General features: G+C 53.2%; 49 protein-coding genes and 1 pseudogene (2 of these 50 cut by a window edge). 24 read left to right on the forward strand and 26 right to left on the reverse strand.

Annotation, left to right across the window (positions count from 1 at the left end; translation table 11 throughout):
* From ACHHZ6_RS16080 to ACHHZ6_RS16125, 10 genes are all read right to left on the reverse strand, one after another.
* On the reverse strand, nucleotides 1–145 hold the 5' end (the start) of the coding sequence (locus ACHHZ6_RS16080; RefSeq protein ID WP_182271457.1) for a hypothetical protein. 227 nt of this gene lie to the left of the window's left edge; 145 of the gene's 372 nt are visible here — the first part of the coding sequence; it begins with the start codon at nucleotides 143–145; its stop codon lies off the left edge, out of view.
* 99 nt (nucleotides 146–244) lie between these two features.
* Entirely contained in the window at nucleotides 245–805 is a 561-nt protein-coding gene (locus tag ACHHZ6_RS16085; protein ID WP_182920037.1) for an RNA polymerase sigma factor, read from the reverse strand.
* Between the two features lie 5 nt (nucleotides 806–810).
* Nucleotides 811–1,224: a hypothetical protein gene (locus tag ACHHZ6_RS16090; RefSeq protein WP_182271458.1), complete on the reverse strand. Its 414-nt coding sequence runs from the start codon at nucleotides 1,222–1,224 to the stop codon at nucleotides 811–813.
* Between the two features lie 130 nt (nucleotides 1,225–1,354).
* Nucleotides 1,355–2,905: a methyl-accepting chemotaxis protein gene (locus tag ACHHZ6_RS16095; RefSeq protein WP_182271459.1), complete on the reverse strand. Its 1,551-nt coding sequence runs from the start codon at nucleotides 2,903–2,905 to the stop codon at nucleotides 1,355–1,357.
* 97 nt (nucleotides 2,906–3,002) lie between these two features.
* On the reverse strand, nucleotides 3,003–4,019 hold the full coding sequence (locus tag ACHHZ6_RS16100; RefSeq protein ID WP_182271460.1) for a LacI family DNA-binding transcriptional regulator: 1,017 nt from the start codon (nucleotides 4,017–4,019) through the stop codon (nucleotides 3,003–3,005).
* A gap of 28 nt (nucleotides 4,020–4,047) precedes the next feature.
* Nucleotides 4,048–5,454: a sucrose-6-phosphate hydrolase gene (locus ACHHZ6_RS16105; RefSeq protein WP_395122679.1), complete on the reverse strand. Its 1,407-nt coding sequence runs from the start codon at nucleotides 5,452–5,454 to the stop codon at nucleotides 4,048–4,050.
* Entirely contained in the window at nucleotides 5,454–6,824 is a 1,371-nt protein-coding gene (locus ACHHZ6_RS16110) for a sucrose-specific PTS transporter subunit IIBC (protein WP_182271462.1), read from the reverse strand. Before ACHHZ6_RS16110 ends, ACHHZ6_RS16105 begins: the two co-directional genes overlap by 1 nt.
* Before the next feature lie 67 nt (nucleotides 6,825–6,891).
* A complete protein-coding gene (locus ACHHZ6_RS16115) occupies nucleotides 6,892–8,409 on the reverse strand; it encodes a carbohydrate porin (RefSeq protein ID WP_182271463.1) in 1,518 nt (505 codons plus the stop codon).
* Nucleotides 8,410–8,581: 172 nt separating this feature from the next.
* On the reverse strand, nucleotides 8,582–9,487 hold the full coding sequence (locus tag ACHHZ6_RS16120; protein WP_395122682.1) for an aminoimidazole riboside kinase: 906 nt from the start codon (nucleotides 9,485–9,487) through the stop codon (nucleotides 8,582–8,584).
* Nucleotides 9,488–9,556: 69 nt separating this feature from the next.
* Nucleotides 9,557–10,306 (reverse strand): SDR family NAD(P)-dependent oxidoreductase, encoded by a 750-nt coding sequence (locus ACHHZ6_RS16125; protein ID WP_395122684.1) that lies wholly within the window; start codon nucleotides 10,304–10,306, stop codon nucleotides 9,557–9,559.
* Nucleotides 10,307–10,411: 105 nt separating this feature from the next.
* Here ACHHZ6_RS16125 and ACHHZ6_RS16130 point away from each other — a divergent pair, with 105 nt between their 5' ends.
* Complete coding sequence (locus ACHHZ6_RS16130; RefSeq protein ID WP_395122686.1) at nucleotides 10,412–11,050, forward strand: TetR/AcrR family transcriptional regulator; 639 nt, start codon at nucleotides 10,412–10,414, stop codon at nucleotides 11,048–11,050.
* Nucleotides 11,051–11,090: 40 nt separating this feature from the next.
* Here the strand turns inward: ACHHZ6_RS16130 and ACHHZ6_RS16135 are convergent, their stop codons facing one another.
* Nucleotides 11,091–11,954 carry a DUF2971 domain-containing protein gene (locus ACHHZ6_RS16135; protein ID WP_182271466.1) on the reverse strand — a complete coding sequence of 288 codons (864 nt, stop codon included), beginning with the start codon at nucleotides 11,952–11,954 and terminating at the stop codon, nucleotides 11,091–11,093.
* A gap of 271 nt (nucleotides 11,955–12,225) precedes the next feature.
* On the opposite strand from ACHHZ6_RS16135, the gene ACHHZ6_RS16140 reads away from it, so the two are divergent.
* From ACHHZ6_RS16140 to ACHHZ6_RS16170, 7 genes are read left to right on the forward strand one after another with little or no spacing between them, the layout of a single operon-like run.
* A complete protein-coding gene (locus tag ACHHZ6_RS16140) occupies nucleotides 12,226–13,080 on the forward strand; it encodes a MurR/RpiR family transcriptional regulator (protein ID WP_395122688.1) in 855 nt (284 codons plus the stop codon).
* Nucleotides 13,081–13,092: 12 nt separating this feature from the next.
* On the forward strand, nucleotides 13,093–13,668 hold the full coding sequence (gene ddpX, locus ACHHZ6_RS16145) for a D-alanyl-D-alanine dipeptidase (RefSeq protein WP_395122689.1): 576 nt from the start codon (nucleotides 13,093–13,095) through the stop codon (nucleotides 13,666–13,668).
* 15 nt (nucleotides 13,669–13,683) lie between these two features.
* Complete coding sequence (locus ACHHZ6_RS16150; RefSeq protein ID WP_182271469.1) at nucleotides 13,684–15,216, forward strand: ABC transporter substrate-binding protein; 1,533 nt, start codon at nucleotides 13,684–13,686, stop codon at nucleotides 15,214–15,216.
* A gap of 23 nt (nucleotides 15,217–15,239) precedes the next feature.
* Nucleotides 15,240–16,262: an ABC transporter permease gene (locus ACHHZ6_RS16155; RefSeq protein ID WP_182271470.1), complete on the forward strand. Its 1,023-nt coding sequence runs from the start codon at nucleotides 15,240–15,242 to the stop codon at nucleotides 16,260–16,262.
* Nucleotides 16,259–17,155 (forward strand): D,D-dipeptide ABC transporter permease, encoded by an 897-nt coding sequence (gene ddpC, locus ACHHZ6_RS16160; protein ID WP_395122692.1) that lies wholly within the window; start codon nucleotides 16,259–16,261, stop codon nucleotides 17,153–17,155. The genes ACHHZ6_RS16155 and ddpC overlap by 4 nt, the downstream gene beginning before the upstream one ends.
* Nucleotides 17,152–18,138 (forward strand): ABC transporter ATP-binding protein, encoded by a 987-nt coding sequence (locus tag ACHHZ6_RS16165; RefSeq protein WP_182271472.1) that lies wholly within the window; start codon nucleotides 17,152–17,154, stop codon nucleotides 18,136–18,138. The genes ddpC and ACHHZ6_RS16165 overlap by 4 nt, the downstream gene beginning before the upstream one ends.
* The gene (locus ACHHZ6_RS16170) at nucleotides 18,131–19,057 is read left to right on the forward strand and encodes an ABC transporter ATP-binding protein (protein WP_182271473.1); all 927 of its coding nucleotides are present in this window, start codon (nucleotides 18,131–18,133) and stop codon (nucleotides 19,055–19,057) included. The genes ACHHZ6_RS16165 and ACHHZ6_RS16170 overlap by 8 nt, the downstream gene beginning before the upstream one ends.
* Before the next feature lie 217 nt (nucleotides 19,058–19,274).
* Here ACHHZ6_RS16170 and ACHHZ6_RS16175 read toward each other — a convergent pair whose 3' ends face one another.
* The 5 genes and pseudogenes from ACHHZ6_RS16175 to ACHHZ6_RS16195 form a co-directional block, all read right to left on the reverse strand.
* Entirely contained in the window at nucleotides 19,275–19,664 is a 390-nt protein-coding gene (locus tag ACHHZ6_RS16175; RefSeq protein ID WP_395122695.1) for a hypothetical protein, read from the reverse strand.
* Nucleotides 19,665–19,672: 8 nt separating this feature from the next.
* The gene (locus ACHHZ6_RS16180; RefSeq protein WP_395122696.1) at nucleotides 19,673–20,851 is read right to left on the reverse strand and encodes a hypothetical protein; all 1,179 of its coding nucleotides are present in this window, start codon (nucleotides 20,849–20,851) and stop codon (nucleotides 19,673–19,675) included.
* A 3-nt stretch (nucleotides 20,852–20,854) separates the two neighbouring features.
* Nucleotides 20,855–21,379, reverse strand: a complete 525-nt coding sequence (locus ACHHZ6_RS16185) for a PAAR domain-containing protein (protein ID WP_395122698.1) — start codon at nucleotides 21,377–21,379, stop codon at nucleotides 20,855–20,857.
* A 55-nt stretch (nucleotides 21,380–21,434) separates the two neighbouring features.
* A pseudogene (locus ACHHZ6_RS16190) lies at nucleotides 21,435–21,559 on the reverse strand (resolvase); the annotation flags it as partial.
* 9 nt (nucleotides 21,560–21,568) lie between these two features.
* Nucleotides 21,569–22,450, reverse strand: coding sequence for a LysR family transcriptional regulator (locus tag ACHHZ6_RS16195; protein ID WP_395122700.1), 882 nt, complete (start codon nucleotides 22,448–22,450; stop codon nucleotides 21,569–21,571).
* 111 nt (nucleotides 22,451–22,561) lie between these two features.
* On the opposite strand from ACHHZ6_RS16195, the gene ACHHZ6_RS16200 reads away from it, so the two are divergent.
* From ACHHZ6_RS16200 to ACHHZ6_RS16210, 3 genes are all read left to right on the forward strand, one after another.
* Nucleotides 22,562–23,413: a Vmh family MBL fold metallo-hydrolase gene (locus ACHHZ6_RS16200; protein WP_182271477.1), complete on the forward strand. Its 852-nt coding sequence runs from the start codon at nucleotides 22,562–22,564 to the stop codon at nucleotides 23,411–23,413.
* Between the two features lie 100 nt (nucleotides 23,414–23,513).
* Nucleotides 23,514–23,651 (forward strand): stationary-phase-induced ribosome-associated protein, encoded by a 138-nt coding sequence (gene sra / locus ACHHZ6_RS16205; protein WP_182271478.1) that lies wholly within the window; start codon nucleotides 23,514–23,516, stop codon nucleotides 23,649–23,651.
* A 175-nt stretch (nucleotides 23,652–23,826) separates the two neighbouring features.
* The gene (locus ACHHZ6_RS16210) at nucleotides 23,827–25,524 is read left to right on the forward strand and encodes an NAD-dependent malic enzyme (RefSeq protein WP_182271479.1); all 1,698 of its coding nucleotides are present in this window, start codon (nucleotides 23,827–23,829) and stop codon (nucleotides 25,522–25,524) included.
* A gap of 548 nt (nucleotides 25,525–26,072) precedes the next feature.
* Here the strand turns inward: ACHHZ6_RS16210 and ACHHZ6_RS16215 are convergent.
* On the reverse strand, nucleotides 26,073–26,495 hold the full coding sequence (locus tag ACHHZ6_RS16215; protein WP_182271480.1) for a hypothetical protein: 423 nt from the start codon (nucleotides 26,493–26,495) through the stop codon (nucleotides 26,073–26,075).
* A complete protein-coding gene (locus tag ACHHZ6_RS16220) occupies nucleotides 26,488–27,939 on the reverse strand; it encodes a PAAR domain-containing protein (RefSeq protein WP_182918429.1) in 1,452 nt (483 codons plus the stop codon). The genes ACHHZ6_RS16215 and ACHHZ6_RS16220 overlap by 8 nt, the downstream gene beginning before the upstream one ends.
* An 872-nt stretch (nucleotides 27,940–28,811) precedes the next feature.
* On the opposite strand from ACHHZ6_RS16220, the gene ACHHZ6_RS16225 reads away from it, so the two are divergent.
* Nucleotides 28,812–30,521, forward strand: coding sequence for an ABC-F family ATP-binding cassette domain-containing protein (locus ACHHZ6_RS16225; protein WP_182918430.1), 1,710 nt, complete (start codon nucleotides 28,812–28,814; stop codon nucleotides 30,519–30,521).
* Nucleotides 30,522–30,556: 35 nt separating this feature from the next.
* Here ACHHZ6_RS16225 and araJ read toward each other — a convergent pair whose 3' ends face one another.
* On the reverse strand, nucleotides 30,557–31,732 hold the full coding sequence (gene araJ, locus ACHHZ6_RS16230; RefSeq protein ID WP_182918431.1) for an MFS transporter AraJ: 1,176 nt from the start codon (nucleotides 31,730–31,732) through the stop codon (nucleotides 30,557–30,559).
* 162 nt (nucleotides 31,733–31,894) lie between these two features.
* Here araJ and ppk2 point away from each other — a divergent pair, with 162 nt between their 5' ends.
* Nucleotides 31,895–32,713, forward strand: coding sequence for a polyphosphate kinase 2 (gene ppk2 / locus ACHHZ6_RS16235; protein ID WP_182274516.1), 819 nt, complete (start codon nucleotides 31,895–31,897; stop codon nucleotides 32,711–32,713).
* Between the two features lie 81 nt (nucleotides 32,714–32,794).
* Here the strand turns inward: ppk2 and fdnI are convergent, their stop codons facing one another.
* From fdnI to fdnG, 3 genes are read right to left on the reverse strand one after another with little or no spacing between them, the layout of a single operon-like run.
* Nucleotides 32,795–33,451: a formate dehydrogenase-N subunit gamma gene (gene fdnI, locus ACHHZ6_RS16240; protein ID WP_182271484.1), complete on the reverse strand. Its 657-nt coding sequence runs from the start codon at nucleotides 33,449–33,451 to the stop codon at nucleotides 32,795–32,797.
* Entirely contained in the window at nucleotides 33,444–34,328 is an 885-nt protein-coding gene (gene fdxH / locus ACHHZ6_RS16245; RefSeq protein WP_182271485.1) for a formate dehydrogenase subunit beta, read from the reverse strand. Before fdxH ends, fdnI begins: the two co-directional genes overlap by 8 nt.
* 11 nt (nucleotides 34,329–34,339) lie before the next feature.
* Nucleotides 34,340–37,387, reverse strand: a complete 3,048-nt coding sequence (fdnG, locus tag ACHHZ6_RS16250; RefSeq protein ID WP_182918432.1) for a formate dehydrogenase-N subunit alpha — start codon at nucleotides 37,385–37,387, stop codon at nucleotides 34,340–34,342.
* 221 nt (nucleotides 37,388–37,608) lie between these two features.
* Here fdnG and yddG point away from each other — a divergent pair, with 221 nt between their 5' ends.
* From yddG to ACHHZ6_RS16265, 3 genes are all read left to right on the forward strand, one after another.
* On the forward strand, nucleotides 37,609–38,487 hold the full coding sequence (gene yddG, locus ACHHZ6_RS16255; protein ID WP_395122704.1) for an aromatic amino acid DMT transporter YddG: 879 nt from the start codon (nucleotides 37,609–37,611) through the stop codon (nucleotides 38,485–38,487).
* A 621-nt stretch (nucleotides 38,488–39,108) separates the two neighbouring features.
* Complete coding sequence (gene ompC, locus ACHHZ6_RS16260) at nucleotides 39,109–40,194, forward strand: porin OmpC (RefSeq protein WP_182918433.1); 1,086 nt, start codon at nucleotides 39,109–39,111, stop codon at nucleotides 40,192–40,194.
* Nucleotides 40,195–40,274: 80 nt separating this feature from the next.
* On the forward strand, nucleotides 40,275–40,715 hold the full coding sequence (locus tag ACHHZ6_RS16265; protein WP_395122705.1) for a GFA family protein: 441 nt from the start codon (nucleotides 40,275–40,277) through the stop codon (nucleotides 40,713–40,715).
* 61 nt (nucleotides 40,716–40,776) lie between these two features.
* On the opposite strand, the gene ACHHZ6_RS16270 is transcribed toward ACHHZ6_RS16265, so the two are convergent.
* Nucleotides 40,777–42,264: an MFS transporter gene (locus tag ACHHZ6_RS16270; RefSeq protein ID WP_395122707.1), complete on the reverse strand. Its 1,488-nt coding sequence runs from the start codon at nucleotides 42,262–42,264 to the stop codon at nucleotides 40,777–40,779.
* A 115-nt stretch (nucleotides 42,265–42,379) separates the two neighbouring features.
* On the opposite strand from ACHHZ6_RS16270, the gene ACHHZ6_RS16275 reads away from it, so the two are divergent.
* The 7 genes from ACHHZ6_RS16275 (at nucleotide 42,380) to ACHHZ6_RS16305 (ending at nucleotide 52,543) form a co-directional block, all read left to right on the forward strand.
* Entirely contained in the window at nucleotides 42,380–42,955 is a 576-nt protein-coding gene (locus ACHHZ6_RS16275; protein ID WP_196390031.1) for a TetR family transcriptional regulator, read from the forward strand.
* 210 nt (nucleotides 42,956–43,165) lie between these two features.
* Nucleotides 43,166–44,551 carry a NarK family nitrate/nitrite MFS transporter gene (locus ACHHZ6_RS16280; RefSeq protein WP_182271491.1) on the forward strand — a complete coding sequence of 462 codons (1,386 nt, stop codon included), beginning with the start codon at nucleotides 43,166–43,168 and terminating at the stop codon, nucleotides 44,549–44,551.
* A 67-nt stretch (nucleotides 44,552–44,618) separates the two neighbouring features.
* Nucleotides 44,619–48,359 carry a nitrate reductase subunit alpha gene (locus ACHHZ6_RS16285; protein WP_182918435.1) on the forward strand — a complete coding sequence of 1,247 codons (3,741 nt, stop codon included), beginning with the start codon at nucleotides 44,619–44,621 and terminating at the stop codon, nucleotides 48,357–48,359.
* Nucleotides 48,356–49,900: a nitrate reductase subunit beta gene (narH, locus tag ACHHZ6_RS16290; protein WP_182918436.1), complete on the forward strand. Its 1,545-nt coding sequence runs from the start codon at nucleotides 48,356–48,358 to the stop codon at nucleotides 49,898–49,900. Before ACHHZ6_RS16285 ends, narH begins: the two co-directional genes overlap by 4 nt.
* Complete coding sequence (gene narW / locus ACHHZ6_RS16295; protein ID WP_395122710.1) at nucleotides 49,900–50,595, forward strand: nitrate reductase molybdenum cofactor assembly chaperone; 696 nt, start codon at nucleotides 49,900–49,902, stop codon at nucleotides 50,593–50,595. Before narH ends, narW begins: the two co-directional genes overlap by 1 nt.
* Nucleotides 50,592–51,272, forward strand: coding sequence for a respiratory nitrate reductase subunit gamma (narI, locus tag ACHHZ6_RS16300; protein ID WP_182271495.1), 681 nt, complete (start codon nucleotides 50,592–50,594; stop codon nucleotides 51,270–51,272). Before narW ends, narI begins: the two co-directional genes overlap by 4 nt.
* Nucleotides 51,273–51,574: 302 nt before the next feature.
* Nucleotides 51,575–52,543, forward strand: a complete 969-nt coding sequence (locus ACHHZ6_RS16305) for an alpha/beta hydrolase (protein WP_197972221.1) — start codon at nucleotides 51,575–51,577, stop codon at nucleotides 52,541–52,543.
* A 39-nt stretch (nucleotides 52,544–52,582) separates the two neighbouring features.
* Here ACHHZ6_RS16305 and nhoA read toward each other — a convergent pair whose 3' ends face one another.
* Entirely contained in the window at nucleotides 52,583–53,428 is an 846-nt protein-coding gene (gene nhoA, locus ACHHZ6_RS16310) for an N-hydroxyarylamine O-acetyltransferase (protein ID WP_182918437.1), read from the reverse strand.
* A 110-nt stretch (nucleotides 53,429–53,538) separates the two neighbouring features.
* Here nhoA and ACHHZ6_RS16315 point away from each other — a divergent pair, with 110 nt between their 5' ends.
* Nucleotides 53,539–54,111 carry a flavin reductase family protein gene (locus ACHHZ6_RS16315; RefSeq protein WP_182271497.1) on the forward strand — a complete coding sequence of 191 codons (573 nt, stop codon included), beginning with the start codon at nucleotides 53,539–53,541 and terminating at the stop codon, nucleotides 54,109–54,111.
* Between the two features lie 62 nt (nucleotides 54,112–54,173).
* Here ACHHZ6_RS16315 and ACHHZ6_RS16320 read toward each other — a convergent pair whose 3' ends face one another.
* Entirely contained in the window at nucleotides 54,174–56,003 is a 1,830-nt protein-coding gene (locus tag ACHHZ6_RS16320; protein ID WP_395122712.1) for a potassium transporter Kup, read from the reverse strand.
* A gap of 251 nt (nucleotides 56,004–56,254) precedes the next feature.
* Nucleotides 56,255–57,671: the 3' portion of an elongation factor G gene (gene fusA / locus ACHHZ6_RS16325; protein WP_182271499.1), read on the reverse strand. Its footprint extends 686 nt past the window's final position; 1,417 of the gene's 2,103 nt are visible here — the last part of the coding sequence; the start codon falls outside the window, past its right edge — the gene reads right to left on this strand; its stop codon occupies nucleotides 56,255–56,257.

A 57,671-nucleotide genomic window follows, 5' to 3' on the forward strand; every position in this document is an offset into this window, starting at 1 on the left:
CCGGAGCATCGACAACCAGAACCGTCTGCGGGTTCAGCCCCTGTAAAAAGTGGTTAAGATAAACCGCACGCTGAACCAGGCAGATTGCCATCGCCAGGCACGTGATTATCAAAAGCCATTTACCCAGAAGCTGACGGTTGCGCATAACATTCCAAAATAATGAGATGCCCCGATCATAAACGATAGAAATGAATCTACAAGGCTCGACATTGTAAGGTTTTGTCTGCCCGTTTATTGTCTGGCATCAATCACCGGTCAATGCTTCATAGACATCCCGTAATCGGGCACGGAGATAAAGCACGGCCTTGTGCTTACGTGACAACAGTGCCTGCTCGCTGGCCCCCGTCTCGTCTGCCAGCATTTTTATGCTGTAGCCCTGAAGTTCCGTTTTCTCAAAGACCTCACGCTGAAGCGCTGGAAGCTCAGACAGTGCTTGCCCCAGTTCTTCCCATAGCAGCGTTTTCAGGTATTCCTCTTCCGGGGTTTGCGGAACACCGAACAGGGTTTCCGCTAACTCATCTTCCGGGGCTCCCGCTTCGCCATCCGCGGTGAAGTCGCCGGAGAGCGGGACCTCATGTTTTTTCCGCGCCCGGTCAGTCATTTCATTACGGGCCGCGCGAAACAGCCAGGCAGCAACGTTCTCTACCGGCTGTTCCACCTTCATGAGCTGATATGTCACTTCCTGCAGAATATCGTCGGCATCATCGCGCACGGAAGTTCGTCCGCGAATAAAGGCTTTCAGCCGGGAGCGGCAGGCATTAAGCGCCGACATCAGCAAAGATTCACCCGCCACCCCGGCTTTCATCTCGCTCACTCTGCTTCCGGCGTTTTCGGGGCGTGCTCATCCCGTTTATCATCACAGTGGCCACGCCAGCCGCAATGCCCGTGGCGACCAAACCCTTCCCGGCGTTGCTGGATAAACGCTTCACGCTGTTCGGGTGTCATGTTCATCCAGCGTTCGTGCATCCGGCGATGCGCACCGAACATCCCCGGGCGGAAACCCAGACCGCCGAACAGAATTCGGCTCAGCACCAGAATCCCCAGCGCCTGCCAGAAACCAATGGCCTTCACACCCAGAATGGCCGGGAGTAATGCGTTCCACAGGGTCATGACCAGCAAACCCAGCGCCACAAATATCACCGCGCCAATCACTAAGCCCTTGCCCATATGATGACGGCCAAATCCCCGTCCGTGACCTCTTCCACGCATGTCGAAATCTCTCATTGTCTTTCCTCATTTACAGTAACTGATTATGGCTTGTGATGAGGTAGACGAATGAGCAGGGAAAATATTGCTGAGGAAATGAAAATATAATGAAGAGTGGGAAAAATGGGGGGATCGCTCCCCCCTCCGATCACGCGTGCGCAGGCAAGCTAAAGCTCGAAATACTCTGCGTCAGATGCTGAGCCTGTTCCTCAAGCGAAGCCGCCGCCGCCGCAGACTCCTGCACCAGTGCGGCGTTCTGTTGCGTTACCCCGTCCATCTCCGTGACGGCCTGTCCGACCTGGCCAATCCCGCGGCTTTGTTCTTCAGATGCCACTGAAATTTGCTCCATCAGCGTATTCACTTTATTCACTGAAGCAATAATCGCGTCAATCACCTCTCCGGAGCGATTGACCAGCTCAGTGCCGCTTTTCACGCTGACAACCGACTGGGCAATAAGATTTTCGATATCCTTCGCTGCAACGGCACTTTTCTGTGCCAGCGTACGGACTTCACTGGCGACGACCGCAAATCCGCGCCCTTGCGTACCCGCGCGAGCCGCTTCAACCGCGGCGTTCAGTGCCAGAATGTTAGTCTGGAAAGCAATGCTGTTAATGACGCTGGTGATATCCTCAATGCGCTTCGAGTTCCCTGCGATGGTATTCATCGTTTCAATGACTTCGCGGGTCACGGCTTCTCCGGTGTGCGCATTTTTCACCGCGTCCTGAACCAGTTTTCCAGCCTGGTGTACGTTGTCGGTGTTATTGGCAACGGTCGCGCTCAGCTCTTCCATACTGGCCGCCGTCTGGGTTAACGCAGAAGCCTGCTGTTCCGTACGTGAAGCCAGGTCGATATTCCCGGAGGCAATCTCTTGTGCGGCATGCGTCACCGTGTGGCTCGCGTCACGCACCTGCGCAATGGTAGAAAGCAGTGCCAGGCGCATCTGCTCCATTGACCCCATCAGGTGATCAATTTCATTACCGGAATTCCCCTTCACGGGTACAGCAATGTTCAGTTTGCCCGCCGCTATCTGGCTACAGTGCTCGCGTGCCAGGTTCACCGGGGCAAAAACAAAGCGCTTCATCAGCAGGCTGACCGCGATGATCACCACCACAAACAGGAAGGCAAAGCCCGCGATAATAGCCAGACCCGAAACGAAGTTGCTGCTCGCATCTTCATTCAGGCTCTTGGCATATTTCTGATGAACGGTCAGCACCTGGTCGAGCACAATTTCATACTTCCGATCCAGCTGAGAAACCTGTGAAATGAGCGTATTGAATTGCGCCACATCATGGGCTTGCGCCGCGTTGATTAACGGCTCCAGACCCTGATTGCGATACGTTTTCCAGGCCTCTTCATAGGCACTTACCAGCGGTGCTTCATCCGCCAGGCGCGGTGCGGCCATAAAGGCGGCAAAGGCGTGATCCGCTTTTGTCAGTGCCTCTTTAACCGCCGCCAGTTTCGCGGGCTGATCCGTTGAATCCCCCGCCTCCACCATCTTCACATACTCCATCACCCGGACGCGCAGCGTACGGCTATGGTTGATGGGGTCAATAATAGACAGGACAACCTGAATTTCTTTATTCACATTATCCAGTGAATTATTACTTTTAATGATGAGCCCAACGCTGGTGATGGTGCTCGCAACAAAGAAGAACAGTAAGGAGAACAAAATAATCAGGGAAGATTTTTTCAACGACATAGACAGTACCTCAGGGAATATATTCCCTATGGTTATCGGCTGATCCAGAGCTTTAATTAATTAAAGTTATTGAAGTATCCAGCCAGCCGGTGATCTTTTACGCTGTCGTTTTGTAACGTCGCTGTAGCGTCGCGCTCAACTTCCGCTGCAGTGGTTCCGGCGTTTCTCCTTCGATCAGTTTGCCAATCAAATCAAAGCAGTGCCAGGCCAGTTGACGGTTGTCCTGACGGACAGTGTCGATAGGAATGGTGAGGGAATCATAGAGATAGTGATCGTCAAAGCTGGCCAGCCGCATATCACTTTGCAGCAGGTTGTGCTGGCCCATGTAGCGAAGCACACCTTCAAGCAAACCACAGGCGGCAGTGAACAGCGCTTTTGGCGGACGACCCAAGCGCGCGCACAGTTCGGCGAACATTTCGTAGCCGGAACTGGGGTGGTAATTACCGTGAATGATCCACTCCGGGCGAAGCTCGACGTTGGCATCACGCAGCCCTTGCTTAAACCCTTCAAGACGGTCGCGCGTGGGGGAAAGCCGTGGCTGCCCACCGAGGAAATAGATCTCATCAGGATGCTGCCGCGCAAGGTCGGCCACCAGTTCGGCCGTTGGGGGAATGGAATCGGTGATCACCAGCGGTAGCGAACTGTCGTTCATATGGCGGTCAAAGAGAACGACGGGTAACTGCTCGCTCAGTTTCTGGTAGTCCGCATCACTGAGCATGCTGGAGGCGACAATCAACCCGTCGACCTGGCGTGCCACCATGTTATTGACCACCACCGTCTCCTGCCCTGGGTTTTCATCACTACAGGAGATCAGCAACTGGACGCCAGCCTCGCGGCACAGCGTCTCCAGTTCGTGAGAAAACACGGCAAAACCGTAGTTGGTGATCTCCGGAACCACCAGACCAATGGTATGACTGCGGTTATCACGCAGCGAACGGGCGTGAATGCTGGGCTGATAGTGATGCTCTTTTGCAATCGCCAGCACGCGTTCACGCGTCTCTTCAGCCACGCGAAGCTCTTTGCTGCGACCATTCAGTACCAGACTGGCGGTGGCTTTTGATACCCCCGCCAGCTCCGCGATGTCTTTTATGGTGACGCGTTTTGTTTTTCTCACAACGACTTAGATCCGGCTGCCAAAACCACTATTCTATCATGCAGCTGCGCAGCGACCAGTACCGTAATGTGATGTCGGACTCACCTTCGAAGCGCACCTGCGCCGGATGGTCAGGAAAATAGCGGCTGCTCATCACGCCTTCACCGTGATTGATGAAAATTTCGACGCTGGAGCGATCGCACAGAACGCGCAAATGGCGAACCTCACCCCGCCAGTAGCGGGTCAATATTTCACCGTTTTGCAGGCTGGTACGTTCCAGGCGTAACCCGTTGTCATCAACCCTAAGCCGCAACGCCCCGGCAAAATCCACATCAACGCATGACGCGGTTAGCCAGAATTCAAGACGTGTTGCATCCAGTACCGGCGCATTGCTGGCAACACCCTGCCAGTGATGCTCATCCTCACGCAGTTGTTCCAGTTCGCGAACCGGGGTTTGCCACAGTTTGCCATCCTGGTAGCGCAGCTCACGTGGACAGGTCATCTGGTGGATCCAGCCGTGGGCGCGCGTTGGCTGCAACATCTCTTCGCCGTCCGGTACGCCCATCCAGCCAATCAGCACCCGCCGTCCGTCTGCGGCAAGCGTCGTTTGTGGGGCATAAAATTCAAAACCGGCATCCAGCTCGTGTAAATCACCGTGCTCAAACGCGGCGCGTTCATAGTCAAACGCCCCGCTCATCCAGGTTGCCGGATAGGTGTTGAGATAGCGATGCGATTCACGAGTCAGCCCTTGCGGGCAGCAGATCAGAACGTGAGTCCCGTCGAGGGCAAACAGATCCGGGCATTCCCACATGTATCCGGCATCAGCGAGACCGTTGATGCCATGACCGGCGATCTCTCCGCAGGGCTGCCAGTTGTGCAAATCGGCAGAGGTAAACAGCAACACTTTGCCGCGTTTTTCCAGATCCTGTGCGCCGAGCACCATGTACCACTGCCCGTCATGTTGCCAGACTTTCGGGTCGCGTACGTGTCCGGTATAGCCTTCCGGCAACGGCAGCACCGGGCCTCGTTTGGTAAAACTTCCGTCTTCATTTGGTTCAGCCAGACACTGCCAGGCGGTGCGGCTTCCGTCATCAAATTTGACGTTGCCGGTATAGCACAGCGTCAGCACACCGTTGTTATCCACGGCGCTGCCGGAGTAACACCCGTTGCGGTCATATTCTTCATCGGGCATTAGCGCCATCGGCTCATGCTGCCAGCGCACCAGATCCTCAGAACTCCAGTGTCCCCAGCATTTATAGCGGTGATCGCAATTCAGCGGGTTCCACTGGTAAAACAGGTGATAACGCCCGGCAAACCAGATAAAACCGTTCGGATCGTTCATCAACCCTGTCACGGGTGCCGGGTGCCACTGGGGATAATGGCGGTCAGCCAGTGCGCGCGGCAGGCCTTTCATGACAGCCTGCAGCACGGCAGGCCAGCGAGAAGGTAACGTCATTATTCAGAGTCCGTTTTATATTTCAGCAGCAGGGAGACGGTAAACGCTACGCCAAAGGCAATAACCATGCCGATGATATAGTTAAGCAGTGAGCTTGCCTGCACTATCGCCATTCCCGGGATCGCGGTCAACCCAACGGCCGTCATATAAACATGCACCGATACCACCCAGGCACCGCCCACTGCACCGCCAATCAACGCCGCAATAAACGGCTTCACAAAGCGCAGGTTGATACCGAATATGGCCGCCTCAGTAATCCCCAGCATGGCAGAGAACGCCGACGGTAAGGTAATGGCTTTGATTTTTGCATCTTTGGTTTTGAACCACACCGCCAGGCACGCGCCGCCCTGCGCCACGTTCGCCATTGCCCAGATTGGCAGCAGGAAGTTGACACCAATTGACGGATTACCCAGCAAACCGGCTTCGATGGCGTGGAAGCTGTGGTGAATACCGGTGATCACAATCACTGAGTAGAGCCCACCAAATAACAACCCTGCCAGCCAGCCCGCATGGGAAATTAAGGTACTCAGGATAAAGGAGATCCCGTCACCCAACGCACGCCCTGCCGGGCCGATAATCAGCAAGGCAATAAAGCCGGAGATAATGACGGTGAGGAACGGCGTCAGGATCAGGTCTAATGCATCCGGGATCACGCGGCGCAGCTGTTTCTCAACAATACTCATAAACCAGACGGCCAGCAGCACCGGGAATACCGTGCCCTGGTAGCCAATCATGGCGATCTCAAGGCCGAAGAAGTTCATGGTATGGAAGCCAGACGCCACACCCCAGGCATTCGTCAGCGCCGGGTGGGTCAAAATACCGCCCAGCGTGGCTCCTAAATAGGGGTTACCCCCAAATTCACGCGCGGCGGTAAAACCAATCAGGATTGGCAGAATGATAAACGCCGCAGAGCTACACATATCCAGCATGATGTAGATCGCGTTATCCGCATTGACCCAGCCGTAGGTTTTCACCATCCCGAGCAGGCCCATCAGCAAACCGGACGCCACAATCGCAGGAATGATCGGCACAAAGATGTTAGAGAGCAAACGCGCAACGCGCTGGAACGGATTCAGCTTACGCGCGGCCAAATCTGCCGCTTCGGACTTGCTGGACTCGCCGATCCCTGCCGCCTGAATAAAGGCCGCGTAAACCTTGTTGACCACCCCGGTGCCAAATATGACCTGCATCTGACCGGCGTTACGAAAACAACCCTTAACCCCTTCAACCTTACCGATAGCCTGCTGATCGGCAAGTGCATCGTCGACCAGCACCAGACGCAGACGCGTAGCGCAGTGCGCCGCACTGGCGATGTTCTCTTTGCCGCCGAGCAGCGGAATAAGCTCACGGGCGATATTGTCAAAATCCATAGATACCTCTGCCTGACTTCATTTTTATGATGTATGAAACGCTCCCGCAGTGCGGGAGCGTGAAGGGTTAAAACCAGGTTTCCATCTGAACCCCAAAGTTCCATTCCCCGCCAGCGTTGAAACCGCTGCTGCCAAAGGCATCACTGCTGGCGTAGTTATCCAGTTTGCTGCTCCAGTCCATCCAGGTGGCGAACAGGCGCAACTCCGGACGGCTGAAGAAATCGCCAATCTTGCCCGCTTTTAACGTCGGAGCGAAAGTCAGCTTGTAGAAGCTTCCGTTGACCGCATTGCGATCTTTGTAACCTTCCGGGTTTAAATCCATGTACTGATAGCTCCCCTCAAACGCCAGGGCGAAATTCTGCGTGACCTCTTTAATCAGGCGGGTGTTAAGGGTGACCCATTCATAGCTGTCACCTTTGACATAGCGATCTTTACTGCTTTGAGCCAGTACCGCAGGCGCAATGTGCCATCCTCCCCCCAGAGGCGTGACACCGTAACTTGCAAAGCGCCAGGTATTGGCGTCAGACAGTAACGCACCATCAGAGCCAATGCTTTTCACTTCCGCACCCAGCCCATGACCATACAGCAGCGCGGTTTTGGCTACGCCTTCACGCAGACCGTAGAAGCTTTCATTGTGCAGACCCACCAGGGCATGAACACCATTATTCGCCGCGTCGGTTTTAATGAAATCGCCATTGCTGTCTTTACGATCGTTGTTATCTTTTGCCCGCAAGCCGCTAACCATCAGCTGGAACGGCCCGGCGAAATGATTCATGCTGAGGATATAGTTCTGAACGTTGTTGTCGATCTGCTCTTCACTGCCGAAGTTGCGCCCGTAAATGGAGAAGTTACTGCGCAGCGTATCGTTCCACTTCACGTCATACACACCACCACCGGTACCGGCAAGGAATACCACGTCGGAATCCAGCCAGTGGATATCAAAGTTATCGCGGTCAAAACGTTTACCCGCCCAGAAGGTACTGCCCTTCAGCGCACCGGTAAAATCAGGCAGATTGCCCAGCTCGGCAAAGGCCTGGCGAATATTGAGGTCGCTGGTATCGGCAGTCCAGTCGTTATAGTTTTTCTGGCCATCCGCCAGCATCGCCTTAAAGCGCGTTGTTGCACCGTTGTCCAGCGTTTGTTTGTGCTCCACATTCAGCTCAACGTAAGTATCCGCTTCGTTCCCCAGGCGGCCAACCGCGCCACCGGTTTCCCCGGCGGGAGTCAGGTAAGGTCCGCTTTTGCTGCTCGATGCCGCATCGTTCATCAGCAGACCGGAACGGGCATAACCATGAAACTCAAACCCGCTGCTCTGGTCGGCTTTCTTTTCCAGCACGGTGGTACGTTGAGCCACCTCCTGCGTGGTGGTTTGCGCTTGCTGCTGAGCAGCCACCAGCTGTTGCGTTTTTTGTTCCGCGGCCGTGGCGCGTTTCTCAGCGACCTGGGCGCGGTTTTCCGCATCCTGAAGACGCTGTTCGAGCGCGGCAAGACGAGATTCGATTGAGGTCATATCCGTTTGGGCAAAAACAGAGGTACTACCGGCCAGCATGCCAATTATCACGGCAAGTTTGCGTTTTTTATACATTTTGGCGCATCCCTAAAGGAAGATTTTTATATTTGCTAAATTGCTAAACCGGTTTAGGTTGCTGATACTAAACCGCTGAATTTTGGATCGGCAATGTTTTTTGCTAAACCGATTTAGTAAGTGTGATCAAGGCAACAATTCAGGCCACCGGATGGCGGCCTGTGGGGGAAAATTACAGTTCGTGGTGGTATGGCAGAGCGGTCATCGCCCCTTTGGCCGTTGTGGCAAGTGCGCCGCAGCGCTGAGCTAAACCTATGATCAGGGCAAGAGCACCACTGGCGGCGGCTCCGGACGAGGCCAGACCGTAGAGAAGCCCTGCCACGAAAGCATCACCTGCGCCGGTGGTATCAACGCACTCCACCGGTGTAACCGGATAGTGAGTCACCGTGCCCTGGTGCCAGGCAAGCACCCCCTCTTTCCCCTGTGTCACCAGCACCAGGCTGGCCGGACAGTGACGCATCAGCGCGAGTAGCCCGTCTTCCACCCGCGTATCTCCGGTTAAAAACTGAAGTTCTTCGACGGAGAGTTTCACCACATCGGCGCTGAGCAGTGCCTGTTCAAGGCAGTGGCGCAATTCATCATCGTCCTGCCAGAGATCGGGGCGAATATTGGGGTCGAAACTGACAAAACCGCCCGCCTGTCTGATGGCTGCCATCGCCTTGAGTGTCGCGGAACGGCTGGGTTCAGCGCTGAGGGCAATCGAGCAGACATGCAGCCACTCTCCGGCCTGAAATGGTGGGATATCATCGGGTGCCAGGAACAGATCTGCGCTCGGTCGCACCATAAACGTAAACGAGCGTTCCCCCTGTTCGTCCAGGTCAACCACCACTGTCGAGGTGCGGTGTGCAGGATCGCGGCGCATCCACTGCACATCAACCTGTTCATCCGCTAACGTTTTCTGCATAAAGCGGCCAAAAGGATCGTCACCCACTCTGCCGATAAAGGCGCTTTTTCCGCCTAACCGGGCGACGCCAACCGCCACGTTTGCCGGTGCGCCACCGGGGCATTGCAGCAGTTTGCCCTCACCATCCGGCAGGAGATCCACAACCGCATCCCCAAGCACCCAGATTTTTTCCATGTCATCCTCTCAGCTAAACTATGTTAAACCGTTTTAGCTATTTAAGCACAGGTGTCACAAAGGGGAAACCTAAACCTGGGCCCATCCCCCGTCAACGCACAGTTCTGACCCGGTAATGTATGAGGAATCTCCGGATGCCAGGAAAAGAGCGCCCCTGGCAATTTCATCCGCAGTGCCACTGCGATGCATTGGTATCAGGGTATGCAAATGTGCATTCGATTGTTCGATCATTTCTTCACTCATACCCACTTTTCTGGCCTGGTCAGTATCAATAAGACCCGGTGAGAGTGCGTTAATACGAATGCCAGAATCAGAAAGTTCTGCCGCAAGCGATCTGGCTAATGAGCGAATGGCGGCTTTTGTTGCCGAATAGACGCTGACATACGGCTGGCCTTGCTGATTCAGCGTCGACGTGGTCAGAATGACAGAACTCCCCCGGTTCATAAGGGGGATAAGTTTTTGCACTGTAAAAAAGGTGCCTTTAAAGTTCGTGGTGACCGTAAAATCAAAGTCTTCTTCGGTAATTTGCGTAAACAGCCCCGGTCGGCCACCGCCAGCATTGGCGAAAAGGATGTCAACGTGACCATAGTGCGTTTTGACATAGGTACAGAGGTGCTCTATGTCCGCCATAACAGAAATATCACTGCGTACCCTGTCAATCTTACCGCCAGAATACTGACCTGCTGAATCCAGTCTGGACTGATCCCGGCCAGTGATCACCACTGTCGCCCCTTCCTGACTAAACAGCTGAGCCGTTGCAAGCCCGATACCGTCACTGCCGCCAGTTATTACTGCAACTTTCCCGTCCAGCTTACCCATATATGCCTCCTGATATTCATATTCCCCTTCAGCTCATGATGGGGATTGAGCGAAAGGCGTCGGGAAATTATTATATGAATCATTCTTCATGTTTTGGATTCGCTTATGGCTAAGGTTTCATCCCAACAGCTCAAGCGCCGCAGAATGCCGCGTCAGGAGCGATCCCTCGTGACAGTCGACGCAATATTTGAGGCAACCATTCAGGTTTTGTTAGCTGAAGGCCCAATACGTCTTAACACTACACGTGTTGCTGAGCGGACAGGTGTTTCAGTCGGTACGTTGTATCAGTATTTTCCTAACAAACAATCCTTGCTGCTGGCCCTGCTGGAACGACATCTGATATCCCTTACCCATATTGTTGAAAATGCCTGCCATGAAAATTTGCATGCTGAGTCAGATAAAATTGCTTCTGTCGTCGTCAGGGCCTACCTTGAGGCCATTATGACGCATGCTGAGGTTTCTCCCGCGCTCTATTACATTGCGGTAGATTTGGATGCCGGCAAATTGCTTGATGGCGCAGTCCAAAAAAGTGTTCAGGCAATTGAGAAATTACTGGCATCGGCCAGTGATAGTCATTTCAGCGAATGTCATGTGATTGCCCAGACGATGGCGGCCGTCCTTTTCGGAACAGTCCCGGTATTCTGTATGAGAGTGATGTCCGCCAGCGCGGGAGTGGAAGCTGAGCGACAACTGGTGCTGATGTTCCGTGCTTACCTTACTGCGCATAAGCAAGGTACCGTTTAATGATGCCCTCTTACAGGCATCATTCAGCACCGCACCGCCATCACCCCCGATACGGGATGGTTGATGGCGTGATCTTGACGTCAGAGTAGCCATTAACGTTGAGTAGCAGTTCGATGCCCTTTCGCACTAGCGTAAAATCTTCACATGGCCCTACTTTTATCTCTCGCAATGGCAATTTATTTTCTCCGGTGAGCAAAACCGGAATATAAGGAATAATCATTTTATCGTCAGTTCTGAATTTTATTTTATTATCCCTGCACAGATTTCTGATAACAATTCGGTACTCTTCTTCCTCGCTAAACCCGCTGTGCTTAAAGAACGGTGTCACCTGCGAAATGATATGCTGAAGGTACGCAAACTGGTCAGGTGCATCAGTACCCACCTCTTCAACAAACTGCGCGTAACCGTCAATGTGACTCTGGAGCTTGTTTTTTAGCTCAAAAGTTTCTTCGGGTCGGTTATAGGTAACACTATCATTTATCATGTAATAGTGATCCAGCCTAATTCCCTTATCCGGCGTTGTATTCTCACGTTTAATGAACGCTTCAAAACTATTCACCAGCAGGGTCTGATCAAGCACCAGCGATACGCCCTGTGCTTTTCCATAACCCCGCCATTGACTCAATAAATCAGGGTTGCGGCAAAAACTCACCGTAAAAATATCATTGATATCTCGTTCTTTGATGCGATCGATCGCATCGGTAAAATCCTGATTCCAGTCGCTAAATAAGGGCGATGGCTGCATAAACCTGATGGCCTTTTTGGCGCAGTCCAGGCCATGAACTAATTCAGACTTATCATTCATGAAAGCCAGGTTAGTGGCCCAAAACGAGCCAGATCCAATGATACCAATCAGTCCAGTTAAATCAGTGTAATGACATAATGTGTTGTTTTGATCGTTCATAAAATTCAGTCGTCCCCTTCTGATTTACCGTGCCCCTATCCTAACAAAAATGTGAAGACACTGACGTATTCACCAAATTCCGCCCCTCCTGGTCAGACAATGCACCAAAAGTGAACTACGCTGCACAAATGTTGATCATTGGTTAAATAAATATTGCATTAACTTTGCAGCGCAGGCGGTGTGACACGCTCTGTGAACATGGCATGCGTCATGCATTGTTAATCAGGTAACACAAATCCGGCGTTTGACAGCCTGTTAACAGCGAGGCGGTATGACGACAAAACCCGAAGTGCTAAGCCGTATCGAAGCAACCTTTAGCCAGCTCACCCCCAGCGAAAAGCGGGTCGCAAGCTGGATGCTGGCTCACGCCGCGCAGATCCCGTTTGAAACGGCGGAAAGCGTGGCGCTGACCACGGGCACCAGCGGGATCACTGTAGGTCGCTTCCTGCGCAAGCTGGGTTACCGCAATCTGGAAGATGCCAAAAAAAGCCTGCGCGATCCGTATCAGCCCTGGGGAATGAACGAGCGCCTGGACTCCTGGCAGCAGCAACAACCGCTGTCAGACCGCGTTCAGCACTCGCTGTCGCTGGAGGTGGATGCGATTACCCATGCCTATCAGCTGGCGCAAAGCGATACCTTTAAGCAGGTCGTTCACCAGCTTACGCATGCGGATGCCGTATTTGTGTTGGGCATTCAGTCTACGCGTGGGATCGCCAACGCATTCTTCAGCCATCTGGAATATCTGCGCCCTCGCGTGAGCTATTCCGAAGGGTTATCCGGCAGTTGGGTCGACTCGCTGAACTCGGGGTTTTCGCATCCTTACGTCGTGCTGACGGATACCCGCGCCTACTCTGCCATTGCCCGGCAGTATTGCCGGGTCGCCAGTGAAAAAGGGATCCCGATGGTGCTAATCACCGATATCTGGTGCCCGTGGGCGCGGGATTACCCCATTGATTTACTGCAGGTGAAAACCGATACCGGCCATTTCTGGGATTCGCTGGCACCTGTGAGTTGTCTGTTCAACCTGCTGCTGTCAGGCGTGGTGGAAGCATTGGGTGATGCCCTTCCCGACCGTCTGGCGGTAAACCGACAATTACAACAAGAGTTTGGTCAATTCGAACGCTAAAGGAGCGGAGCTATGCCCGAAGAGTGTCAACTGGTTGATGTGGCGAAAACCTTTCCTTCGCTGCATATCGATCTGAAATACGCCACCGCCGACAACATTACCGGCCGGCCAATTTATCAGGAAGCCCGGTGTCTGCTGCACACCGATGCCGTTACTGCTCTGGCAAAAGCCATCAGTATCGCGACGCTGGCTGGGTTAAAACTGGTGGTCTACGACGCCTACCGCCCACAACAGGCCCAGGCACAACTCTGGGATGCCTGCCCGGATCCCGAATACGTGGTTGATGTGGCGACAGGCTCTAACCACAGCCGGGGGACTGCCATCGATGTCACCCTGATGGATGAACACAACACTGTGCTGGATATGGGGGCCGGGTTTGACGAAATGCACGACCGTTCACACCCGTATCATCCGTCACTCCCTCCCCATGCCCAGCGCAACCGCCTGCTACTCAACGCCATCATGTTTGGCGGCGGCTTTGTGGGGATCAGCAGTGAATGGTGGCATTTTGAGCTGCCGAACGCGGCCCGTTATCCCCTGCTTAAAGATCGTTTTGACTGTTTCCCGTTGACGCACACATCCCTTTAACACTGGAGCACGGCTATGAAAACAACAATGCTTACCATGCTTATCGCCGCCACGCTGGCAATGAGCGCACCTGCCGCGCTGGCGGCTGTCCCGAAAGATATGCTGGTGATCGGTAAAGCGGCCGATCCGCAAACGCTCGACCCGGCGGTCACTATCGACAACAACGACTGGACGGTGACCTATCCCTCCTATCAACGTCTGGTGAAATACAAACCGGGCACGACTGAAGTGGAAGGCGATCTGTCAACAGGCTGGAAGGCATCCGATGACCAGAAAGAGTGGACCTTCACTCTGACGGACAAGGCAAAATTCTCCGACGGTTCGCCGGTCACCGCGGAGGCGGTCAAACTTTCGTTCGAGCGTCTGCTGAAAATCAGCCAGGGGCCGTCGGAAGCGTTTCCGAAAGATCTCAAAATAGATGCGGTTGATGACCACACGGTGAAATTCACCCTCAGCCAGCCGTTTGCCCCGTTCCTCTATACGCTGGCAAACGACGGAGCCTCGATAATCAACCCCGCGGTATTGAAAGCCAATGCCGCCGATGATGCGCGTGGTTATCTGGCGCAAAACACCGCGGGTTCCGGCCCGTTTATGTTGAAAAGCTGGCAGAAAGGTCAGCAACTGGTACTGGTGCCTAACCCGCACTGGCCGGGCGATAAACCACACTTTAAGCGCGTCTCGGTGAAGATCATTGGTGAAAGTGCTTCGCGTCGCCTGCAGCTTTCCCGGGGCGATCTGGACATTGCCGACTCCCTGCCAGTGGATCAGCTTTCAGCCCTGAAACAGGAAGGTAAAGTGGCCGTGGCGGAATACCCATCCCTGCGCGTGACCTACCTGTATCTCAACAACAGCAAAGCGCCAATGAACCAGGTGGATTTGCGCCGGGCGGTTTCCTGGGCGACGGATTATCAGGGGATGGTGAACGGTATTCTCAGCGGCAACGGCAAACAGATGCGTGGCCCAATTCCTGACGGTATGTGGGGCTTTGATGCCACCGCCATGCAGTACAGCTTCGACGAAACCAAAGCCAAAGCGGCGCTGGAGAACGTAAAAGACAAACCCGCCAGCCTGACGTTCCTCTACTCCGATAACGATCCGAACTGGGAGCCGATCGCCCTTTCTACCCAGGCGAGCCTCGGTAAACTGGGGATCAGCGTCAAACTGGAGAAACTGGCTAACGCCACCATGCGTGACCGCGTAGGCAAAGGCGATTACGACATTGCCATCGGCAACTGGAGCCCGGATTTCGCCGACCCGTACATGTTCATGAACTACTGGTTCGAGTCAGACAAAAAAGGTCTGCCGGGCAACCGTTCGTTCTATGACAACAAAGAGGTCGACGCCCTGCTGCAGGCCGCCCTGAAAACCACCGACCAGGCAGAACGCACCAAAGACTACCAACAGGCCCAGAAGATTGTGATCGACGAGGCGGCCTACGTTTATCTGTTCCAGAAGAACTACCAGCTGGCGATGAACAAAGAGGTCAAAGGCTTCACCTTTAATCCGATGCTCGAGCAGGTGTTCAATATCGCCACCATGAGCAAGTAACGGTTCTCGCCGGGAGAAAGTGTATGACGTTCTGGAGCATTGTGCGCCAGCGCTGCTGGGGGTTACTCCTGGTGGTGGCCGGTGTCTGTATCATTACTTTTATTATTTCACACATGATCCCCGGCGATCCGGCCCGTCTGCTGGCCGGTGACCGTGCCAGCGACGAAATTGTACAAAGCATTCGCCAGCAACTGGGGCTGGATCAGCCGCTGTATATCCAGTTTGGTCGCTATGTGGATGCCCTCGCACACGGTGATTTGGGCACCTCCATCCGTACCGGACGACCGGTGGCGGAAGATTTGAAAGCCTTTTTCCCCGCCACGCTGGAGCTGGCATTTTGCTCTCTGCTGCTGGCGCTGGTGATTGGTGTACCGTTGGGGATCTTATCGGCGGTGTACCGTAACCGCTGGCTGGATCACCTGGTGCGGCTGATGGCGATGACCGGGATCTCCACCCCCGCATTCTGGCTGGGGCTGGGGGTGATTGTGCTGTTCTACGGCCATCTGCAAATTCTGCCAGGTGGCGGTCGGCTGGACGACTGGCTCGACCCGCCTGCACACATCACCGGTTTTTATCTGATAGATGCCCTGCTGGAAGGTAACGGCGAGGTCTTTTTTAACGCCCTGCAACACCTGATTTTACCCTCGCTGACGCTGGCGTTTGTCCACCTGGGGATTGTGGCACGCCAGGTGCGCTCTGCCATGCTGGAACAGCTCAGCGAGGATTACATCCGTACCGCCCGCGCCAGTGGTTTGCCTGGCTGGTACATCGTTCTGTGCTACGCGTTACCGAATGCAATGATCCCATCAATTACCGTACTGGGGCTGGCACTGGGGGATCTGCTCTACGGTGCCGTGCTCACCGAAACCGTCTTTGCCTGGCCGGGGATGGGCGCGTGGGTAGTGACCTCCATTCAGGCGCTCGATTTCCCTGCGGTAATGGGCTTCGCCGTGGTGGTCTCGCTGGCTTATGTGTTAGTCAATCTGGTGGTTGATCTGCTCTATCTGTGGATTGACCCGCGAATCGGGCGCGGAGGTGCCGAATGATGTTGACTCAGGAAACGCCCGTCCCCGTTAAAATCACCAAACCGCGCATCGACTGGGCAAAGCTGTTCTGGATGCTGCGTAAAAGCCCGCTCACGCTGATTGGTGGCGTGATTATGATCCTGATGCTGTTACTGATGGTCACGTCGCCGTGGATTGTGCCGCATGACCCAAATGCCCTGGATCTGACCGCCCGGCTGCAGGCTCCGTCGGCACTACACTGGTTTGGTACCGACGAAGTAGGACGCGATCTGTTCAGCCGCGTGCTGGTGGGGAGCCAACAGTCCATCACTGCCGGGCTGGCGGTAGTTGCTATCGCGGGGGGCATTGGCTCGCTGCTGGGGTGCTTGTCCGGCGTGCTGGGTGGACGCGGTGACGCCATCATTATGCGTGTAATGGATATCATGCTCTCTATCCCCTCGCTGGTGCTGACAATGGCGCTGGCGGCGGCACTTGGACCGAGCCTGTTTAACGCCATGCTGGCGATTGCGATTGTGCGTATTCCGTTTTACGTGCGCCTGGCCCGCGGGCAAACGCTGATCGTCCGTCAGTTTACCTATGTACAGGCCGCCCGTACCTTTGGTGCATCGCGCTGGCATTTGATCAGCTGGCATATCCTGCGCAACGCGCTGCCGCCGTTGATTGTGCAGGCCTCGCTGGACATCGGTAGTGCCATTCTGATGGCCGCCACGCTGGGGTTTATCGGCCTGGGGGCGCAACAGCCCACCGCCGAATGGGGGGCAATGGTGGCCGTGGGCCGTAACTATGTGCTCGATCAGTGGTGGTATTGCGCCTTTCCGGGGGCGGCGATCCTGATCACTGCCGTCGGTTTTAATCTGTTTGGTGATGGCATCCGCGACCTGCTTGATCCGAAATCAGGAGGGAAACCGTCATGAGTGGAACCGTATTATCCATTGAAGATTTGCACCTGAGCTTCCCGGTTTTTCGTGGTGAAGTCCATGCGCTCAACAACGTCTCACTGGAGATCGCCCGGGGCGAAATTGTCGGTGTGGTTGGCGAATCCGGCTCGGGAAAATCGGTCACAGCGATGCTGGCAATGCGTCTGTTGCCGGAAGGCAGCTACCGGGTTCATCACGGGCAGGTGAAATTGCTCGGCGAAGATGTGCTGAATGCGTCAGAAAAACAGCTTCGCCAGTGGCGCGGCGCAAAAGTGGCGATGATTTTTCAGGAACCGATGACGGCACTGAACCCAACGCGACGAATTGGCAAACAGATGGTTGAAGTGATCCGCCAGCATCAGCCACTCACCCGCAGCGAGGCGCAGCAAAAAGCGATTACCCTGCTGGAAGAGATGCAAATTCCGGATGCAACGGAGGTGATGGATCGCTATCCGTTCGAACTTTCCGGCGGCATGCGCCAGCGGGTCATGATCGCCCTGGCCTTCTCCTGCGAGCCGGAGCTTATCATCGCCGACGAACCGACAACCGCCCTGGATGTGACAGTGCAACTTCAGGTACTGCGATTATTGAAACATAAAGCACGTGCCAGCGGCACGTCTGTGCTGTTTATCAGCCATGATATGGCCGTGGTCTCACAGCTCTGCGACCGGATGTACGTCATGTACGCGGGCAGTGTGATCGAAAGCGGCACCACGCAGACGCTGATCCAGCATCCCGTTCATCCTTATTCCATCGGTCTGCTGCAGTGCGCACCGGAAAACGGCGAACCACGCGAAATGCTACCGGCGATCCCCGGTACGGTACCCAATCTCAGCCAGTTGCCACGTGGGTGTGCTTTTCGCGAGCGCTGTTTCGCCGCTGGGGCGAAATGTGGTGAAACACCGCGCTTAATGCCCAATGGTGCAGAAGGCCAGCGGGCTGCCTGCTGGTACCCGCAACAGGAGAAACACCATGTCTGATGTCTTGCTGGAACTGGATAGTGTACACGTGAACTTCCCTGCGCGTAAAAACTGGCTGGGCCGCGTAACGGAGCAGGTACATGCGCTCAACGGAATGGATTTGCAGATCCGCCGGGGCGAAACGCTGGGCATTGTGGGGGAATCTGGCTGCGGAAAAAGCACCCTGGCACAGCTGCTGATGGGAATGCTCAAACCGAGCACCGGGGCATGCCAGCGGACAAACTCCGCAGGCGGTATGCAGATGGTGTTTCAGGATCCGCTCTCCTCGCTCGACCCGCGTCTGCCCGTCTGGCGCATCATCACCGAGCCGGTGTGGGTGCAAAAACGCAGCAGTGAACGTGAACGTCGTCAGCTGGCGGAAGACCTGGCGCAGCAGGTGGGCATTCGACCGGAGTACCTTGACCGCCTGCCACATGCCTTTTCCGGTGGACAGCGTCAGCGTATCGCCATTGCCCGGGCGCTCTCGTCCGACCCGGACATCATCGTGCTGGATGAGCCGACCAGCGCGCTGGATATCTCCGTGCAGGCGCAGATCCTGAATTTACTGGTGAAACTGCAACAACAGCGCAACCTGACCTATGTCCTGATCTCTCATAACGTTTCGGTCGTCCGGCACATGAGCGATCGCGTGGCGGTAATGTATCTGGGGCAGATTGTGGAGCTGGGAACCGCCGCGCAGGTACTGGTCAGGCCCCGCCATCCTTATACCCGGTTACTGCTTGATTCCGTCCCCAGAACCGGCGAACCGCTGGATGAGGGGCTGGCATTGCGCAAAACAGAACTTCCCGGCAACCGTCACCTGCCCGTCGGGTGTTATTTCCGTGACCGTTGTCCGCTGGCAACCCAGGGGTGCGAACGCCCGCAGGCACTACAACCGTCAACCGAAGGCCGAACGGTACGCTGCTGGCGTAATGTCTAATGTAAGCAGATCGCCGCCAGGGCGGCGATCTCACACCTCAAATTTGTGCCATCCCGCCATCAACAAACAGCTCGGTAGCATTGATAGGGCTCCGTTTGGGAAACGGAAAATATTGCACGTTAAGGTCGTTTTTTAACCACTGAGATGTGAGAAAACCGCTCTCTGAGCGGATTCTCGTATCTTGATGAACGATGCTGAAAGCACCGCTCAAACGATCTTAAAAAGAACCTTCCGAATCTTTGATCTTAATAGTATATGTTTTATCAAATTCCCCACCTGTCGCTACATTAGTGCCAAACAATCCGCCTGAAACTCGTACAGTGACGATCCCCGGTTTTACTGGTACTCCCTGAATCCTGACGCAATTGTGAGCTGGAGAATCATTACAATACCTTAAAGTTAATCCTGTATCGGATGGAGTTATTTCACCTACGAATCTTTCTTTTCCACTAGAATCTAAAGATGATACAGCACCACCATTTATATTTATTTCACTGGCATACGGCGTTCCTACTATAGCATCGTTAAGTGAATTACCATCAGGTGTAACATCAGCATGTAAAGTACATGCTGATACGGTAAATGAAACAAAAATAACAGAAAACATTCTCATGGTTATTTTAATGGTTTGAAAACCACCCCCCCAAAGAATCTATTGATAAAAAACTGTAAATCTTTTTTCTGTTTGATCCAGTTGAATGACTTCCCCCAGGAAAATAATTTTAAATCAACATACCCATTATCATCCTGTGTTACAGTACCATCCCATACAATCCAGTGCGTAGGTAATGTCGTGTTGTTTGTACTACCGTCAAGCAGTCCATCATTTATTAATGTCACAACTTTATAGCCTTGCTCTACATACTTATTTAAATCTCTGATTCCCTGGACACCTGCCTGAGTGATATCTACATTACTGAACACCTTTTCATAACCGGCCTTTTCAAACCATTCCGTCAGTGTTTGCCACATTGTGATACCAGCCACTGGCGAATCAAGAGCATCAAAGCTCAGCATGGTATTCTCTGAATCCCTGAGCCCAGCCAGCGTCATCCAGTCAATCCCTAGGATCCTTGGCTGACCTCCGCTTGTATAAAACATACCTGAAGGGTGTTTACACCCTTCGCCAGGGGAGATTGTCAGTGCACCTATTTTAGTCTTTCCATACCGCCATAGTTCCCTGGCAGCTTGTGCATATACATCAGGACGATCCATTTGAACACAGTAAAAAAATGCAGCAGGTCCACATACACTTGCCCTATCCTGATAAGGGTAAGAATAATGATAAAATTTGTCGTTTATCTCAGATTCAATTTTGTTTTTTTCAAACGGATCCAGCGGTGTTCCTATAGGATATTCTTTCGCTATAAATTGACGTTCCGGTGTGGTGATTTTAATCTGCTTTGTTTCGCCCCCCTGACTCTCAGGTTTCATTGTCCCTTTTGACTCAAAATAACAGGGGTTTTCCCGCTTCACCGGAGACCAGGCTTTGCCTGATGCAAATGCTTCCAGTGTGTACATCTTAGTGAACGGAACGGGCGTCACACAATGTGTATACAACATGGTTTTTCGGTAAAGCTTCACTTCCATAATATAAATGGCCGAGAGTGGCTCGTTTATATTTCCGGTCATATGACTCTGTGTTTCATAATTTCCCTGAAACGGCTGTTGCTTCACATCAATCAGGGGGGATTTATTCCTTTCGGAGTCCATGCGGTAAATACACAGGTCATACCGGAGATAATCAGCAGGAACATTAGAGTTAATACGTGTACTGAGGTGGTAAACAGCCATAAGTTAATCCATTAATATATGCAGGTTAATATTTTCAGCGGATTCGGCATAATGCCACCCCGTAACCCCGTACTCATCGGTAACGCCAGCTTCAGAACGTCCGTCCGGAAACATCAGGGTGTAACGACAGCCAGCCATTAGCTGGCCATCGTCACCGGCGCACTGAAAGCGAATACAGTTCCGGGCGCTGGCATCCAGGGTCTGCAGCACCGGGACAGACGACTGACGGGTATTGCGGAAGGTCAGAGAGCCAGTACCTGTGCTGGTAGACTGTGTGGCTGAACCGTAAACATAGTGATCGGGGCAACGGCACAGCACTCTGTCACCCGTGGCAGCATATGCTTTGCCTTCTTCTGCCCAGTCCTGTGCAGAGGCAAGGATTTCAAAATACCCGTTGCATTTGCTGCATGATGCCTTGTCGCCAGTCCGGGCTATTGCTTTACTTTCTTCGAACCAGGACGCGGTGGCAGAAATAATCTCACCATAACTCGTTTTGTCGCCAAGGCAGGCCAGTGCTCTTGCCATCATTAATTCCACAATATATAAGAGGTTATACTCACCGGCATCATACAACAATCACAACTTAACCAAAATCGCTCGCTTCTGATTGTCGGTACAACGCCTGGATGCGCATATCGGTGAAGGGCTGTATCCTGTTGCATCCGCTGTTTCCCTGATACTCAGTTTCTTGACCTGCCGCTTGATGAGAGTCGCCCCTCATGGATCTGCCAGGTTACGGGCCAGTTCGTCAAGAAATACGCGCAGCGCGGCGGGCTGATATTCACGGGATTGATAAATACCATAAATAGCAAGGGACTTAGGTTTTAACGTCGTCAGCACGGGCACCAGTTCCCCTCGTTCAAGTGCAGTCTGTGCTTCCCGTTCCGGGAGCATGGCTATCCCGCAGTGATTCACCGCCGCCTCCATCAATAACGACGAGATACTGGCGCTGAGATTGCCACTCACGGCCACGCTCAGGTTCTCGCCCTCCGGCGTCAGGAAATGCCAGGACTGTCCAGCAAAAAAGCTGTAATGCAGGCAATTATGTTGCGCCAGATCGTCAGCACTGTCGGGGGTACCGTGCGTTGCCAGATACGCAGGTGAGGCACACAAAACGGAGCGGCACTCCCCCAGTCTGCGGGCAATCATGCCGGGTTCCGGGTTATCGGTGATGCGAATCGCCACATCAATACGCTCGCCCACCAGGCTTACCGGATGGTTGTTCACATCCAGCTCTACACGCAACTGCGGGTATCTGGAAAGCAGACCGGGCAGCACCGGGGCAATCATATGCATGGCAGTAAAATGCGCGCAGGCTACCCGCAGCGTGCCGGAGGGTAAATCTTTCGCCGACTGATCTTCAATTTCCTGCGAGATTTGTGAAAGCGTGCGTGTTTTTTGCAGCACTTTTTCCCCTGCGGCGGTCAGCGTCAGCTTGCGCGTCGAGCGGTTGACCAGCCGCGTCCCCGCCCACTTTTCCATTTGTTCCAGATAGCGACTGACCATTGGACGGGAGATCCCCAGCGCACGCGCGGCGGCACTCAAACTCCCCAGCTCACAAATACGGTTGTAGACCTGAGCGGCAATAACGCGATCCATATAAAGCTCCATTTGCTCGATTTATGAAACAAAGCATGTCTTGTTTCAGGAATTCTGGCAAATGAAGAGATCGGTACAATAGAGACTTTCCTGAAGAACAGAGACAACAGAATGAAAATCACCCGCCTTGCAGTGCTGTGTACCCTTTTTACCCCAGCCGTTTTTGCTGCACCGTTAACCATTGATACCTATAACCCACAGGAGAAAGGCATTTTTGCTGTCTCTTCCACGCTGGTTTCCGGGCCGAAAGAAGCCGTTCTGTTTGACGCGCAGTTCAGCGTAAAGGATGGCGAAGCGCTGGTGGAAAAAATCCGCCACAGCGGTAAAACGCTGAATAAGATTGTGATCACCTCCGGCGATCCAGATTTTTATTTTGGCCTGCAGCCACTGGTCAAAGCGTTCCCGAATGCCAAAGTCGTGGCCACTCAGCCGGTGGTTGACCACATCAAGGCCACCAAAGACGCCAAACTCGCATTCTGGGGACCACAGATGAAAGACGGTGCGCCAACGGAGCTGGTTGTGCCGCAGGTTCTGGCCTCCACAACGTTCATGGTTGATGGCGAGAAAATTGATATCGAACAGGCGAACAGCTACGCCGCATACGTGTGGATCCCGTCGGCAAAAACAATCCTCGGCGGCACCGGCGTCTCCTGGGGTATTCACGTCTGGACGGCGGATACCCAGACCCAGGCAAGCCGCAAGCAGTGGCAGCAAACGCTGGATGACATGGCAGCCCACCAGCCAGAGCGCGTGATCCCGGGCCATTATCTCGGTACACCTCCGGCAGGAACCGGCGCTATCGACTTTACCCGCCAGTATCTGCAGCAGTTCGAACACGCGCTGGCTGAACATAAAGATTCTGCAGGGGTGATCGCCAGCATGAAAAAACAGTGGCCTAACCTTGCTGAAGCCAGCTCGCTGGAGCTGAGCGCCAAAGTGAATACCGGTGAAATGAAATGGTAAGCTGAAAACCTGCTACGCTTGATGGGCAACCTAAGGGGTTACATTTCGTTCACGAAAGTGAACTTGTCCTTAAAACTATCAACAGGATTGAGGAGTTAACATGAAATCGAACCGTCAGGCACGCCATATTCTGGGGCTGAACTACAAGCTTTCAAACCAGCGCAAAGTGGTGATTGAGGGCGACATCGAAACGCAGGTCACCCACGCTACCGGCAGAAAACGCCACGCAGGCAAGTAAGTTCCAGTAAAAGATCTGCAACACCATCGGCAAAACCGATGGTGTTTTTTTTATGTGTTGCGGTAATTAACATTTAGCTCCTTTATAATACCTCCCGACCGAACCCCGCAGCACAGGCCAGAAAGATGACAAACAGCAGTGTCAGGGACGGATCTTCAAAAAAAGAGTGAGTGACATGGACAACAAACTGAAAAAACATCGTTCCTTATATATCCCGTATGCCGGGCCGGTTTTACTTGAATTCCCCCTGCTGAACAAAGGCAGTGCCTTCAGCATGGAAGAGCGCAGCAGCTTTAACCTGCTTGGCCTGCTGCCAGAAGTGGTTGAAACCATCGAAGAACAGGCAGAACGTGCCTGGATCCAGTATCAGGGTTTCAAAACTGAAATCGATAAGCACATCTACCTGCGTAACATCCAGGACACCAACGAAACCCTCTTCTACCGCCTGGTGCAAAACCATCTCGAAGAGATGATGCCGGTGATCTACACCCCGACGGTCGGTGCGGCCTGTGAGCGTTTCTCTGAGATTTATCGTCGTTCCCGTGGCGTGTTCATCTCTTATCAGAACCGTCACAACATGGACGATATTCTGCAGAACGTGCCAAATCACAACATTAAAGTGATCGTGGTGACTGACGGCGAACGTATTCTGGGTCTCGGTGACCAGGGTATTGGCGGGATGGGGATCCCCATCGGTAAGCTTTCCCTCTACACCGCCTGCGGCGGTATCAGCCCGGCGTACACCCTGCCAGTGGTACTGGATGTGGGCACGAACAACCAGCAATTGCTGAACGACCCGCTGTACATGGGCTGGCGTCATCCGCGTATTACCGACGACGAGTACTATCAGTTTGTCGACGATTTCATTCAGGCCGTGAAACAGCGCTGGCCGGACGTGCTGTTGCAGTTTGAAGACTTTGCGCAGAAGAACGCGATGCCGCTGCTGAACCGCTATCGCGATGAGATCTGCTCGTTCAATGACGATATCCAGGGCACTGCAGCCGTGACGGTCGGTACGCTGATCGCTGCCAGCCGTGCGGCAGGTAGCCAGTTGAGCTACCAAAAAATCGTCTTCCTCGGTGCAGGCTCTGCGGGTTGCGGTATTGCCGAGCAGATTATTGCCCAGACGCAGCGCGAAGGCCTGAGCGAAGAACTGGCCCGCTCCCGCGTCTTTATGGTTGACCGTTTCGGTCTGTTGACCGACGGCATGCCAAATCTGCTGCCGTTCCAGACTAAGCTGGTGCAAAAGCGCGACAACCTGAAAAACTGGGATACCGACAACGAGGTGCTCTCCCTGCTGGACGTGGTGCGCAACGTGAAGCCGGATATTCTGATCGGCGTTTCCGGGCAGACCGGTCTCTTCACCGAAGAGATTATTCGCGAAATGCACAAGCACTGCGAACGCCCTATCGTGATGCCGCTGTCTAACCCAACCTCCCGCGTGGAAGCCACGCCGCAGGACATCATCGCCTGGACCGAAGGTAACGCGCTGGTTGCCACCGGCAGTCCGTTTGATCCGGTGGTGTGGAAAGACAAGACCTACCCCATTGCCCAGTGCAACAACTCCTATATCTTCCCGGGTATTGGACTGGGTGTTATCGCTTCCGGGGCGTCACGCATTACCGACGAAATGCTGATGTCCGCGAGTGAAACGCTGGCGAAATACTCTCCGTTGGTTAACAACGGTGAAGGTCTGGTATTGCCGGAGCTGAAGGACATCCACAAAGTGTCTCGCGCTATTGCGTTTGCAGTAGGCAAGATGGCGCAACAGCAAGGTGTGGCAATCAAAACCTCTGCCGATGCATTGCAGCAAGCCATTGATGATAACTTCTGGATGCCGGAATACCGCAGCTATCGTCGTACCTCGATTTAACTACGGTTACGGACGGCCCTCTCTCCGGGTTCCCCACAAATTACAGATTGGCACAGAATACCCCCTCTCCCTTGAGGGAGAGGGCTGGGGTGAGGGGGAACATAAGGCAGCGGTGGTCATTCCGTTCACTTTATGTTGATTGCTGCTCTGTAACGACGACACAGGTGAACGTGCCAGGGCGGTTCACCGCCACCGCCCTGGCAACCCGGGCTCCCGGCAAGAAAATCGCCGCTGCGCTATGGCTTGCATAAGAATTGCAAATGTCGCCATTTGTGGGGGCATCTTACGTCCGTGAATGAGTCGATCATCAACACGGCAATGAACCCTGTTTACCATCAATATATCCTTATTTATGTAGATTAATCTCTCTTGAAACGTTCAAACATTTCAATAATTAGAATATAGACATCCAATTTAATGTTCGTGACAGAGTTCAATAAGTAAATTATCAGAATGAGTGATATTTGTTGAGGGAATGATACTTTTTAGGATAAAAACAAGCCCACCAAGGGCTTGTTTTTATTATTTTAGAGATATTTTCAATATATTCATAGGTTAATATGATGAATAATTTTCATTAAAGCCAAACCCACAACTATAAGAATTGCTCCAATTATTGCAAGATAATGCTCTATTAAGAATGGTCTAATAAGATGTTTGGGTAATCCACGGATAAATTCTTTATCAACATCTGGCATGTGAATTGAATTCTTATTACTTAAGATTGGCATCATTATAAATTGTCTTTTTACTGCATATCCATAATTAAAATATAGTATATTCAACATGTTTTTATCAGAGTCTTTGAAAAGCGTAATAGCCTCTGGCAAACTACCGTGTTTTTCTTTATATAAAATACAAATTTCGTCATATCTTTTCCGATTCAATGCAGATAAGATAAAACTACAACAAATAAGAAAAAAGCCTAGTAAACTGAAGGTGATAAATATCAAATCGCTTACTTTAATCATCGTTTGTGATCTCATAAAGTCGTTTGCCTAATTTTTCTCCATCAGAGGATAAAACCGCCTCACTCCCCCAACCTATACCCCCTGCAACACCAATAGTACAGAGTAAAGCCCCTGCACCTCCAGCTTCAAACGTAGCTGCACCTAACACAAGGGAGCATATTGCTCCTGATGCCCCTCTTTCTACTATTTGTTCAGCTATGTATCCTCCAGCCAGGCTACCGGAAAATTCCCCAATAGATGTAAAGGCAGTTTTAGCACAATCTTTGCCCAGGGCACAGGCTTCTGTAATTTTCGATGCTGTATCTAATGCAGCCAGGCCAACGCCAATCTTCCCGGCAGTTTCCATTAACTTGACATACTTCGCCAGCTTCTCGATGTGAGTCGCATAACCTTCGATATCGCTTACCCCTGTTTCATTCCAGCGATGGGTAATTGCATGGGTTGAGAGTCCAAGTGATTTTTTGAGGTCGGTATATTCATTGAACATGAAACGGTGCTTTGAGAACATTTTAAGGACGCTATCAAGCTGACCAAGCAACTGACGGCGCTCAACGTAAAACTGCTCACTGATCAACGCGCCGCTGGTGATGTAGTGGTTTTGATAGGATTTCTCGATACTGACAAGGATATTTTCAACCTGCTGGAAATATCCCTTTGCTGCTTCTGTGACCTGTCCTGAGTACCCGTAAATTTCGCTGGTTTTACTGGCAGCGGCTGCAAACATTTCAATGGTATCTTTATTTTTAAACAGAAATCGCGCTTGCTGATGTGAAAGCGGGGCCAGGGCTGTATCAATTCGTTCCTTCGCAGCTTGCAAGTGCGCTATTTGTTTCTCGTCCTGCTTCTCCGGGTCAACAATGAGCAGGATAGAACCGGCTTTATACTGTTTATCTTCACCGTTCAATGAAAGATACAGTTCGCGCACGCCATTTGGTGGATTTAGAAACAGATAGGGGTCATATGCTCGGGTGTGGCTTCCATATGGGAGTATACAATACCCGGCATCTACTGATTCGCGCTGTTCTTTCTCTTTCATTGGCACAGGGGAAATTGGTTTTGGAGGTGTGGCTGCTGGTGGCTGAGGAGAGAAAGTTGGTTCTGACGTCGGTTTTGGTGCTATCGGGGTTGGTATGGACGATTGAAGTCTTTGAGGTCTGGATACAGGCTCATCACCATAGGACATCGAATAATCAGAGGGGATAAATTCACATTTACAATCACAACTTCCCCGACTATGCAAAGTACCTGCTGCTGCTACACCATCTATAGAATAGAACGGAATTCCGCCCAAAATGGTATGAACTTGTTTATCAACTCCACATATGTATTTATCTCCATTTCTGGCTGTACGTTGCCCTGATAATGAATGTCCCGCATAACCTGTAATGATTGAGCCACCACATGTTGTTTGACAGCCCACAGTCAAAAAATATCCTCTCGCCATGATATCATCCTTAATTAACAGTATTATTTAAATTTGACATTCTCCATGTATTCAATTCCCGTTAGCTGAGCCGCTAATAATTAAGTGCCATTTTAACTGTAAGATAATATACATTTTACATAAGAGAATTGAGGGGTGGATCACATTTATTGCGTGGGGAAAAGTAACGAAAAATTAAATTATCATCACCAGGAATTATATGTTGCATATCATTCTTGGTGATGATGATTACTGTTGAATAACTGATTTAGAACTTCATTAACTCATGTGGTTTATTTTCCCATTTAAAAAGCACTTATTTTTTGCAAAACCAGTATTTCACAAGGACACTGCCCACCGCAGAAAAAGATTAGCTGTATGAAAACAGCTACATCGGGATGAAAAAACATTCTGAGTTTCTTTCAACAGAAAAGCCAGTTCGTCAAAACTAAGAAATCGTTCGCCTATATATGCTTCATCTTCTGAAATCTCTAACACCGGAATTGAAATCAACGTGTTTATACTTAAATTATCTCACTCTTTGTTCAATTTTTTTGACTTCCTCCCCTGTGGGAGAGGGGTGGAGTGAGGGCACCAGACTGCACCGTCTGACCTTCTCCCTCTGGCTAAATCCTCTTTCCCCCGCTACACTCCTTTCATCCATTAACCCACTGAATATATAAGGAGGCCAATTATGCTGTACTGTGAAATTTTCAATGTTTCACATACATTTGGTGATCGCACCTGCTCAGGCGTTATCGATATCGTGCTGCGATAACTTCGGCTTGAGCGAAGACACCGACCCCTGAAATCCCTTCTCTCGGGCTTACTGAGTTATCGTCAGCGATGTTTGACGAGGCATAAACATGCCTGTAACTCCTGGGTAAGCAATAATGAGCACTTTACTCACTGCACAATCTTTACGTGTTGATACGGCGTTTGGCACGCTCTTCGACGCCCTCTCCTTTACGCTGAAAAAAGGCGACCGCATTGGTCTGCTGGGTGATAACGGCTGCGGTAAAAGTACGCTGTTAAAGATCCTGGACGGCACAAACTCGCCTGCTGCCGGAACGGTGGCGCTGGCCGGGCACTGCCTGATGGCGCGCGTTGAGCAACATCTGCCGGACGCCATTTATCCGCTGACTATGCTGGATGCGGTGCTGGCGCAACTGTCGTCTGCTGAACGAGACAACCTGCGCTGGAAAGCAGAAACCCTACTGGCCGGAATGGGCTTCACACCAGAGGATATGGCATTACAATCGGCCACATTGAGCGGTGGCCAACATACGCGTCTTCTGCTGGCAAGAGCGCTTATTAGCGATCCCGATCTGCTCCTGCTTGATGAGCCGAGCAACCACCTCGATTTGCCAACGATGCTCTGGCTGGAACAGTTTTTACAGAACTGGTCTGGCAGCTTTGTGCTGGTCTCGCACGACAGACAACTGCTGGACGCCGTCACTAACGGTAGCTGGATCCTGCGCGATAAGACGCTGCACTACTTTGCGCTTCCCTGCTCGGCGGCGCGCAAGGCGCTGGTCGCAAAAGACGAAAGCGATGCGCAACGCCATAAGGCTGAACAAAAGGAAATCGACCGCATCACGACCAGCGCCAAACGGCTGGCAACCTGGGGCAAGGTCTACGACAACGAAGATCTGGCCCGCAAAGCCAAACAGATGGAAAAACAGGTCGAGCGGCTGAAAGAGAACCAGACGGAAGTCACCGTAGGCAGTCAGTGGACATTAACCCTGCGGGGCGACGCGCTGCGGGCCGACCGTCTGCTGGAGATGGAACGTCTCGGTGTTCCGCCCGCTCCAGGGCTGCCGGATCTGTTTAATGTCGACATTGCCAGGCTGAAAAGTGGCGATCGGGTGGCGATCGTCGGGCGTAACGGCTGCGGTAAATCGTCGTTGATGAAACTTATCTGGCGACATTTTACCGATGCGCTAACGGACGCCAGGCTGAAAATCCATCCGCGTGTCTCGCCAGGTTATTACGATCAGACGCTGAACCAGCTGCCGGACGATACCTCGCTGTTTGATGCACTGGAGCCTTTTGCACCCGATCCGCAGAATCGCAAGATGGCGCTGATCGGTGCCGGGTTCCCGTGGGCGCGTCACGGACAAAAGGTCAACACGCTCAGCGGCGGCGAGCGTTCTCGCCTGCTGTTTGTTGGGCTGACGCTTGCCCGTTATAGCCTGCTGATGCTGGATGAACCGACCAACCATCTGGACATGGAGGGCAAAGAAGCGCTGGCCGACACTCTGCAACAGTTTGAAGGTGGTGTGCTGCTGGTCAGCCACGATCGTCAGTTGATTAGCCAAAGCTGTAACCGCTTCTGGTTGATTGAGGATGGCATGCTGAGCGAGTGGCATGATGCCGAAGCCGTATTCGAAAGGCTGCGTGAAAGTGCAGGCCTGACATACCAGGCTGAGTCATCACCGCCGGTGGAAAACGCCCCGGCACTGTCGGACGATCTGCTTGAACGGCTGATTGCACTGGAAACGCTGCTTGCGGAGGATGTCGCGCGTAAGCCGAAACATCAAAAGCCGCAGCTGCAGGCGCAATGGCGTAAAGAGATTGAGGCAATAGAAGCACAGCTTTAACGTCTGCGCCCGGCGGCAGTCTCCGCCGGGCCAGATCAGGCTAGCGCACGCGCGTTGGCCTGACGTTTTCTGGCGCTCAAATGGCCGTAAATCAACAGCGAAGTCATGGCGGAGAAAGACAAAATGGCCGCCGGTAACGTGATATAACTCCAGCTATATCCGAGCGTAATCATCATCCCGCCAAAATACGCGCCAATCGCACTGCCCAGATTAAACGCCATCTGTCCCCCGGCAGCTCCCAGCATCTCGCCCCCTTTGGCATTTTGCAGTAGCAAAATTTGCAGCGGTGCGGAGAGTGCAAACAGCCCGGCGCAGCAGATAAACCCCATCACCAGTGAGGCGGTTTTCTGTTCTCCAAAGGCGAAAAGCGACAACAGTGAGGCCACAATCACCAGATCGGTCGTTGCCGCAATGCGCAGTGGGCTAAAACGGCCAGACAATTTGCCGCTCAGCAGGTTACCCAGCACCATCCCGAGGCCCATCAGCATCATAATGACGGTCATCACCCCTTCGGAGAAACCAGAGACGTTAACCATAAACGGCTTAACGAAACTGAACCACGCAAACACACCGGCATTACCAAACATGGTGGCGGCGAAAATCAGCCAGGGTTCCGGTTTCGTCAGAAAATGGAACTGCTCGGTCAATTTGGTTTCTGATTTATCGTGAATTTTCGGCACCCACATCAGCACCGAAAAGATCACCAGCGCATCAAATATGGCAATCAGCATAAAGGTATAGCGCCAGTTGAACTCATGCCCCAGCCACGTCCCCAGCGGAACACCCACCAGATTGGCTACGGTCATACCGGCAATCATGCCCGCAACGGCGACCGTTACCTTACCCGGCGGTGCAATTTTGGAAAGAATGATCGCCCCGACGCCAAAAATGGCTCCGTGCGGAAAACCCGAAATCAAACGTCCTGTTGCCAGCCAGAGATACGATGATGAGAAGGTAAAAATCGCATTTCCGACCGCGCACATGGCCACCAGGAACAGCAGCGTCGATTTTAGTGAGAACTTACTGGAAAACAGCGCCACAACCGGCGCACCTATTACGACACCGAAGGCGTAAAACGAAATCATATTCCCGGCGGAGGGAATTGAAATCCCGGTATCATGCGCCAGTTCCGTCAACACACCCATAATGCCAAATTCAGCCATCCCCAGGCCAAATGTGCCAAGTGCCAACGAAAAAATTGTCTTTTTCATACAACAACCACTTGTTAAACGTTCGCAACAGCCATTATTGAATAATCTTGTATGGTGAGCCAGTTCAAATCGCCTCTCTGACACGTTAATCCATTAATACAGATAGATTACACTTCAAATACAGCTCCTTCCCCGCGGCAGGACAACAAGAGGATGACAATTATGGTCAGTAAGAAGAAAGCCAGTGTCGTTGCTGATGTCGTTAAAAATGCCCCCCTGAAAACAAAAGTGTATGAGCAAGAGTTGCGCCGTCTTCATGTTGAACTGGTTAAGCTTCAGCAGTGGGTGGTCGCTAAAGGTTTGAAAGTGTGTATTGTGTTCGAAGGGCGTGACGGAGCCGGTAAAGGCGGAACCATCAAAGCGATAACCGAGCGTGTCAGCCCGCGCGTATTTCGCGTTGTGGCACTCCCCGCGCCCACCGAGAAAGAGAAAACCCAGCTCTATTTCCAGCGCTACGTTCCCCACCTGCCTGCAGCGGGAGAGATCGTCATTTTCGACCGCAGCTGGTACAACCGTGCAGGCGTCGAACGAGTCATGGGATTCTGTACCCCGGAGCAGGTAGAAAAATTTCTCGACGGTACGCCTGTTATGGAGAAAGCAATGGTCGATGCGGGGATCATCCTGGTGAAGTACTGGCTTGAGGTCACGCCGAAAGAGCAGGAACGCCGACTGCGCGATCGTATCAACGACGGACGCAAAATCTGGAAACTGTCCCCGATGGACATTAAGTCTTTCAACATGTGGGACGAATATACCGTGGCACGAGACGCGATGTTTTCCGCCACTGACACCGCATGGGCACCGTGGTTTGTGGCGCGCTCGGAAGATAAAAAACGTGTGCGGCTGAATATTATCTCTCACCTGCTCACGCAGATCCCCTATAAAGCGATGCACGTTGAGCCCGTTGAATTACCGAAGCGAAAAATTGGCAAGGTAAAACCTACAAAATATCCGTTCCGCTATGTTGACGAGCGGTTCTGATATGGCCGGGAGTTTGCTGTATTGACGCGTTAATGGCCCACGCAAGCGAAGCGCCGTCGGTCAACGCCGACGGCGCAGGGCTTACTTTATGCCTTCCGTACTGTCTTGTTTCGCTTCAAGACGTTCAACATCACGGTACCAGCGTGGATGGTGTTTCTGCGCCCAGCGGCGGCTCACCTTTCCTTCAATCATCCCTTTAATCGATCCTTTCACCCAGAACGCCATATACATATGGATCAGGATGGCGTGGATCAGAATAATGGCCGACGTCGCGTGGATCAGCAGCGCATAACGAATCACCTGAATCGGGAAATAGTGCGCAAAGTACGGACGCCAGATAATCACCCCGGTCACCAGCAGCACAAAAATCATGCTCATGATGCTCCAGAACATCATCTTCTGCCCGGCGTTGTATTTGCCCACTTTCGCAACGTTATGTTCGTTCCCTTTCAGGACTTCGACGATGCCTTTGACCCACGGAATATCCTGCTTATCCGGGATGTTGTGGTGCACGAAGCGCACAAACATAAACATCAGCACCACGAAAATCAGTACACCGAAGAACGGGTGCAGAATTCGTCCCATTTGCGGCGTACCAAACGTTTCAGTCAGCCACTGCAGCGTCGGGAAGAAGAACGAAATCCCCGAAACCGCCACCAGAAAGAAGCAGATCACCACCGTCCAGTGACAGGCGCGGTCGATAAACTTCGTGCGCACAATCATCTTCGACTTACTCATGATGCTCCTCCTCGTCGTCATCTACCTCTTTGTTTGGCCCGATACCGATGTAGTGATAAATCAACCCGGCAAAGGTGGCGATAAAGCCCGCTGCAGAGAGCGGTTTAAGCGCCCCTTTCCACAGGTTGATCGAGGTATCGATCGCCGGATCTTTCGGCAGATTGTGGTACAACTCCGGCTGGTCGTTATGGTGCAGTACGTACATCACGTGCGTACCGCCCACGCCCTGCGGGTTATAAATGCCTGCATTTTCGTAACCGCGTGCTTTCAGTTTATCCACGCGCTGCTGCGCCACCTCCAGCATCTCCCTTTTGGTGCCGAAGTGGATGGCCCCGGTCGGACAGGTCTTCACACAGGCAGGCTCCTGTCCCACGCTGACGCGATCCACACACAGGGTGCATTTGTATACCCGGTTATCCTCTTTATTGAGTCGCGGAATGTTAAACGGACAGCCCGCGATGCAGTAGCCGCAGCCAATACAGTTGTCCTGCTGAAAATCGACAATCCCGTTGGCGTACTGAATAATTGCCCCGGCAGACGGACATGCCTTGAGGCAACCCGGGTCTTCACAGTGCATACAGCCGTCTTTGCGGATCAGCCATTCCAGCTTGCCGTTCTGGTCGGTTTCGCTAAAGCGCATCACCGTCCAGGATTTGGCGCTCAGATCCGCCGGGTTATCGTAAACCCCCACGCAGTGCCCCACGTCGTCGCGGATGTCATTCCACTCAGAACAGGCCACCTGGCAGGCCTTGCAGCCCACGCAGGAAGAGACATCGATTAGCTTTGCGACTTCAGCCTTGTCATCCCGCACACGAGGTGCGGGCGTGATCGGATTGGTCGCGGAGCGCTTAATAATGTCTTGTGTTTCCATCGCCATTTATTCGCTCCTTACGCTTTCTCGATGTTGACCAGAAACGCTTTATACTCCGGCGTCTGCGAGTTGGAATCGCCGACGTTTGGCGTCAGGGTATTGGCGATGTAGCCTTTCTGCGCCACACCTTCAAAGCCCCAGTGCAGCGGAATACCCACCGTTTCCACCTGCTGACCATGAACGTTCAGCGACTGCAGACGGCGGGTCACTACCGCAACCGCGCGAATAAAGCCGCGCTTGCTGCTGACCTTCACGCGGTCGCCGTTAGCAATCCCTTTCGCTTTCGCCAGCGTTTCGCTGATTTCCACAAACTGTTCCGGCTGGGCGATGGCGTTAAGCCGCGCGTGCTTAGTCCAGGTGTGGAAATGCTCGGTCAGGCGATAGGTCGTCCCCACATACGGGAACTTATCCTTCTTGCCTAAACGCAGCACGTCGTCCTCGTAGATACGCACCACCGGGCTGGAGATCACGTTCGGGTGCAGCGGGTTAGTGCCCAGTGGCGTTTCCATCGGTTCGTAGTGTTCCGGGAATGGCCCTTCCGCCAGCTTATCGAGAGCAAACAGACGCCCCAGCCCTTCCGGCTGCATGATAAACGGCCCGGTCGCACTGCCCGGCGCGGCGGTGTTGAAGTCCGGGATATCGTTACCCGCCCACTTCGACCCGTTCCACTGGATCAACATGCGTTTCGGATCCCACGGCTTACCGTTGATATCCGCTGAGGCGCGGTTGTACAGCACGCGGCGGTTCAGCGGCCACGCCCATGCCCAGCCCAGCGTATTGCCCAGACCTGACGGGTCAGCGTTGTCGCGGTTGGCCATCTGGTTACCCTGCTCCGTCCAGCTACCGGCGTAGATCCAGCAGGAAGACGCCGTCGTACCGTCATCGCGCAGCAGCGCGAAGCTGCTCAGCAACTGGCCTTTTTTCGCCACAAGGTTACCGCTGGCATCATAGAGATCCGCCAGCGCCACGCCGTTGTTCTCTTTGGCCACCTCTTCGGACTCCGGGTGATCAGGCTGTTTGTAGTCCCAGCTCATCTTCAGCAGTGGTTCAGCACCTTTGCCGCCTTCGGTGCGGTACATCTCGCGCAGACGATGGTAAATCCCGGCCAGGATCTCGCCGTCGTTACGCGCTTCACCCGGTGCATCCTGACCTTTCCAGTGCCACTGCAGCCAACGGCCAGAGTTAGCAATAGAACCGTCTTCTTCGGCAAAACAGGTCGACGGCAGACGGAACACTTCGGTCTGAATCGATGCCGGATCGACATCGTTTGATTCACCGTGGTTCTGCCAGAACGTGGAGGTTTCAGTCACCAGCGGGTCGATAACCACCATGTACTTCAGCTGACTCAGGCTGCGCACCACCTTGTTTTTGTCCGGGAACGAGGCCACCGGGTTAAAGCCCTGGCAGATATAGCCCGTGACGTTACCCTTATCCATCATGTTGAAATACTTGATGACGTCGTAAGACTGATCCCATTTTGGCAACCACTCAAAGCCCCAGTCGTTCTCTTTGCGCGCATCATCGCCGTAGAAAGATTTCATCAGGCTGACGGCGAACTTCGGATAGTTACTCCAGTAGTTCACCTGATCGGCCAGCGTGGCTTTTGGCGTATTCGCCGTGAGCCAGGTCTGGAAATCAGTCTGTTTTTCTGACGGCAGCGTCAGATAACCCGGCAAACTAGTGGAAAGCAGCCCCAGATCGGTCAATCCCTGGATGTTGGAGTGACCACGCAGCGCATTCACGCCACCACCCGCCATACCCATGTTGCCAAGCAGCAACTGGATCATCGCCATCGTACGGATGTTCTGCGCGCCCACGGTGTGCTGCGTCCAGCCCAGCGCATACAGGAACGTGGTGGTTCTGTCCGCCGCACTGGTGGAAGCCAGCACTTCACACACTTTGAGGAAGTCCGCTTTCGGCGTACCGCAGATGTTCTCCACCACATCCGGCGTGTAGCGGGAAACGTGCTGTTTCAGCAGGTTCCACACGCAGCGCGGATCGGTCAGGGTTTCATCGCGTTTCGCATAGCCGTTCTCATCGAACTGATAGTTCCAGGACGATTTATCGTACTGACGTTTTTGTGCGTCATAACCGCTGAACAGACCGTCATCGAAGGCAAAGTCATCCCGCACCAGCAGATTCGCGTTGGTGTAGTGTTTAACGTATTCCGCGTTAATTTTGTTATTTTCGATCAGGTACAACAGCACGCCAGACAGGAACGTTATGTCCGTACCGGAGCGGATTGGTGCATAGATATCGGCCACCGATGCCGTACGCGTAAAGCGCGGATCGACGACGATAAGCGTCGCATCGTTGTTGTTTTTCGCTTCCATCGCCCAGCGGAATCCCACCGGATGTGCTTCAGCGGCGTTGCCGCCCATCACCATCACGACGTTGGCGTTTTTGATATCAACCCAGTGGTTGGTCATCGCACCGCGACCAAATGTTGGAGCAAGACTTGCTACCGTTGGTCCGTGTCAGACGCGTGCCTGGTTGTCTACCGCCAGCATGCCGAGTGAGCGCACAAATTTTTGCGTCAGCATGCCGGTTTCATTACTTGCCGCAGAGGCACAGAGCATCCCGGTGGAAAGCCAGCGGTTAACCGTCACGCCCTGGGCGTTCTTCTCCATAAAGTTGGCATCGCGGTCGGCCTTCATCAGTTTGGCTATCCGGGAGAACGCGTCGTCCCAGGAGATTCGCTGCCACTTGTCAGAACCTGGCGCACGGTATTCCGGGTAACGCAGACGGTTTTCACTGTGGACGTAGTCCAGCAAACCGGCTCCTTTCGGGCATAACGCCCCACGGCTCACCGGATGATCCGGATCCCCTTCGATATGATAAATCGCTTCTCTGGCGTTCTTCGCGCCATCGCCCAGGCTATACATTAAAAGCCCACAACCTACGGAGCAGTATGTGCAGGTGTTACGGATCTCTTTGGCTCGCAGCAGTTTATAGTTGCGCGCCTGAGCCAGCGCCATTTTGGGAGCAAATCCCAGCATCGCGGCTGTGGTTCCGGCCATACCGCCCGCGCAGATTTTAAAAAATTGTCTGCGGCTGACGTCCATTGTTGTCCTCGTTATCTGATAAGACTTCGCGCCGCAAACTAACAGCAAAGCCCCTGATTTTTTTGCGTCAAATCAAGGTCGCCAGTCTTCGCCCCCTTAATAGTCACCACTGGTGAATTTAAATACTCCTTTATGATTAAGCGGTTAACGGAATAATTCGCGATACACGGCGGATTAATGCTATACATTTTCCCTTTGATATTGATGGTGATGGCAAGGTAATGGACAGAAAAAGAGCAACGCTCATTGGTCTGGCAGCAATCCTGTTATGGAGCACAATGGTTGGACTCATTCGCAGCGTGAGTGAGGGACTGGGGCCAGTGGGCGGCGCGGCGATGATATACACTCTGAGCGGGTTATTGTGTCTGGTAACGGTTGGTTTTCCTGATATTCGACGTTTCTCTCCACGTTATCTTATTGCGGGTAGCGTCTTGTTTGTCACCTACGAAATTTGCCTTGCGCTGTCGCTCGGATATGCCGCAACGCGTTCTCAGGCCATTGAGGTCGGGATGGTTAATTATCTGTGGCCTAGCCTGACCATTGTGTTTGCGATTTTGTTCAACGGTCAAAAATCAACCCTGTGGGTGATCCCCGGATTAGCTATCTCGCTACTTGGGGTGGGCTGGGTATTAGGGGGGGAGAACGGGCTCCACGTGGATGAAATAGTCCGCAACGTTATCTCTAATCCGCTCAGTTATGCGCTGGCGTTTGCCGGTGCATTTATCTGGGCGGCCTACTGCACCGTGACCAGCAAATTTGCCAAAGGGCAAAACGGTATCACCCTCTTTGTTTTGCTTACGGCGCTCAGTCTGTGGGTGAAATACGCGGTGAGCGATCAACCTGAAATGGTGTTCAGTATCCAGGTGGTTGTGAAGTTATTCATGTGTGGTGTGGCACTGGGGTTTGGCTATGCCTCGTGGAATATCGGTATTCTCCACGGCAACGTTACTGTACTGGCTGCTGTTTCTTATTTTACCCCGGTATTATCGGCCGCGCTGGCGAGCGTATTACTGAGCGCCCCACTGTCATTCGCCTTCTGGCAAGGTGCTCTGATGGTCTGCGCCGGGTCACTGCTGTGCTGGTTTGCCACGCGAAAATAACCCGTGCCGGGCGCGTTTCTGCCCGGCAAAAACTAACCTAAATTTAAAGTGTGATCGGGCGTCAGAATATTTATCAGAACGATGGAGGACGCTGGCAAGTTTTGTTTATATTCCCTTGTCACGTAAATTCTGAAATGCATTAATTGACATAAATTGACAACGGAATGTGACTACTTCCCTGCAAATATTTACGATGTATATAGCACTTATTGCAATAGTTTATTTCTGGATATTTCAGTAAATCCGGAGAAGAATTACCCCGAAGATCACCGTAACACACTGTTTTAACGTCATCAGTCTCATCTCAACCATCACAAACCCCACGAAAACAACAATAATTACAAATAAAAACTAAACCACTAAAAAACTATATTTTCATTAATTATCATGCCTGTAAAATAATCATCATTTGATTAAATCATAATCAAATCAGTGCATTTTTCGGCAATTTTTTCGATCCCGATCACACTAATTGAAATTATTGCTAATATTTTGAAACTTATTATTGAAAGGGAGATACAAGATTTTTAAAAATAGCATGCCATTGACGAACGGCCTCGTTTAAAAATCGTTCAATAATGGTTCAGGAATACCTAAAGAAAATTATAAGGATTATTTAAGATGAAACTTAAATTAGTTGCAGTGGCAGTAACTTCTATGCTGGCAGCTGGCGTTGTAAACGCTGCTGAAGTATTTAACAAAGACGGTAACAAGCTGGATCTGTACGGTAAAGTAACTGGTCTGCACTATTTCTCTGATGATGCTGACAAAGACGGCGACAAAACTTATGTTCGTCTGGGCTTCAAAGGTGAAACTCAGATCAACGACCAGATGACCGGTTACGGCCAGTGGGAATATGAGTTCAAAGGCAACCGTTCTGAATCTCAGGGTGCTGACGGCAACAAAACTCGTCTGGCATTCGCGGGTCTGAAATTCAACGAATTCGGTTCTATCGACTACGGTCGTAACTACGGTGTGGCTTACGACATCGGCGCATGGACTGACGTTCTGCCAGAATTCGGTGGCGATACCTGGACCCAGTCTGACGCCTTCATGACTCAGCGTACCACTGGCGTTGCAACCTACCGTAACAGCGATTTCTTCGGTCTGGTTGACGGTCTGAACATTGCCGCTCAGTACCAGGGTAAAAACGACCGTGGTAATGACATCACCGAATCGAACGGCGACGGCTGGGGTCTGTCTTCTACCTACGAAATGAACGGTTTCGGCGTGGGTGCAACCTATGCGAAATCTGACCGTACTGACAAGCAGGTTAGTGCTGGTCGCGTAGTTGACACCATGAACGCTGGTGGTGAGAACGCTGAAGTGTGGGCAACGGGCCTGAAATATGATGCGAACAGCATCTACCTGGCAACCACCTACTCTGAAACCCGCAACATGACCAACTTCGGTGATGGTTATATCGCGAACAAAGCTCAGAACTTCGAAGTGGTTGCACAGTACCAGTTCGACTTCGGTCTGCGTCCATCCATCGCTTACCTGAAATCCAAAGGTAAAGACATCGGTACTTACGGCGACCAGGATCTGGTTGAGTACATCGATCTGGGCACGACTTACTACTTCAACAAAAACATGTCCACCTATGTTGATTACAAAATCAACCTGCTTGATGACAACAAATTCACCAAAGCTGCTGGCGTGACTACCGACAACATCGTAGCTGTAGGCCTGACCTACCAGTTCTAAGATTTGTCAGTCTGAAAAGGCCAGCCCTCGTGGCTGGCTTTTTTTATACCAGTTTTACTGGCGTAATAAAGGAGAACGCCATGCATATTTTTAAAGGACGCTGCTTATGTGGGATGAGTCAGTTCAGCGTAAGCCTCAATGATTTCGACGTCTACGCCTGTCACTGCACGCTGTGCCAGAAATGGTCTGGTGGTATCGGTATGTACCTGGAAGCACAGGGAAAACCCCTTGTTGAGCAAGGCTCCATCGCACCTTCCCATTTCTCGTCATCCGCACGCGGTGAACGCTGGTTTTGCCCGGGATGTGGTTGCCCTTTGTGGCTCGAACTGACTTCAACGGCGCGGTACTTTATTCCCTGGACGTTGCTGGAAATGAGCGAAGATGAGAGACGACGTCTGGTACTGGCCGCTGAAATTTACACCGAAACGCAACCCGCGTTCTGGCGCTTGACCGGACAATATGCCCGTTTCAGCGGCACTGAGATTGAAGCGCTGGATAAAGGCTGCCTGCTTGCGTCGTAGGCAGTTATCCCTTTGCATGCGGCGTAGCCCGTTTTCAAAGGGCTCGTCGCCGGGCTTGTCTTTACTGCTTAGCCACTTTTGCCAGGCTAAACCAAATTCCGACCGCCAGTATCAACAACATGCCCCCTGCACTGCCCAACGCAATGCTGTGTGACGTGATAAACGCGGATTTTGCCGCCGCGATCAGTGCGTCTGCCGTGTCTGGAGCAAGATCCTGCGCCACCTTCACCGCTTCACCAATTGATGAGGACGCCTGGTCGACCAGCGATGTATCCAGCCCCTGTGGCAGCGCAATCGACGCTGAGAAACTGCGGGTTAACAGCAGACCGAAAATGGCGATCCCAAGCCCTGCCCCCAGCTCATAAGACATGGTTTCAATTGCCCCTGCGGCAGCGGCCTTCTCTTTTGGTGCGGCCGCCATAATTGCCGAGGTGGATGCCAGCAGCGCGCTGGCGGCGCTAAAGCCGAGCAGCACCATCAGGCTCCACGCCTGCCACTGTTGGGTGCTGAAATCGAGCATCGACAGCCCAATAAAGCTCACGGCACTCAGCCCCATCCCCCCGGCAGCGACGGTGCGCAGCCCCAGATGCCCAACCAGCACCCCAGCAATTGGACCACTGAACCCACTCGCAACCATCAATGGCAACATAAACATCCCGGCTTCAAACGGCGTGAAACCATGAACGAACTGCAGCTCTTGTGCCATCAGCAGCTCAAACCCAACCAGCGCAATCATCGCGGTCATCGCCATCACCACGCCGCTTAAAATAATACGGTGACAGAACAGGCGCATATCGATCATTGGCACGCGGGCACGCAGTTGAATACGCACGAAGATAAACAGCATCACCGCACCGGTGAGTAACGTCCCCACTACCAGCCACGGAGAAAGTGCCCCCTTCAGCGCCGTTTTTGCGCTGTAGACCAGCAGCAAAATGGCCACAATCAGCATGATTGCATGGCTAATATTCAGTGGCTGTTCAGGTCGTCCTTGCTGGCGCGGAACAAAACGCGCGGCCAGCGAGACGACGACCAGCACAATCGGCACGTTGATCAAAAATACCGATCCCCAGTAAAAATGCTCCAGCAACATACCGCCAATCAGCGGGCCAAAGGCGGCTCCGCCGGAACCCACCGCCGCCCAGACGCCGAGTGCGATATTGCGATCCCGGGCGTTGACGAACAAGGTGCGGATCCCCGCAAGCGTAGCCGGGATGATCATGGCCGCACCAATCGCCAGCGAGGCGCGCGCCGCAATAAGCCAGCCCGCCGAGGGCGCTAATGCTGCCGCCAGCGATGATACGCCAAACAACGTGCTGCCAATCATTAACAGCCGCTTAAAACCAATGCGGTCGCCCAGCGCGCCCATTGGCAGCACCATTCCGGCCATGACCAGCGAATAAATATCGATGATCCACAATAATTCGTTACCGCTGGCTCCCAGCGTCATACTCAATGTCGGCACAGCAACATGCAGTACCGTCGCGTCAATCGCCACCGGAATATAAACCAGCACGATAATCACTAACGCTAACCACTGACGAAACATAAATTTCCTTTTCACTCAAACCTGGACACACGTCCAGAATGCGATCCTACGCGATGTTGAACACGTGTCCAGCTTTTTGTTACACTTGTTTCACCCCCATTGAGAGTGAGTAAAAATGCGTTATCTGAGCAAGGATGAGCGGCGGGAAGAGATCTTACAGGCGGCCATGCGCGTGGCACTGGTCGAAGGGCTGTCGGCAATGACGGTACGCCGCATTGCTGCCGAAGCGGGTGTCGCGACCGGGCAAGTCCACCACCATTTTACTTCCGGTGGCGAGTTAAAATCACTGGCCTTTGTCCGGTTGATCCGCGAACTGCTTGATGCCGAAGTGGCCGGTGAAAACGTCAGCTGGCGGGAGCGCCTGCGTGCCATGCTTGGCAGCGATGAGGGTGGGTTTGAACCTTATATTCGCCTGTGGCGGGAGGCTCAAATTCTGGCGAGCCGGGATCATGACATTAAGGGTGCCTATGTGCTGACGATGGAAATGTGGCACCAGGAGACCGTCACGATTATCTGCGCAGGCAGAGAGGCCGGTGAGTTCACCCATACTGACCGGGCAGAAAATGTTGCGTGGCGGTTGATCGGGCTGGTGTGTGGCCTTGACGGAATTTATATTTTAAATATGCCCGAAATGGACGATGCGGCGTTTAATAAACATCTCGACAAGCTCATCTCACTGGAATTGTTTTAATACCTCCTACGGAGTATTAACTCCCGTCAAAAGTTACACTTAGTAACACATTAAGCGAATCCATGTTTCCACTCCACACTCGGGGGTTCGCTTTTTTATCTATCCTTTCAATGGTATCCCAAAACACCTAATAACTTTAACAATATTCAGGCAGTTATCTATCTGTTTTAACTTCACTTTTCTCTTTACCTGGTTAAGCAAGAGGGCGATATGTCACAACAAAGTGAGAAAAACAATCATCATCTGTTGAGTAACTGGAAACCGGAAAACGCCGACTTTTGGGAGAATAAAGGAAAACATATCGCACGACGAAATCTTTTGATTTCTGTGGCTTGTCTGCTACTGGCTTTTTGCGTATGGATGTTATTTAGTGCCATTACGGTCAATCTCAATAAAGTCGGATTTCATTTCACCACTGACCAGCTTTTTATGCTGACCGCATTACCCTCTCTTTCCGGTGCGATATTGCGTGTCCCCTACTCTTTCATGGTACCGATATTTGGTGGGCGCTACTGGACGGTATTAAGTACGGTGATCCTGATTATTCCTTGCGTCTGGCTGGGGATCGCCATTCAGAATACGGCCACGCCGTACTGGGTATTTATCATCATCGCGCTGCTGTGCGGATTTGCCGGAGCCAACTTCGCCTCCAGCATGGGTAATATCAGCTTCTTTTTCCCGAAAGCAAAACAGGGCAGCGCGCTGGGCATCAACGGCGGGCTGGGCAATCTGGGCGTCAGCGTGATGCAGCTGGTTGCGCCACTGGTGATATTCCTGCCGATGTTTACCTTCCTCGGCGTAAAAGGCGTACCGCAGGAGGATGGCTCGTCAATGTGGCTGGCAAATGCGGCCTGGTTCTGGGCACCGCTTCTGCTGCTGGCGACCATTGCGGCCTTTTTTGGCATGAACGATATTGCCAGCTCAAAAGCCTCCATTGCCAGTCAGCTCCCGGTACTGAAGCGTTTTCATCTCTGGCTACTCAGCCTGCTCTATCTGGCAACATTCGGTTCTTTTATCGGTTTCTCGGCAGGTTTTGCCATGCTGTCGAAAACCCAGTTTCCTGACGTCAATATTCTCCATCTCGCCTTCTTTGGCCCGTTGATTGGTGCGCTGGCGCGTTCCGCTGGCGGGATGATCTCAGACAAGCTCGGCGGTGTGCGCGTCACGCTGATCAACTTTATCTTTATGGCCGTCTTCAGCGCCCTGCTTTTCCTGACGCTCCCCGGCTCCGGTTCAGGCAACTTTATCGCCTTCTATCTGGTCTTTATGGGGTTATTCCTCACCGCCGGACTGGGCAGTGGCTCCACCTTCCAGATGATTGCCATCATTTTCCGTCAGATAACCATTACCCGCGTGAAACAGCGCGGAGGAACCGACGAGCAGGCGCAGCATGAAGCGGTGACCGAAACCGCCGCCGCGCTCGGCTTTATCTCGGCGATTGGTGCCGTCGGCGGGTTCTTTATCCCAAAAGCCTTTGGCACCTCGCTGGCGATGACCGGCTCACCGGTTGGTGCGATGAAAGTTTTCCTCGTGTTTTACATCATCTGCGTGTTCGTCACCTGGCTGACGTATGGCCGTAAATCCTCACAAAAATAACGCATCGTCTTTCGCCGGATAGCGGTGCAGTGCCGTCCGGCAATGTTATCGGAGCAGGAGAAATGTCATGAGTAAACTGTTGGATCGCTTCCGCTATTTCAAACAAAAGGGCGACAGTTTCGCCAATGGACACGGGCAGGTGTATAACACCAACCGTGACTGGGAGGACAGCTACCGTCAGCGCTGGCAGTTTGACAAGATTGTGCGCTCCACCCACGGCGTGAACTGTACCGGCTCCTGCAGCTGGAAGATTTATGTCAAAAACGGGCTAGTGACCTGGGAAACCCAACAGACCGACTACCCGCGCACCCGCCCTGACCTGCCCAACCATGAACCGCGCGGCTGCCCGCGTGGCGCGAGTTACTCCTGGTACCTCTACAGTGCCAACCGTCTGAAATACCCGCTGGTGCGCCGTAAACTGATTGAGCTGTGGCGCGAGGCACTGGCACAGCACAACGACCCGGTGCTGGCCTGGGACGCGATTCAGGGCGATCCGCAAAAGAGCCAAAGCTACAAGCAGGCGCGCGGGCGTGGCGGGTTTATCCGCTCCAGCTGGAAAGAGCTGAATCAGCTGATTGCCGCCGCCAACGTCTGGACTATCAAGAACTATGGCCCGGATCGCGTGGCCGGTTTCTCGCCTATTCCGGCGATGTCGATGGTTTCCTACGCCGCCGGTACGCGTTACCTCTCCCTGCTCGGCGGTACCTGCCTGAGCTTCTATGACTGGTACTGTGACTTACCCCCGGCTTCACCAATGACCTGGGGCGAACAGACCGACGTGCCGGAGTCTGCCGACTGGTACAACTCCAGCTACATCATTGCCTGGGGTTCGAACGTACCGCAGACGCGTACGCCCGACGCCCACTTCTTTACTGAAGTGCGTTACAAAGGCACCAAAACCGTCGCCATCACCCCGGATTTCTCCGAAGTGGCAAAGCTGAGTGACCAGTGGCTCGCGCCGAAACAAGGCACCGACAGCGCGCTGGCGATGGCCATGGGCCATGTGATCCTCAAAGAGTTCCACCTTGATAACCCAAGCGACTATTTCCTCAACTACTGCCGCCGCTACACTGACATGCCTATGCTGGTACTTCTCGACGAGCAAGAGGATGGCCGCGTGGTACCGGGGCGTATGCTACGCGCCTCGGATCTGGCCGAGGGTCTCGGCGAAACCAATAACCCGGAATGGAAAACCATCGCCTTTGATATCGCCGGTAACCTGGTGGTGCCAAATGGTTCGATTGGTTTCCGCTGGGGCGAAAAAGGAAAATGGAACCTTGAACCACTGGCAGCAGGCCATGAAACCGAGCTGACGCTCTCTTTGCTGATTACGCATGACAACGTCGCTGACGTGGCCTTCCCTTACTTTGGCGGTAACGAAAACCCGCACTTCCGCAGTGTGAAACAGGAGCCGGTGCTGTATCGCCGCGTCCCGAGCAAAACCCTGACGCTTGCTGACGGTAGCCAAAAGCGTGTCGCCAGCGTGTACGATCTGATACTGGCTAATTACGGTCTCGATCGCGGTCTGGAAGACAGTAACGCGGCAGGAAGTTACGGCGAAATCAAAGCCTACACCCCGGCCTGGGGCGAGCAAATTACCGGCGTGCCTGCTTTTCTTATCGAAAAAATCGCCCGGGAGTTTGCCGACACCGCCCACAAAACTCACGGTCGTTCGATGATCATCCTCGGTGCCGGTGTGAACCACTGGTACCACATGGATATGAACTACCGTGGGATGATCAACATGCTGGTCTTCTGCGGTTGCGTCGGGCAAAGCGGCGGCGGCTGGTCGCACTATGTCGGCCAGGAGAAATTGCGCCCACAAACCGGCTGGCTGCCGCTGGCTTTCGCGCTGGACTGGAACCGTCCACCGCGTCAGATGAACAGCACCTCATACTTCTATAACCACGCCAGCCAGTGGCGTTACGAAAAACTGACGGCGCAGGAGTTGCTCTCCCCGCTGGCGGACGCCTCGAAATTCACCGGACATCTGATCGACTTTAACGTCCGCGCCGAACGCATGGGCTGGCTGCCTTCCGCTCCGCAGCTCAACCTCAATCCGCTGCACGTGAAAGCACGCGCCGACGCGGCAGGCATGACGCCGCAGGAGTACACCGTTCAGGCATTAAAATCGGGCGATATCCGCTTTGCCTGTGAACAACCGGACAACGGCAAAAACCACCCGCGTAACCTGTTTGTCTGGCGCTCAAACCTGCTCGGATCCTCCGGTAAAGGCCATGAATATATGCTGAAGTACCTGCTGGGTACCGAGAGCGGCATTCAGGGCGAGGATCTCGGTTCGACCGATGACGTCAAGCCTGAAGAAGTGGAGTGGCAGACCAAAGCCATTGAGGGCAAGCTCGACCTGCTGGTCACGCTGGATTTCCGCATGTCCAGCACCTGCCTGTTCTCCGATATCGTCCTGCCAACGGCTACCTGGTATGAAAAAGACGACATGAATACCTCGGATATGCATCCGTTTATTCACCCACTTTCTGCCGCCGTTGACCCGGCGTGGGAATCCCGCAGCGACTGGGAAATCTACAAAGAGATCGCCAAAGTGTTCTCGGAAGTGTGCGTCGGCCACCTGGGCACAGAAACGGACGTGGTGCTGCAGCCGTTACAGCATGACTCCCCGGGCGAGCTGTCGCAGCCGTTTGATATCCAGGACTGGCGCAAAGGTGAATGCGATTTAATCCCCGGCAAAACGGCTCCCAACATTGCCGTTGTCGAGCGTAACTATCCCGAAACCTGGGAGCGCTTCACGTCGCTTGGCCCGCTGATGGACAAACTCGGCAACGGCGGAAAAGGCATTTCGTGGAACACGCAGAACGAGGTCGATTTCCTCGGCAAGCTGAACTACGTCAAGCGTGATGGCCCGGCGAAAGGCCGACCGTTGATTGAAACGGCGATTGATGCGTCGGAAGTGATCCTCGCCCTTGCGCCGGAAACCAACGGCCAGGTGGCGGTAAAAGCCTGGGAGGCGCTCGGGCAACTGACCGGGCGCGACCATACCCACCTGGCGCTGAACAAAGAAGACGAGAAAATTCGTTTCCGCGATATCCAGGCCCAACCGCGAAAAATCATTTCCAGCCCGACCTGGTCCGGTCTTGAGAGCGAACATGTCTCCTACAACGCCGGGTACACCAACGTGCACGAGCTGATCCCGTGGCGCACGGTTTCTGGTCGCCAGCAGCTGTATCAGGATCACCCGTGGATGCGCGCTTTCGGGGAGAGCCTGGTGGCCTACCGTCCGCCGATTGATACCCGTAGCGTCACCCATATGCGGGAAATTCCGCCGAACGGTTTCCCGGAGAAAGCGCTCAACTTCCTGACACCGCACCAGAAATGGGGCATTCACTCCACCTACAGCGAAAACCTGCTGATGCAGACGCTGTCGCGCGGCGGGCCGATTGTCTGGATCAGCGAAGCCGATGCCAAAGAGCTCGGCATTGAGGACAACGACTGGATCGAAGTCTTCAACGCCAACGGCGCGCTCACTGCCCGTGCGGTGGTGAGCCAGCGTGTTCCACCGGGCATGACCATGATGTACCACGCCCAGGAGCGCATCCTGAACATTCCGGGTTCCGAAGTGACAGGACGCCGCGGTGGTATCCATAACTCGGTGACGCGCGTGTGTCCAAAACCGACGCACATGATTGGCGGTTACGCGCAGCTGGCCTACAGCTTCAACTATTACGGTACCGTCGGCTCCAACCGCGACGAGTTCATTATGATCCGCAAAATGAAAAACATTAACTGGCTGGATGGCGAAGGTCGGGATCAGGTACAGGAGGCGAAAAAATGAAAATACGCTCACAGGTTGGAATGGTACTGAATCTCGATAAGTGCATTGGCTGTCATACCTGCTCGGTCACCTGTAAGAACGTCTGGACCGGACGCGAAGGCATGGAATATGCGTGGTTTAACAACGTCGAAACGAAACCGGGTATTGGCTACCCGAAGAACTGGGAAGATCAGGAGGAGTGGCAAGGCGGCTGGGTGCGCGGTATTACCGGCAAACTCACGCCACGCCTCGGCAGCCGCGTGGGCGTACTGTCGAAAATCTTCGCTAACCCGTCCCTCCCCGGCATTGACGATTACTACGAGCCATTCACCTTTGATTACCAGGATCTGCACCGTGCGCCGGAGGGCGACCACCTGCCCACCGCCCGCCCGCGCTCGCTGATTAGCGGCAAGCGGATGGACAAAATCGTCGGCGGCCCAAACTGGGAAGAGCTGCTTGGGGGCGAGTTCGAAAAACGTGCCCGCGACCGCAACTTCCAGAAGATCCAGAAGGAGATGTACGGCCAGTTTGAAAACACCTTCATGATGTATCTCCCTCGCTTGTGCGAACACTGCCTGAACCCAAGCTGTGTCGCCACCTGCCCGAGCGGAGCCATCTACAAACGTGAAGAAGACGGCATTGTGCTGATCGACCAGGACAAATGCCGCGGCTGGCGCATGTGTATCAGCGGCTGCCCGTACAAAAAGATCTACTTCAACTGGAAAAGCGGGAAGTCAGAAAAATGCATCTTCTGCTATCCGCGCATTGAATCCGGCCAGCCGACGGTGTGCTCGGAAACCTGCGTCGGGCGCATCCGCTATCTCGGCGTGCTGTTGTACGACGCCGACCGCATTGAAGAAGCGGCCAGCACCGAGCATGAAACCGATCTGTATGAACGCCAGTGCGACGTGTTCCTCAACCCACACGATCCGGCGGTGATTGAAGAAGCGCTGAAACAGGGTATTCCGGCGAACGTGATTGAAGCTGCACAAAAATCACCGGTGTACAAAATGGCGATGGACTGGAAGCTCGCCCTGCCACTGCACCCGGAATACCGTACCCTGCCGATGGTCTGGTATGTACCGCCGCTGTCACCGATTCAGTCTTACGCCGACGCCGGTGGCCTGCCGATGAACGACGGTGTGCTGCCTGCGGTAGAGAACCTGCGTATTCCGGTACAGTACCTGGCGAACATGCTCAGTGCAGGCGATACCGGCCCGGTGCTGCGCGCCCTGAAACGCATGATGGCGATGCGTCACTACAAGCGTTCTCAGACCGTTGAGGGCGTGACCGATACCCGCGCCATCGAAGAAGTGGGCCTGAGCGTTGAACAGGTTGAGGAGATGTACCGCTACCTCGCTATCGCCAACTACGAAGACCGCTTCGTGATCCCGACCAGCCACCGCGAAATGGCGCAGGATGCCTTCCCGGAGAAAAATGGCTGCGGCTTTACCTTTGGTGACGGCTGCCACGGCTCCGACACCAAATTCAACCTCTTCAACAGCCACCGCATTGATGCCATCAACATCACTGAAGTACGCGAACATGGGGAGGGAGAATAATGCAAATCCTCAAGATCATCGCGTTACTGATTGAGTATCCCGATGAAACGTTATGGGAAAACCGCGAGGAAGCACTTTCCCTTGTAGAACAGGATGCCCTCATGCTGCTGCCGTTTGCCCGGCAGCACCTGGGGGCGGTACTGCTGGATAAACAAGCGGAGTGGTGCGAAGTGTTTGAACGGGGTCGCGCGACATCGCTGCTGCTGTTCGAGCATGTTCATGCTGAGTCCCGCGATCGCGGCCAGGCGATGGTCGATCTGATGAGCCAGTACGAGAAAGCCGGACTGCAGCTGGACTGTCGCGAGCTGCCAGACTATCTGCCGCTCTATCTGGAATATCTCAGCATCGTCACCGACGACGAAGCACGCGAAGGGCTGCAAAACGTTGCGCCGATCCTGGCGCTGATCGGTGGACGCCTGAAACAGCGCGGTGTGGCGCATTATCAGCTGTTCGACGCCCTGCTTACCCTCGCCGGCAGTCGCCTTTCAAGTGACAGTGTCACCAAACAGGTTTCCGGCGAAAAACGTGATGACACCCGTCAGGCACTGGATGCCGTCTGGGAAGAGGAACAGGTCAAGTTTATCGAGGACAACGCCACATCGTGCGACAGCTCGCCGATGCAGCAATATCAACGACGCTTTAGCCAGGACGTCGCCCCGCAGTATGTCGACGTCAGCGCCGGAGGCCCAAAATGATCCAGTATCTGAACGTCTTTTTCTACGATATCTATCCCTACCTGTGCGGCACCGTTTTCCTGCTGGGAAGCTGGCTGCGCTACGACTACGGCCAGTACACCTGGCGCGCCTCCTCCAGCCAGATGCTGGATAAACGCGGGATGGTGCTGTGGTCGAATCTGTTCCACATCGGCATTCTGGGGATTTTCTTCGGGCATCTGTTCGGGATGTTGACCCCGCACTGGGTCTATTCCTGGTTCCTGCCGATGTCGCAGAAACAGCAGATGGCGATGATCGCAGGTGGTGTGTGCGGCGTGCTGACGCTGGTGGGCGGTGCAGGTCTGTTGATTCGTCGTCTGACGAATCCGCGTATTCGCGCTACCTCCTCCACGGCGGATATCCTGATCCTCTGCGTGCTGCTGATACAGTGTATTCTGGGACTCACCACGATACCGTTCTCCGCCCAACATCCGGACGGCAGCGAAATGCTGAAACTGGTGGACTGGGCACAGGCGGTGGTCACGTTCCGGGGCGGTGCATCTGAACATCTGGACGGCGTGGCGTTTATCTTCCGCGTGCATCTGGTACTGGGGATGACCATCTTCCTGCTGTTCCCGTTCACGCGTCTGGTGCATGTGTGGAGCGCACCGGTGGAATATCTGACGCGCAGATACCAGGTGGTACGCTCGCGTAGGTAAACACACTGTTTTCTCTAAAGCCTGTTGCAAGCAACAGGCTTTTTTATTGTCTCAACAAAAAACAACCTTTGCATTCACCATGTGAATGAATTTGCGTTCCGTACAAATAAATAATGCGAGGAATGTCAAAATCCAATAATAAAGAATGGCAAAGAATCAACTTAATAGCGCCCTCGTATACACTTCATCTTTATGCATAGCCCAAAAAGGAACGTCAGAAATCACAGCAATTAAAAGAATATTCCTTAATAACCTTACTGTATTTTTCATAAAAATTTTATTACCCATCGTGGGAGTTAATCATGCCTTCGTATGTTATGTCCGTTCGTAAAGCCTCAAGAGGAAAATTCACCGCTGAAGTCGGCGAGACAACTTATCTGGTGGTTCCGGACGGTAAAGATCCCGACCCCAGCCATGCTATTCCTTCTCAGGACTGGTTTGATAAAGTCACTAAACTGGCACAGTGGCGCAACGATAAAGGTGAACAACGCGGGGATCTCCTGTTTTCAGTACATGGATACAACATGAGTGAAAGCGAAGTCATTGAACGACATCGACTTCTGGCCAACGGACTGAATGACGTTGGCTTTAAGGGGCTGGTGGTTTCATTCGACTGGCCGAGTGACGACAAAGCGCTCGCCTACCTTTCTGACAGACACAAAGCCAAACTTACCGCAATGCGGCTCATGTCTGAGGGGATTGCGTATCTTTCTGAAAAACAAAAACCGGACTGCCCGATGAATATCCATGTATTAGGACATTCCACCGGTGCTTATGTTTTAACTGAGGCATTTGATGATGCCGATGATACAAACCTCGCCAACAGTGCCTGGAAAGTGAGCCAGATTATTTTTATTGCCGGCGATGTTTCAAGTAATGTTATGTCTACTCCCGATCCACGAAGTGACTCTATATATCGGCACTGCATTCGCCTGACAAATTATTCCAGCAGACTCGATCAGGCTCTTGATATATCGAACGTTAAACGTGTGGGTATTGCACCACGCGTCGGGCGCATCGGATTACCGGACAATGTGCCAGCCAATGCCATTAATGTTGACTGCACACAATATTACGGGCTACTGGACAGTAGCGCTTCTGTTATGAAACAGGATGAACCGCATGGCATAAAAGGCATGCCAACCCACTCCTGGTATTTTGGGAATACCGTTTTCACCAAAGACCTTTTCAGCACGCTGATCGGTGTCGACCGTTATACGATGTCGACACGAGCGGTTGATGGCGAAGGGAAAACGGTTCTGATTCGCTAAGCCATCTCATTCTGGCCGGGCGGTGCTGTGCCTGCCCGGCTATTTCCCCGCCTGAGGGTGTGTTTCAAATCCCGCCATTATCGCCGTCAGCTCCTCCAGCGAAAAACCGTGTTTAGGATCGTCAACCCCCAGACCAAACCGCGCCTGCATCAGTGCGTACAGCGCTTCTGCATCCGGCAAATGGATCTGTTCTTCAGCATGGCCCCCCTGCCAGCGGGTAAAGTTGAAGTTGGTCAGGGTCAGCTTACCGCCGTCCGGCAGATGGCGGCACATCAGCAGATGATGACGGAAATGTGATTGTGACCAGTGTGCCGACCAGAAGTTGCCCATCACGTAATCGCTGAAATACTGCGTCGTGAGGTCAAAATGGTACATCGACTGCCAATGCTCGTGGTGACGGAACTGCAGCACCCAGTCATTGCCCTCGCTCAACAGACGGTAAAGCCCGTGCGGCGTCTCCTGCTCCTCGTTGGCAATTAAACGAACCGGAGCCGTCAGCGTCTGGCCACCAAAGCCAACATCGGCAATCCAGCGCTCGCCGTTGAGCTCGACCAGCAGCAGACGGTGCGTACGCGGCGGCATTTGCGATGGACTGGATAACACCACACGCCCCAGAACGCTGCGCACCGTAAACCCGACTTCGCGTAATACGCGCTCAAACAGACCATTTTGCTCAAAGCAGTAGCCGCCACGCCGCGCGGTAACCAGCTTGTCGACCAGACACTGATCTTCCAGATGAATTTCTCGCGGCAGAACGACATCGATATTCTCGAAAGGGATCGCACAGTTGTGGTGTAAATGCAGCGCACGCAGGGTGTCGATATCAACCGATGTCGGTTGCTTCCAGCCGATGCGGGCAAAATAGGCAGTCAGAAATGGGGACATGCATCAGTTTCCTTTGATAGTGATGCTTTGTTTATAAACTAATTTTACGCGCCCACTTTGATTTACGTGCTTTTTCGCCATACTCAACGTTGTGTATATGAGGAAACCCTATGAGCCACTTTCGCCCTGTTGAATTACATCATGCCAGCCGCCTTCTGAATCACGGCCCAACCGTGCTCATCACCAGCCGGGATGAAACCATCGCCAGGCGCAACGTCATGGCTGCGGCCTGGTCAATGCCCGTCGAGTTTGATCCTCCGCGCATCGCGATTGTGGTGGACAAAAGCGCCTGGTCGCGGGAACTGATAGAGCGTAGCGGAAAATTCGGCATCGTTATTCCGGGTGTTGCGGCCGCCAACTGGACCTACGCCGTGGGCAGCGTCAGCGGACGCGACGAAGACAAATTCAACTGCTACGGGATCCCTGCAATCACTGGCCCGGTGTTGGGTTTGCCGGTAATCGAAGAAAAATGTCTGGCATGGATGGAGTGTCGATTATTGCCCGCGACCGCGGCGGCAGAGAAATACGACACGCTGTTTGGTGAAGTGGTTTTTGCCGCGGCAGATGAACGCGCGTTCGTGGACGGACGCTGGCAGTTTGACGGAGATAAACTGAACACCCTGCATCATCTGGGAGCCGGGACATTTGTCGCCAGCGGGAAGAGGGTGAAGGCACTGGAGTGAATACATTTTGTGGTCAGAAAACTCAAAAAGGCGGTTGAGGTTTCTGACCACATACAATAAAGCTAAATTGCCACCCGCCGACCAATTTCGACGACCTGGTCACCCGGCAGACGGTAGTAATTGGTAATGTGGGTACTGTTTCTCACCATAAAAGCAAAACAATTGCGCTGCCATGAAGCCATTCCGTGCCCCTCACGGGCAATGATGGTCTCATGCCCCAGATACCAGGTTATCTCTTCTGGTACAAACGGCGCAGGCGGGCCAGAAACGCTCTGCAGTAGCTGCGGGATATGCGGTTGCTCCATAAAACCATAGCGCGCCACACCCTGCCAGTAGTCCGGAGCCCGTTCACTAAACACCAGTCGCTCACCCGCCTTCACATAAGGGACGTTCTGCACCTCAATTGTCAACGACACCACCCGCTGCTGCAACGCATGGTTACGAGCCACATGCCAGCGCATGACCGGGGGAACACCATTCTGAGCTCGGGTTAAAAACACAGCGGTACCCTGCACTCGTGGGATCTGCATCTCACTGATATGCTGGAATAACTCGTCAACATCGATCACCTTCTCATTGATGGCGCGCGACGTCGCCTTCACACCCCGATTCCAGATCAGCATAACGCCACAAATGATGGCCGCCAGCGTCAGCGGGATGTAGCCGCCATCCATCACTTTCACGATGTTGGCAATCAGGAAACTGCTGTCGATGACCAGAAAACAGGTGGCAACCAGGCCACTGGCGAGCAGACTCCAGCCCCAGATTTGCCGCATCGCCATGAACAACAGCCCGGATGTCATTAGCATGGTCAGTGACACCGCAATGCCGTAGGCTGCAGCAAGGTTTTCCGATGATTTGAACGATATCGCGAGGCCGACCGTGACCACCATCAGCAGCCAGTTAATCGTACCGATATAAATCTGTCCGTAACTTTCCGCTGTCGTTTGCTTAATACGTAAACGCGGGAGCCAGCCGAGTTGGATCGCCTGCCGGGTCATTGAAAACGCCCCGGTAATAATTGCCTGGCTGGCAATAATGGTGGCAAGCGTGGCAAGAATGACCAGCGGAATTTGCAGGAATGGCGGGCACAGGCGGAAGAAGACGTTCTGCGTGATGTCAGCACCCGACAGGATCATTGCTGACTGACCAGCGTAGTTGAGTAACAAAGCAGGAAACGCCAGGCCGAACCAGGCGAGCCAGACAGGCTTTTTGCCGAAATGCCCCATATCTGCGTACAGTGCCTCAGCACCGGTCACGCATAAAAAAACACCTCCCAGAACCAGGAAACTGCTGAAGCCATTTGAGAATAAAAACATCATGCCGTAGGCCGGATTAATGGCCATCAACACTGACGGGTGTTTGATAATGCCGGACACACCGAGCACGGCAATCGCCACAAACCACAGCGTCATAACCGGGCCAAAGATTTTTCCTATTTTCGCGGTACCAAAGGGTTGAATGGCAAACAATGCCACCAGAATGAACACCGTGGCAGGCACGACAATAGACTGGGCTTCAGGGAAGATGATGTTAAGCCCTTCAAGTGCGGAAAGAACTGAAATGGCGGGTGTTATTGCCCCATCGCCGTATATCAACGCGGCACCGGGCAACGCGGCAAAGATGACCCATTTGCTGTGTTTTCCTTTATGCACCAGCAATGACATTAATGCCATGATGCCCCCCTCGCCATTGTTGTCGATACGCATGGCGAAGATGGCATATTTCACCGAAGTGACCAGAATAAGTGTCCAGAAGATAAGCGATAGTAACCCCAGAATCACCTCAGGAGTCGGGTTATCCCCGGACAACAGCAGTATCGTTTTTAGGGTATAAAGTGGACTGGTACCGATATCACCAAAAACCACGCCAAGTGCACCGCCCGTCAGCATGAGCCTTCCTGACGTACTGTGATTTGCTGCGTTATTATTGTCCATAATTTTTCCGTGCACTGAGTTGTTTTACTTAACGTCCGGGCACTGATGTTGGGCAAACTGTCGCGTTAATATATGCATACGTTCAGCCCGTTGCCGTATCAGATCCGTTAATTCATTACCCTTTGTAAAAACTACAGGGATCACAGAGTTATAGCCCAAAGAATGGGCACTGTCGCGAATAACAGTGCCCTGTTTCACTTCACGTATTAACCTTTTGCGCGTCCCGCAATAATTTCATCCGCCACATTACGCGGTGCTTCTGCGAAATGATGGAACTCCATTGTGTAGGTTGCGCGCCCCTGCGACATCGAACGCAGCGTAGTGGCATAACCAAACATTTCTGCCAGCGGCACGTCAGCCCGGATAATCTGGCTACCGTACTGCTCTTCCATGCCCTGCACCATCCCGCGACGGGAAGAGAGATCGCCCATAATGTTCCCGGCATACTCTTCCGGCGTTTCCACCTCAACATGCATTACCGGCTCAAGGATCGCCGGGTCTGCTTTACGAGCTCCGTCTTTAAACCCGAGAATGGCCGCCATGCGGAACGCCATCTCCGAGGAGTCGACATCATGATATGAACCAAACGTCAGGGTCGCTTTGACATCGACAACCGGATAACCCGCCAGTACGCCAGTGTTCATGGCTTCACGCAGTCCTTTTTCGACGGACGGAATGTACTCACGCGGTACCACGCCGCCTTTGGTGGCATCTTCAAACTTAAAGCCACTGCCAGGCTCTAACGGCTCCAGGCTCAGCACCACATGACCGTACTGCCCTTTACCGCCGGACTGACGGACAAATTTGCCTTCGATATCCTTCACCGCTTTGCGCAGGGTTTCACGGTAGGTTACCTGTGGACGCCCAATATTCGCCTCGACGCCAAACTCGCGCTTCATGCGGTCAACGATAATCTCCAGATGGAGTTCCCCCATCCCGGAGATAATCGTCTGGCCGGACTCTTCGTCAGTGTGCAGACGGAACGAGGGATCTTCCGCGGCCAGTCGTTGCAACGCGATCCCCATTTTCTCCTGGTCAGCCTTCGTTTTAGGCTCGATTGCCAGCGAGATCACCGGGTCCGGGAACTCCATGCGTTCGAGCGTAATCACCGCATTCGGGTCAGTCAGGGTATCTCCCGTGGTGACATCTTTCAGCCCAACGCAGGCCGCGATATCCCCCGTTCGCAGTTCGTCCACTTCATGACGGTCGTTAGCATGCATCTGCACGATACGGCCAATACGCTCTTTCTTGCCTTTCACCGGGTTGTACACCGCATCGCCTTTTCTCAGCACGCCGGAGTAAACGCGGATAAAGGTCAGTTGCCCAACGTACGGGTCGCTCATCAGTTTGAACGCCAGCGCCGAGAATGGCTCCTGATCGCTTGGGTGACGCTCAGCGTGCTGCCCTTTTTCATCCACACCATCGATGGCTGGAATATCCAGTGGCGATGGCATCAGTTCGACAACCGCATCCAGCATGCGCTGTACCCCTTTGTTTTTAAAGGCACTGCCGCACAGCATTGGTTGGATCTCCCCGGAGATGGTACGAATACGCAGACCGTTGATGATTTCAGCTTCATCAAGATCGCCCGTCTCCAGGTATTTATCCATCAGCGCATCACTG

Source organism: Enterobacter cloacae complex sp. 2024EL-00214 (assembly GCF_043945575.1).
GTDB classification, from domain to species: domain Bacteria; phylum Pseudomonadota; class Gammaproteobacteria; order Enterobacterales; family Enterobacteriaceae; genus Enterobacter; species Enterobacter cloacae_P.

Coding starts and splice junctions, on each gene's coding strand:
- ACHHZ6_RS16095 (WP_182271459.1), bottom strand. CDS start 2,905: ATGTCGTTGAAAAAATCTTCCCTGATTATTTTGTTCTCCTTACTGTTC.
- nhoA (WP_182918437.1), bottom strand. CDS start 53,428: ATGTCCCCATTTCTGACTGCCTATTTTGCCCGCATCGGCTGGAAGCAA.
- yddG (WP_395122704.1), top strand. CDS start 37,609: ATGGACAGAAAAAGAGCAACGCTCATTGGTCTGGCAGCAATCCTGTTA.
- fdxH (WP_182271485.1), bottom strand. CDS start 34,328: ATGGCGATGGAAACACAAGACATTATTAAGCGCTCCGCGACCAATCCG.
- ddpC (WP_395122692.1), top strand. CDS start 16,259: ATGATGTTGACTCAGGAAACGCCCGTCCCCGTTAAAATCACCAAACCG.
- narW (WP_395122710.1), top strand. CDS start 49,900: ATGCAAATCCTCAAGATCATCGCGTTACTGATTGAGTATCCCGATGAA.
- ppk2 (WP_182274516.1), top strand. CDS start 31,895: ATGGTCAGTAAGAAGAAAGCCAGTGTCGTTGCTGATGTCGTTAAAAAT.
- narH (WP_182918436.1), top strand. CDS start 48,356: ATGAAAATACGCTCACAGGTTGGAATGGTACTGAATCTCGATAAGTGC.
- ACHHZ6_RS16165 (WP_182271472.1), top strand. CDS start 17,152: ATGAGTGGAACCGTATTATCCATTGAAGATTTGCACCTGAGCTTCCCG.
- ACHHZ6_RS16155 (WP_182271470.1), top strand. CDS start 15,240: ATGACGTTCTGGAGCATTGTGCGCCAGCGCTGCTGGGGGTTACTCCTG.
- ACHHZ6_RS16170 (WP_182271473.1), top strand. CDS start 18,131: ATGTCTGATGTCTTGCTGGAACTGGATAGTGTACACGTGAACTTCCCT.
- narI (WP_182271495.1), top strand. CDS start 50,592: ATGATCCAGTATCTGAACGTCTTTTTCTACGATATCTATCCCTACCTG.
- ACHHZ6_RS16200 (WP_182271477.1), top strand. CDS start 22,562: ATGAAAATCACCCGCCTTGCAGTGCTGTGTACCCTTTTTACCCCAGCC.
- ACHHZ6_RS16210 (WP_182271479.1), top strand. CDS start 23,827: ATGGACAACAAACTGAAAAAACATCGTTCCTTATATATCCCGTATGCC.
- ompC (WP_182918433.1), top strand. CDS start 39,109: ATGAAACTTAAATTAGTTGCAGTGGCAGTAACTTCTATGCTGGCAGCT.
- ACHHZ6_RS16115 (WP_182271463.1), bottom strand. CDS start 8,409: ATGTATAAAAAACGCAAACTTGCCGTGATAATTGGCATGCTGGCCGGT.
- ACHHZ6_RS16150 (WP_182271469.1), top strand. CDS start 13,684: ATGAAAACAACAATGCTTACCATGCTTATCGCCGCCACGCTGGCAATG.
- ACHHZ6_RS16315 (WP_182271497.1), top strand. CDS start 53,539: ATGAGCCACTTTCGCCCTGTTGAATTACATCATGCCAGCCGCCTTCTG.
- sra (WP_182271478.1), top strand. CDS start 23,514: ATGAAATCGAACCGTCAGGCACGCCATATTCTGGGGCTGAACTACAAG.
- ACHHZ6_RS16140 (WP_395122688.1), top strand. CDS start 12,226: ATGACGACAAAACCCGAAGTGCTAAGCCGTATCGAAGCAACCTTTAGC.
- ACHHZ6_RS16180 (WP_395122696.1), bottom strand. CDS start 20,851: ATGGCTGTTTACCACCTCAGTACACGTATTAACTCTAATGTTCCTGCT.
- ACHHZ6_RS16130 (WP_395122686.1), top strand. CDS start 10,412: ATGGCTAAGGTTTCATCCCAACAGCTCAAGCGCCGCAGAATGCCGCGT.
- ACHHZ6_RS16275 (WP_196390031.1), top strand. CDS start 42,380: ATGCGTTATCTGAGCAAGGATGAGCGGCGGGAAGAGATCTTACAGGCG.
- ACHHZ6_RS16280 (WP_182271491.1), top strand. CDS start 43,166: ATGTCACAACAAAGTGAGAAAAACAATCATCATCTGTTGAGTAACTGG.
- ddpX (WP_395122689.1), top strand. CDS start 13,093: ATGCCCGAAGAGTGTCAACTGGTTGATGTGGCGAAAACCTTTCCTTCG.
- ACHHZ6_RS16220 (WP_182918429.1), bottom strand. CDS start 27,939: ATGGCGAGAGGATATTTTTTGACTGTGGGCTGTCAAACAACATGTGGT.
- ACHHZ6_RS16135 (WP_182271466.1), bottom strand. CDS start 11,954: ATGAACGATCAAAACAACACATTATGTCATTACACTGATTTAACTGGA.
- ACHHZ6_RS16215 (WP_182271480.1), bottom strand. CDS start 26,495: ATGATTAAAGTAAGCGATTTGATATTTATCACCTTCAGTTTACTAGGC.
- ACHHZ6_RS16265 (WP_395122705.1), top strand. CDS start 40,275: ATGCATATTTTTAAAGGACGCTGCTTATGTGGGATGAGTCAGTTCAGC.
- ACHHZ6_RS16285 (WP_182918435.1), top strand. CDS start 44,619: ATGAGTAAACTGTTGGATCGCTTCCGCTATTTCAAACAAAAGGGCGAC.
- ACHHZ6_RS16125 (WP_395122684.1), bottom strand. CDS start 10,306: ATGGGTAAGCTGGACGGGAAAGTTGCAGTAATAACTGGCGGCAGTGAC.
- ACHHZ6_RS16085 (WP_182920037.1), bottom strand. CDS start 805: ATGAAAGCCGGGGTGGCGGGTGAATCTTTGCTGATGTCGGCGCTTAAT.
- ACHHZ6_RS16270 (WP_395122707.1), bottom strand. CDS start 42,264: ATGTTTCGTCAGTGGTTAGCGTTAGTGATTATCGTGCTGGTTTATATT.
- ACHHZ6_RS16320 (WP_395122712.1), bottom strand. CDS start 56,003: ATGCTGACGGGCGGTGCACTTGGCGTGGTTTTTGGTGATATCGGTACC.
- ACHHZ6_RS16175 (WP_395122695.1), bottom strand. CDS start 19,664: ATGTTTTCTGTTATTTTTGTTTCATTTACCGTATCAGCATGTACTTTA.
- ACHHZ6_RS16120 (WP_395122682.1), bottom strand. CDS start 9,487: ATGGAAAAAATCTGGGTGCTTGGGGATGCGGTTGTGGATCTCCTGCCG.
- araJ (WP_182918431.1), bottom strand. CDS start 31,732: ATGAAAAAGACAATTTTTTCGTTGGCACTTGGCACATTTGGCCTGGGG.
- ACHHZ6_RS16090 (WP_182271458.1), bottom strand. CDS start 1,224: ATGAGAGATTTCGACATGCGTGGAAGAGGTCACGGACGGGGATTTGGC.
- ACHHZ6_RS16110 (WP_182271462.1), bottom strand. CDS start 6,824: ATGGATTTTGACAATATCGCCCGTGAGCTTATTCCGCTGCTCGGCGGC.
- ACHHZ6_RS16195 (WP_395122700.1), bottom strand. CDS start 22,450: ATGGATCGCGTTATTGCCGCTCAGGTCTACAACCGTATTTGTGAGCTG.
- ACHHZ6_RS16305 (WP_197972221.1), top strand. CDS start 51,575: ATGCCTTCGTATGTTATGTCCGTTCGTAAAGCCTCAAGAGGAAAATTC.
- ACHHZ6_RS16225 (WP_182918430.1), top strand. CDS start 28,812: ATGAGCACTTTACTCACTGCACAATCTTTACGTGTTGATACGGCGTTT.
- ACHHZ6_RS16185 (WP_395122698.1), bottom strand. CDS start 21,379: ATGATGGCAAGAGCACTGGCCTGCCTTGGCGACAAAACGAGTTATGGT.
- fdnI (WP_182271484.1), bottom strand. CDS start 33,451: ATGAGTAAGTCGAAGATGATTGTGCGCACGAAGTTTATCGACCGCGCC.
- ACHHZ6_RS16105 (WP_395122679.1), bottom strand. CDS start 5,454: ATGACGTTACCTTCTCGCTGGCCTGCCGTGCTGCAGGCTGTCATGAAA.